The sequence below is a fragment of the Sphingomonas sp. GM_Shp_1 genome, from assembly GCF_026540895.1.
Taxonomy (GTDB): Bacteria; Pseudomonadota; Alphaproteobacteria; order Sphingomonadales; family Sphingomonadaceae; genus Sphingomonas.
The window spans coordinates 1-57,671 of sequence record NZ_JALNUR010000019.1 but is presented as its reverse complement, the minus strand read 5'-3'; the positions used below and the strand labels follow the sequence as shown (position 1 = coordinate 57,671).

The window sequence follows — 57,671 nt, the reverse complement described above, 5'->3', positions numbered from 1 at the left end:
GAACGCGCCCCGCCGGGGATCGACGGCAAAGGCATGGACGCTGGTGAGGATGCCGGAGCGGACCAGGAACGTCCCGATCATCGACATGGAGAAAGCGACGACCGCCAGCATGACGGTCCAGGCGCGCAAGCCGTCGCGGGCCGCCAGCACATTGACCGAATGGAGCAAGGCCGTCGCCGCCAGCCACGGCATCAGCGAGGCATTCTCGACCGGGTCCCAGAACCACCAGCCGCCCCAGCCCAACTCATAATAGGCCCAGTAGGACCCCGCCGTAATGCCGATGGTCAGCAACACCCAGGCACCCAACACCCAGGGCCGCATCGCGCGGGCGAAGGCCGGGCCGACCTGCCCCGTCACCAGTGCACCCACCGCGAAGGAGAAGGCGACCGATAGCCCGACATAGCCCGCATAGAGCGTCGGCGGGTGGAAGGCCAAACCGGGGTCCTGGAGCAGTGGGTTCAGCCCCTGCCCCTCGATCGGCGCGGGGTTCAGCCGCGCGAACGGGTTGGAGGCGAACAGCAGAAAGGCATAGAAACCCAGCGCGATCGCCCCCTGCGCCGCCAGCGTCGCGACATGGGTCGCCCGGTCGAGCGCGCGCTCTTTGCACGCGACCAGCGCACCGCCCGCCCCCAGGATCGTGACCCAGAGCAGCATCGAGCCTTCGTGATTGCCCCAGGCTCCGGCGAATTTGTAGATCCAGGGCTTGGCCGAATGGCTGTTCTCGGCGACCAGCTTAACCGACAGATCGGTGTTCAGGAACACCATGATCAGCGCGGCCATGGCGATGGCGACCAGCGCGCCCTGCACGATCGCGACCGGGCCGATCGCCGCCATGGCCTGCTCGCCCGCCACATCCTTTCGGCGCAAGCCCAGCACGCCCAGCAGCAACTGTAATCCCGCCAGCATCGCCGCGAACCAGAGGGCGGCCAGACCCGCCTCGGCGATCATGGCTCCAGGCTCCGGCTCTCGTGCATATTGCCCGCCATTTCGGGGGGCATATATTTCTCGTCATGCTTGGCGAGCAGGTTGGTCGCGACGAAGCGGCCGTCCGGCTGGAACCGTCCTTCCGCCACCACGCCCGATTTCTCACGGAACAGATCCGGAGTGATCCCGGCAAAGGTCACGGGCGTCGTCGCCTTGCCGTCTGTCACGACGAAGCGCACCGTCACCCCATCGGGCGCGCGGTGGACCGAGCCCGCCTGAACCATCCCGCCCAGCCGCACGTCACGGCCCAGCGGCAACCCCTGCGCCTTTGCGTCGGAGGGGGTGTAGAAAAAGGCCGCTTGGTCCTTCATCGCCGACATGGCGAGCAACACCGCCGCGACGATCGCGGCCAGCGCCAGCAGCGCCAGCGTCAGACGTTGCGATTTGGGCGTCATTTCTCGGCGCGCTTCATCGCCAGATAGCTGATCAGGGTCAGCGCGCCCGCGCCTCCCAGCATGACCGCATAGGCCGCCGCGACGAACGCCATCTGGGTCATGCGCGCGCCATCCGCCGCATCCGCGCCTCGGCCTTGGCCTTGGCGAGCAAAGTGCGCATCCGCATCAGCACGATGGCGGCGAACAGGAAGGTGAACCCGGCCAGCGCGATCGGCAGCGGCCAGAGCAGCGACTTGTCGATGCTGGAGCCGGTCAGCCCGATGGACTGGCCCTGGTGCAGCGTATTCCACCATACGACGGAGTAACGGATCACCGGCAGCAACGCCGTTCCCGCCAGCCCGTACAGTGCCGGAATCCGCCCGTCGCCGCCACGATCCGCATCGGCACGGGCCAGCGCGATATAGCCGAGATAGACGAACAGGAGGAGCAGCATCGAGGTCAGCCGCCCATCCCATTGCCACCACGTCCCCCAGGTCGGCCGCCCCCAGATCGACCCGGTGGCAAGGCACAAGGCAGCGAACACCGCCCCCGGCCAGGCGATGGCGCGCGCGGCGACCTGCGCCAGCGGATGCCGCCAGACGATCAGCGACAGGCTGGCGATGGCGATGCCGCTCCACCCGCCCATGCCCAGCCACGCGGCGGGAACATGGATATAGAGGATGCGCACCGTCTCCCCCTGAAGATAGTCGGGCGGCGTCTGCGTCAGCCCCGCCCAGACCGCAACGGCGATCAGCACGATGCCCGCCCCCAGGAAAATCCCGGTCAGCGGACGAGCGATCTTCAGGAAACGCGCGGGGTTCGCAAGGGTGTGTAGGGTGGCCACGATGACAGGACTGTAAGGGGGTTTTTCGGGCGCGTCATCCGCCTTCTCCCTGCTTCTTTAAGCCCCTCCCGCAGGCGGGAGGGGTTTGGGGAGGGCATGGAGTCTCACAGAGCCCATCGCCCGTGGCCTTGCCCTCCCCCATCCCAGTTTCAGGTAAACGATGCCCAGCATCGTTTAGGTCATGCCGGGGGGCATGACCGACCTGAAACTCGCAAGCGGGAGGGGCGTGAGACCCATGAAGGCTGGGACCCGTTAACGTTCTGATTCGTCTTCTCTCCATGACATCCCTATCGGGAGCGCAAAGGGGACCATCACATCATCATGCCTGCACGCCACCGCCCACTCTTGCTCGCCCTTGCGCTCACCCCCGCGCCCCTTCTCGCCCAGACCACCGAATCCGCCACCATCACCGTCACCGGTCGCGGTCTGGCCGACCAGCCCGGCGACCGCGCGCTGGATGTGGTGACGATCGACCGAGACCGGATCACGCAGAACGCCTCGCAGCGGCTGGAGAACGTTCTTTCCGATGTCGCCGGCCTCCAGCAGTTCCGCCGCTCGGACAGCCGCTCGGCGCATCCGACGTCGCAGGGGATCACCTTGCGGGGTCTCGGCGGCAATGCCTCCAGCCGGGCGCTGCTGTTCCTCGACGGGGTGCCGCAGGCCGATCCGTTCGGCGGCTGGGTGGTCTTCCCCGCCTATGCCACCGGACGGCTGGGACGCATCCGGGTGACGCGCGGCGGCGGCTCGGGCTTTTGGGGCCCGGGCGCGCTGGCGGGTACGATCGAGATGGATAGCGCGACGCCCGACCAGTTCTCCCCGCTCGACCTGGCGCTATCCTATGGCAGCCGGGATTCAGTCGATGCGCAAGGATCAGCCTCGCTGGTGCGCGAAGGCGGTTTCCTGACCCTGTCGGGGGCCTATGCGCGGGGTGACGGCTTCACGCCCATCGTCGAAGGACAACGCGGCCCCGCCGACCGCCCCGCCCCTTACGAACAATATTCGGGCGCGGCGCGCGGCGTCGTCGGCATCGCGCCTTCGACCGAGTTGCAGATGACGCTCGCCGCCTTCCACGATGCGCGCGACCGGGGGACGGACTTCACCGACAATCGCTCGGACGGGGCCGATGCGAGCATCCGGCTGGTCGGGCGCGGGGCCTGGGGCTGGTCGGCGCTGGCCTATGTCCAGACGCGGCAATTCGCGTCGCGCTATGCCAGCGTGAACGCGGCACGGACGACGGCGACACTGACCCTCGACCAGTATAATGTCCCCGCCACCGGGCTTGGCGGGCGGATCGAGGTTTCGCCGCCGCTCGGCGATGCGGTGACGCTGCGGCTGGGCGGAGACATTCGCGACACCAGCGGGCGGACGCAGGAGCTCTACACCTATGTCGCGGGGCTCCCGACCCGGCGGCGCGAGGCGGGCGGCGCGACGCGGACCATGGGGCTGTTCGCCGATGGCAGCGTCGAGGCCAGGATACTGACCGTCACCGCAGCGGCGCGGGTGGACGACTGGCGCATCCGCAACGGCAGGCTGGACGAAGCCGTGCTGGCGACCAGCGCGGTGCTGACCGACAGCGATTTCCCGGATCGGTCGGGGCAGGAATTCACCGGACGACTGGGCGTGGCGGTACGGCCGGTTCCGCCCCTGAGCCTGCGCGCGGCGGCCTATCGTGGATGGCGGCTTCCGACGCTCAACGAACTCTATCGGCCGTTCCGCGCAGGGGCGGACGCGACCGCCGCCAATGCCGCGCTGAACCCGGAGCATGTGGAGGGCGTGGAGGGCGGTTTCGACCTGACCCCGGCGAAGGGCCTGCGGCTGTCGGGGACGTATTTCGTCAACCGGCTGACCGACGCCATCGCCAATGTCACGATGGGGCGCGGGCCGGGGACATTTCCGGGCGTCGGCTTCGTGGCCGCGAACGGCGTGTATCGGATGCGGCAGAATCTGGACGCGATCCGCTCGCAGGGGTTCGAGCTGGAGGCGAATGCCAGCGCCGGGCCGGTCAGCGCGCGCGCCTCCTGGTCGCATGTCGACGCGCGGGTGGAGGCGTCGGGATCGGCCGCGCCGCTGGACGGATTGCGTCCCGCACAAACCACGCGCGATCAGCTTTCGGCGACGCTCGCGGTCGAGCAGCGTGGCGCGCTGCTGAGCGGGACGGTGCGGCATGTCGGCCGCCAGTTCGAAGACGATCAGAACAGCCGTAGCCTCGCCCCCGCCACGACGTTCGACGCCTATGCGGCGGTGCCGGTGGTGCGCGGCTGGCTGATCGAGGCGCGGGCGGAGAACCTCGCCGATGCGCGGGTGGAGGCGGCCTATAGCGGCGCGGGGCTGATCGAGCGGGCGACGCCGCGGACGTTGTGGATCGGGGTACGAACGCGGTTGTGATTCCCTTGCCCTACCCCCGCTTCTTCACCAACGCCGTACGCAGGCACCGGCACACCACCTGATCTCGCTGGTTCAGCGCTTCGTGCCGGAACGTCACCAGCCCCGCCCCCGGTCGCGACTTGCTCTCTCGCAACGCCGTCACCTCGCTCGTCGCGCGCAGCGTATCCCCTAAGAAGACCGGCGCGGGCATGACCAGTTCGTCATAGCCCAGATTCGCGACCAGCGTTCCCAGGGTCGTCTCCCCCACCGACAGCCCGACCATCAGCGAGAAGGTGAAGGTGCCGTTGACGAGTATCCGCCCGAACTCGCTCGCCTTCGCCGCCTCCGCGTCGATGTGCAGCGGCTGCGGATTATGGGTCATGGTCGAGAAGAGGAGATTGTCCGTCTCGGTCACGGTGCGGCGGATCGGATGGTCGATCCGGTCGCCGATGGTCCAGTCCTCGAAGAAGCGCCCGCTCATGCCGCATCCTCCGCGACGATGCGGACCAGCGCAATGCCCTCCGCCACCTGGCCGCCCGTCTCGGCCGTCAGGTCGGTGACGATGCCGTCGAAGGGCGCGGTCAGGACATGCTCCATCTTCATCGCCTCCAGCGTGACCAGCGGCTGGCCCGCGCCGACCGTCTGGCCCTCGGTGACGGCCACCGCGATGATCCGGCCCGGCATGGGCGACAGGATCGCGCCGTCGCCCGCCCCGCCCGCCGTCAGCCCATCGGCACGCCAGCGGGTGAAGGACCAGCTCTGCCCACCCTCGGAGATCAGCAATTGCTCGGAAGGCGAAGGGGGCACATCGCCTGCCTCGCCGAAATCGACGGCGATCGGCCGGCCGTCGAGCAGGAAGCGCGCGGTTCGCTTCGGGGCGGCATTGAGGCGGAAGCCGGTGAGGGCATCCTGCCCGACCAGCGCCGCCGCCGCCTCGGCCAACGCCTCTTCCGAAGGTTCGGTCGGCGGCATCAGCGCCTCGCCCTCGCGCGCGATCAGGCCGGTATCGACCTGGCCGCTCGCGAAATCGGGATGGTCGAGCGCCTGGACGAGGAAGCCCGCATTGGTGCGCACCGGCCAGATCACCGCCTCGTCCAGCGCATCGGCCAGCGCCTCGCGGGCTTCGTCGCGGGTCTGCCCATGCGCGATGACCTTGGCGATTATCGGGTCGTACCAGGGGCTGATCTCCGCGCCTTCCTCCACCCCGGTGTCGATGCGGATCGCGGGATCGTTGCCGAGATCGAACACCTCCAGCGTGCCGATGGCGGGCAGAAAGCCCTTGGCGGGGTCTTCCGCATAGAGCCGCGCCTCGATGGCATGGCCGTTTATGGCGAGTTGCTCCTGCGCCATCGGCAGGGGCTCGCCCGCTGCGATGCGGAGCTGCCATTCGACCAAGTCGACGCCGGTGATCGCTTCGGTGACGGGATGCTCGACCTGGAGCCGCGTGTTCATCTCCATGAACCAGACCCGGTCGGCGCGCAGGCCTTCGGAGGCGTCGGCGATGAACTCGATGGTCCCGGCCCCGACATAATCGACCGCCTGCGCGGCGCGGACGGCAGCGGCACACACCGCTTGCCCCGTGGCATCGTCCATGCCGGGCGCGGGGGCTTCCTCGATCACCTTCTGGTGGCGGCGTTGCAGCGAGCAGTCGCGCTCGAACAGGTGCACGACCCGGCCATGCCGGTCGCCGAAGACCTGCACCTCGATATGGCGGGGCGAGAGGATATATTTCTCGATCAGCACCCGGTCGTCGCCGAAGGAGGATGCCGCCTCGCGACGGCAGGACGCCAAAGCCTCGGCGAAAGCGGCGGAGTCGTCGACGCGGCGCATCCCCTTGCCGCCGCCACCCGCGACCGCCTTGATCAGCACGGGATAGCCGACCGCCTCCGCCTCGACGGCGAGGCGTTCGGGGCTCTGGTCCTCGCCCAGATAGCCGGGGGTGACGGGCACTCCGGCGGCGATCATCCGGGCCTTAGCGGCGTCCTTCAGGCCCATGGCGCGGATGCTGTCGGGATTCGGACCGACCCAGACCAGCCCGGCGGCGATCACCGCCTCGGCGAACTCGGCATTCTCCGACAGGAAACCATAACCGGGATGGATCGCCTCCGCCCCGCTGCCTTTCGCGGCGGCGAGGATGCGGGCCGCGTCGAGATAGCTTTCGCGCGCGGGGGCCGGGCCGATGAGGATCGCTTCATCGGCGAGCCGGACATGGAGCGCCTGGGCATCGGCCTCCGAATAGACGGCGACGGTGCGCAGGCCCATCTCCCGCGCGGTGCGGATGATACGGCAGGCGATCTCGCCGCGATTCGCGATGAGGAGGGATTGGAACATAGTCTATACTCCATTCCTCCCCAAGCTTAGCTTGGGGAGGGGGACCATCGCGCCAGCGATGGTGGAGGGGCGATGGCGGTACCGACAAAGCCGGGCAGGACGGTGCGAAGAGCGCGGGGTTTGCGTCGTGAATTGACACTGCCCGAGGTTGTGCTGTGGCGGGTTTTGCGGGAGCGGCCCGACGGGCTGCGGTTTCGGCGACCGCATCCGGCGGGGGCGTATGTGCTGGACTTCTACTGCCCGGCGGCAAGGCTGGCGGTGGAGGTGGATGGCGAGGTCCACGGGTGCGGGGATCGGCCGGAGCGGGATGCTCGGCGGGACGCGTTTCTGGCGGAGCATGGGGTGGCGGTTTTGCGCATCCCGGCTCGCGACGTGCTTCGTGATCTGGATAGCGCCGTTCGCTATATCATGGCGCAGGCTCGCGATCGCTTGCCCCTCCACCGTCCTACGGACGGTCCCCCTCCCCAAGTCAAACTTGGGGAGGAATAGGGAGACTTCTTCATTCCTCCCCATCGAAGATGGGGAGGGGGACCGCCGCGAAGCGGTGGTGGAGGGGCAAATCCCCCTCACATCCGGAACACCCCGAACCGGGGCGCCTCCGCGATCGGAGCATTCAGACACGCATCCAGCGCCAGACCCAGCACATCACGGGTCTGCGCCGGATCGACGATCCCGTCATCCCAAAGTCGCGCCGTCGCGTACCAGGGATTGCCTTCATCCTCGTAACGCTGGCGGATCGGGGCCTTGAACGCCTCCGCCTCGTCGGGCGTCCAGTCGTCCGCGTCGCGGTGGACGGTGGCCAGCACGCTCGCCGCCTGTTCGCCGCCCATCACGCTGATCCGCGCATTGGGCCAGGTGAACAGGAAGCGCGGGGAATAGGCGCGCCCGCACATGCCGTAATTGCCTGCCCCAAAGCTGCCGCCGATCAGCACCGTGATCTTGGGCACCTGCGCCGTCGCCACCGCCGTCACCAGCTTGGCGCCATGCTTGGCGATACCTTCGGCTTCATACCGCCCGCCGACCATGAAGCCGGAGATGTTCTGAAGGAACAGCAAGGGGATACGACGCTGGCACGCCAGCTCGATGAAATGCGCGCCCTTCTGCGCGCTCTCCGAGAAGAGCACCCCGTTATTGGCGAGGATCGCGACCGGCTTGCCATGGATATGCGCGAAGCCGCACACCAGCGAAGCGCCGTACAGCGCCTTGAATTCGTGGAAGCGAGAACCGTCGACCAGCCGGGCGATCACCTCATGCACGTCATAGGGCGCGCGGACATCTTGCGGGATCAGGCCGTAGAGTTCCTCCGCCGGATAGAGCGGTTCGTCCGGCTCGGTAAGGTTGACGTCGGGCATGACCTGCGGCGGCAAAGTCTCGACGATATCGCGGACGATGGACAGCGCATGGTCGTCATTCTCGGCGACATGATCGACCACACCCGACTTGCGGCCATGGGTGTCCGCCCCGCCCAGTTCCTCGGCCGAGATGACCTCGCCCGTCGCCGCCTTCACCAGGGGTGGCCCGGCCAAGAAGATCGTCCCCTGCCCGCGCACGATCACCGTCTCGTCGGACATGGCGGGAACGTAAGCGCCGCCCGCCGTGCAGCTTCCCATGACGCAGGCGATCTGGGGAATGCCCGCCGCCGACATCTGCGCCTGGTTGAAGAAGATGCGACCGAAATGGTCGCGGTCGGGAAAGACCTCCGCCTGATGCGGCAGGTTCGCGCCGCCGCTATCGACCAGATAGATGCAGGGGAGGCGGTTCTCGAGCGCGATCTCCTGCGCGCGGAGATGCTTCTTGACGGTCAGCGGGTAATAGGTGCCGCCCTTCACCGTCGCGTCATTGGCGACGATCATCACCTGTCGGCCATGGACGCGGCCGATGCCGGCGATCACCCCCGCACCGGGGACGGCGTCGTCGTAAAGGCCATTGGCCGCGAGTTGGCCGATTTCGAGGAAGGGCGAGCCCGCATCGAGCAACTGCTCCACCCGGTCGCGGGGAAGCAGCTTGCCGCGCGCGACATGGCGTTCGCGGGACGCTTCGCTACCCCCGAGCCCGGCCTTCGCGACATCGGCGCGGAGGCGCTCGGCCAGCGCATGGTTGTGCTCTGCATTGGCACGGAAGCCCGCATCGTCGCGCGCGATACGCGAGGAAAGCACAGCCCCCATCAATTCCTCCCCAAGCCGTGCTTGGGGAGGGGGAGGAATAAGGTTCTGCTCATTGCGCCACCTTTTCGAGCTTGCCGATCAACTCGCGCCCGATCAGCATCCGGCGAATCTCGTTCGTCCCCGCACCGATGTCGAGCAGCTTGGCATCGCGCGCGAAGCGTTCGACCGGCCAGTCCTTGGTATAGCCCGCCCCGCCCAGCGCCTGGATCGCCTCCAGCGAAACCTTCACCGCATTCTCGCTGGCGAGCAGGATCGCGCCCGCCGCGTCGAACCGCGTGGTCCGCCCGGCGTCACACGACCGCGCCACCGCATAGACATAAGCGCGCGCCGAATTGAGCGCGACATACATGTCGGCGATCTTGGCCTGGATCAGCTGGAACTCGCCGATCGCCCGGCCGAACTGGCGACGCTCGCGAACATAAGGCACGACCACGTCGAGACACGCCTGCATGATGCCGAGTTGTATGCCCGCCAGCACCGCGCGCTCATAGTCCAGCCCGCTCATCAGCACCCCGACGCCGCCATTCACCGGCCCCATAACCTGCGTGTCGGCGACGAAACAGTCGTTGAAGACCAGCTCGGCGGTCGGGCTGCCGCGCATCCCCATCTTGTCGATCTTCTGGCCGATGGAGAAGCCCGCCATAGCCTTCTCGATCAGGAAGGCGGTGATGCCCCGGCTCCCCTCGCCCGTCTTGGCATAGACGACCAGCGTGTCGGCATAGGGCGCGTTGGTGATCCAGAACTTCGTACCGTCGAGCCGCCAGCCGCCATCCACCTGGCGCGCGCGCAGCTTCATCGACACCACGTCGGACCCCGCCGACACCTCCGACATGGCCAGGCTACCGACATGCTCGCCGGAGATCAGGCCGGGCAGATATTTCGCCTTCTGCTCCGCCGAGCCCCAGCGCCTGATCTGGTTGACGCACAGATTGGAGTGCGCGCCATAGGAGAGCCCCAGCGAGGCGGAGGCGCGCGACACTTCCTCGATCGCGACGACATGCTCCAGATAGCCCAGACCCAGCCCGCCATCGGCTTCGTCCACCGTGATGCCGTGCAGGCCAAGCGCGCCCATTTCGGGCCAGATGTCGCGGGGAAACCAGTCCTCCGCATCCATCCGCACCGCGAGCGGCGCGATCCGGTCGGTCGCGAAACGGCGCGTCGCCTCACGGATCATGTCCGCGCTCTCGCCCAGCGCGAAGTCGAAATCCTCGATCATGTCCTCTCCAAGCGGCTCTTTGAGTCCGTTGCCCCGCTTTAAACGGATATTACCCAAACGCGCAATCTTCGTTCCAGCCTCGGTCATCTCGGCTGATGCCAAGGTGGATCGAATAACCGATCCAAACATTTGCAACTGGTCGCGAAACCCTTCATGTGGCAGGGACGAGAGGATTTGATCACCTGATGGCCACCCGTCCCGTCGCCACCGATCCAGAGCAAGACATCACTGCCTGCGACCGGGAACCCATCCATATTCCCGGGGCGATACAGCCACATGGCCTGTTGCTGGTGGCCGATGCCGCGACGCAGCGGATCGTCGCGGGCGCAGGGAACATCGAGGACCGGCTGGCCCCCGAATGGCTCGATCGCCCCTTGTCCGAACTGCTGGGCCAGGACGTGGCGAAGATGGTCGCCGCCATGCTGATCGGACCGGGCTCGGCGGTCGCCGCCGTCCCCGTCGACGGGTCGAACGAAGCCTTTTCGGTTACCGCGCACCGCGTCGCGGGAGAACGGGTGCTGATCGAACTGGAACCCAGCATCGCCGATGCTCCCTGGGGCCGGGGCAGCCCGCTCGCCTGGCTGGACGCGGCGGCGACGAGCTTCGAGCGGACCGGCGACCTGTCGATGCTGTTTGACCGGGCGGCGACCACCTTCCGCCTGCTGACCGGCTTCGACCGGGTGATGGTCTATCGCTTTCTGGACGAGGATGCCGGCCGCGTCGTGGCCGAGGCGCGCGCGCCGGAGCTGCAATCCTTCCTCCACCATCACTTTCCCGCATCGGACATTCCGAAACAGGCCCGCGCGCTGTACGTCCGCAACCGGACGCGCTGCATCCCCGATATCGGCTATGTCCCCGCGCCGCTCCGCCCCGCCGGGTTCGAGACGCTGGACCTCAGCGACGTCGCCTTGCGCAGCGTTTCGCCCATCCACTTGCGCTATCTGGCGAATATGGGCGTGGTCGCCTCCGCGTCGATCTCGATCGTCAAGGACGGGGTGTTGTGGGGCATGGTAGCCTGCCACCATCACAGCCCGCGCCGCCTGTCCGCCGAACTGCGCGCCGCCGCCGCCGCGCTGGCCGGCGGCCTGGCGCGCCAGATCCGGGCGCGCGAGGAGGCCGAACTCTATCGCGAGCGCCTTCGCTTGCGCGCGGCGGAGGACGGCATATTGCCGCGCGTCGTCGGGCCGGGCGATATCGTCCCCGTCATTCGCCGCCTGATGCCCGACCTGATGACCATGCTGGGCGGGACCGGCTTCGCCATCGTCCATGGCGGCAAGGTGCATGACCATGGCATCTGCCCGCCCGCTCTCGCCTCGCTCGACATCGCGCAGACGGTGATCGCGCGTACCGGCGGCGAGTTGTTCGTCACCCATCAACTGGCCGACGCGATGCCCGAGACGGCGCCGCTGGCCGCCACCGCCAGCGGCGTGCTGGCCCTGCCGCTGGTCGATGGCGGGATCACGCTGTTGTGGTTCCGTGCCGAGCAGGTCGAGGAGGTCGAATGGGCGGGCAATCCGCACAAGTCGGTCGCCGCGACCCCCGATGCCACCCTGACCCCGCGCGCCTCGTTCGACAGCTGGCGCGAGACGGTGCGCGGGCGTTCGCGTCGCTGGACGATGGAGGAAGTGGAATCCGCCCATCGCCTCCGCCGGGCCCTGCACGAAGCGTCGCAGAACCACCGGCTGCGCGGGCTGAACAGCGCGTTGCAGCGGACGCTGGACGACAAGGAAGCGTTGCTCCAGCAGAAGGACGTGCTGATGAAGGAGGTGGACCACCGGGTCCAGAACAGCCTCCAGCTCGTCTCGTCCTTTCTGTCGCTCCAGGCCAAGGCGGCGGGCGACCCCCATGTGCGCGAGCAGTTGAACGAGGCGCAGGCACGGCTGTCCGCGGTCGCGCTGGTCCATCGCCGGCTCTACCGCGACGACCAGATCCATACCGTCGACCTGGCCCGTTATCTGGAGGAACTGGTCGGGGACATGCGCCAGTCGATGGGCCGCGACTGGTCGGCGATGATGCGCATGGACCTGACGCCGATCCTGATGCCGACCGATCGGGCGATCAACCTGGGGCTGGTCACGACCGAACTGATCATCAACGCCACCAAATATGCCTATGACGGCGCGGCGGGGCCGGTGACGATCACGCTGGAGCAATATGGCAACCGCCTGCGCCTGATCGTCGCGGACGAGGGGCGCGGCAAGGGCGACGATGAGGTCGACGACGGTCGTGGCTTCGGCAGCCGGATGATGGCCGCGATGATGCAGCGCCTGTCGGGCACGATCGAATATGACGACAACCAGCCGGGCCTCCGCGCCATCGTGATCGCGCCGATCGCGGATTGAGGGGGAAGCCTTCAGGGCTCTAACCTCCGTTCAGCCTGAGCGAAGTCGAAGGCCAAGGGCATAATTACCCCACAGGGGCCACCCCGGCGAAGGCGGGAGTCCAGTTTTGGCATCCTTTCGGAGCGTCAAAATGCCTCGCATCCGGACCTCGGCCTTCGCCGGGGTGGAGGGGAATAAAAGTAAGGCGAATCCCCTAGCCTTCGACTTCGCTCAGGCTGAACGGAGGATGGGGGTTACGCCGCTTTGCCGTAAAGGGCGAACACAATGTCTGCGGCCTCTACTGCCCGGTCGATCCACGCCTCATCACCCGCCGCCGCATCCAGCGCATGGCGGAAGTCGCGCCACTCGCCCGGCCCGAAGCCGGATTGGAGATAGGCCTTGGGCAACCCCTCCCCCACCTGCCGGGCGAGCATCACCCCGCCCAGCCGCGATCCTTCCGTCACGTACAGCGCGCCCCAGCGCGCCGCGTCGTCATCCGGCAGGTCGAGCGTCAGGGGCTCGGGCATGGCCTGGCCCAACGCCGCAAGGTCCGCCGCCAGCGCCGCACGCCGCGACCGCCAGGGAAAGCCGATCCGCCGTGCGGACAACCAGTCCTCGACCACGGGCAGTGCCCGCGCATGGGCGATCAGGAACGCCGTATAGCTTTCCCGATCGTCCAGCCGATAGGCACCATAAGCGGCATCCACCGCCTCATGCGCGGGACCGGTCCGGGCGCGCAGGATGGCCGATGCGCTGTCGCTTATTTCAGGCAGGCGACGATCCCCGCGATGACCGCCAGCGTCTCTTCCGGGTCGCGCACGCGGACCGTGTCGAGGCCCAGTTCCTTGGCGGGATAGTCGTTGCCGCCGGGGAAGATCGCGTCGCCGATGAACATCATCGCGTCGAGTGATATGCCGCTCGCGTCGCGCAGCTTCTTCAGGCCATAGGCCTTGTCGACGCCCTCGCGGGTGATGTCGATCGACGTCGCACCGCCCATGTTGATCGACAGGCCCGGCAGGCGCTGCTTCAGATCGGCCTGGATGATCTTGCGCTTCTCGAACTTGGGGTCCCAATGTTCCTTCGCGTCGATCGGCGCCTGCTGGCCGAGCGCGGAGAAGGTGATCTGGCTGCCGCGATCCTCGATCCGCTCGCCCCAGGTCTGCTCGGGCACGAAGCCGGTCGCCTCCAGCGAGGCGTCGAACGCCTCCAGGATCTTGGCCTTGGTCGCATCGTCGAACAGTTCGGCATAGACCGGGGTCCATTCGCCGTCCTGATAGGTATAGAGCTTGGTGCCCGTGGTCGGCATCAGCCACAGCTTGGTGCGGTCGGCGCGCTCCGGCAGGCGGCTCGCCACCTGCTTGTGGAACTGCGGCCAGTCACCGCCCGAGATCACCGCGACATGCGCCACGTCGAGCAGGTCGGCCAGCGCCTCCCCCATCGGTTCGCCCAGGGGCTGTTTGCTTTCGGCCAGCGTACCGTCGAGGTCGAACGCAACCAGTTGCTTCATGAAGGCACTCCGATTCTGGGCATGATGATCGTGTCGATGGCATGGGCCACGCCGTCGTCCGCGTTGGAACGGGTGTGTACCGATATCTGTTCCCTAACAGCTTGCGGTGCGTTCGCCATCACGATCGGGAGCCCCGCGCGTACCAACATGGGAAGGTCGTTGGCCTGGTCGCCCAGTACCGCGACTTGGCTCAGCGGCACTCCGAACGCCTTCGCCAGCGTCGCCACCCCGTCGCCCTTGTTCGCCCGAAGCGCAGTCACGTCGAGATAATAGGTCTGCGACTGGGCGATGGTCGCCGCTTGCCCATGCGCCGCGTTCGCCCGATCATGCAATCCACGCAGCAATTCGGCATCGTCGCTGACCAGGGTGATCTTGTCGACCTTGTCGACCAGCGCCGCAAAGTCCTGCGCGATCACCGGCTCCTGCGACGAAGCCTTGCGCTCATGCTCGACATGACTCCCCTCGGCGCTGCTGGCGTACCAGCGGTCGTCGGCGAAGACCCAGATGGCGACCGGACTCTCGGCCGCCACCGCCAGCACGTCCTTCACGACCTCGACCGGCACGCGGAATTGCGCGTCGATCGAACCGTCACGACGGAACACGGTGCCCCCGTTGAACGCCCCGATCGGCGCGTCGATCGCCAGTTCCTCGGCCAGCCAGCCTAGCCCCGAACGCGGCCGGGCACTGATGATGGTGAAGCCCACCCCCGCCGCTTCCAGCCGCCGGACGGCGGCGATGGTGGCGGCGCGGAGCTTCTTGTCCGGGTCGACCAGCGTACCGTCGACATCGGACACCACCAGCCGGATGGGCTCGCTCATTGCGGGATTTCGGTGTGGCCACCAAAGCCGAAGCGCATCGCCGACAATATCTTGTCGCCATAGGTGTGCTCGACCCGGCTGCGATAGCGCGCGAAGAGCGAGGCGGTCAGGACATTGGCCGGGACCTTCTCCTCCATCGCCGCGTCGATCGTCCACTGGCCCTCGCCCGAGTCCGCGACATGGCCGGAGAATTGCTCCAGCATCTCGTCCTTGGCGAGTGCGATCGCGGTCAGGTCGAGCAGCCAGGACGAGATCACGCTGCCGCGCCGCCACACTTCGGCGATATCGGTCAGGTTCAGGTCGAAGCGCTCGTCCTCGGGCAGCTTGTCGCTGTTCTTCGACTTCAAAATGTCGAAGCCCTCGGCATAGGCCTGCATCAGGCCATATTCGATGCCGTTGTGGATCATCTTGACGAAGTGACCCGCACCGGCTGGCCCGGCATGGATATAGCCCTTTTCGGCGCGCTGATCGACCTTGTCGGCGATGCGGCCCGGCGTGCGGACGATATCGCCCAGGCCGGGGGCCAGCGCGTCAAAGATCGGGTCGAGATGGTCGACCGTTTCCTTGTCGCCGCCGATCATCATGCAATAGCCGCGCTCCAGGCCCCAGACGCCGCCCGAGGTGCCGACATCGACATAATGGATGCCCTGTTCGGCCAGTTGCTTGGCGCGACGGATATCGTCCTTGTAGAAGCTGTTGCCGCCGTCGATGACGACATCGCCATCCTTGGCCAGCTTGGCGATCTCCGCGATCGTGTCCTCGGTCGGGCCACCGGCGGGCAGCATCACCCACCAGATCGCCTTGTCCGCGAGCTTGGTCGCCATGTCCTCCAGCCCGGTGGCCGCCTCCGCGCCGTCCTTGGCGAGCGCCTGCACCGCCTCGTCGCTGCGATCCCAGGCCACCACCTGATGCCCCGCCTGCATCAGGCGGCGCGCGATGTTACCACCCATGCGGCCGAGGCCGACCAGACCGATCTTCATGCGGAACTCCATCACTATCATCAGAATGTAAAAGGCCCCCTCCCCGCTTTGGGGAGGGGGCCGCCGGGGCCTCAGGCCGCCGGCTGCTTTTGCCCGATCGCGCCGAGCAGATCGTCGAACGCCTTGACGAAGGAGGCGACCCCCTCCGCCACCAGCGTGCCGGTCACGCCGTTCAGGTCCAGGCCCAGCCGCTCGGCCTCGGCCAGCACGTGGCGAGCCTCGTCGATATCGGCGGTCAGCGTGTCGGCCACCGTGCCATGGTCGCGGAAGGCGTCCATCGTCTTGGGCGGCATGGTGTTGACCGTATCCGGCCCGATCAGCGTGTCGACATAGAGCGTATCCGGGAAGGACGGGTCCTTGGTCCCCGTCGAGGCCCAGAGCAACCGCTGCGGCTGCGCGCCCTTGGCGGCCAGCGCCTGCCAGCGGTCGGACTTCAGGAAGTCCAGATACCATTGATAGGCCATCTTGGCGTTGGCGATGGCGACCTTGCCGCGCACGGCCTTCAGCGCCTCGGCCTCCGCGTCACCGGCGGCGACGCGATCGTCGATCTTCTTGTCGATCGCCGAGTCGATACGGCTGACGAAGAAGCTGGCGACGCTGGCGATCCGGTCGATCGGCTGCCCGGCCTTGACCCGCTCTTCCAGGCCCAAGGCATAGGCTTCGGCGACCTTGATGTACGCATCGACCGAGAAGAGCAGCGTGACGTTGACATTGATCCCCTTGGCGATGGTCGCGGCGATGGCGGGCACGCCGGCGGGGGTGCCCGGGATCTTGATCATCAGGTTCGGGCGGTCGACCGCGTGCCACAGCTTCTCGGCCTCGGCGATGGTCGCGTCGGTGTCGTCGGCGATATAGGGCGAGACCTCCAGGCTGACATAGCCGTCCTTGGCATCCAGCCGGTCATAGACGGGCTTCAGCGTTTCCGCCGCCGCCTTGATGTCCTGGATCGCCAGATGCTCGTAACGGTCGATGGTCGCCGCGCCGGGATTTTCCTTGTCGAAGGCGGCGAGCGTGGCGTCATAGGCGTCGCCATGCCCCATCGCCTTTTCGAAGATCGACGGGTTGGAGGTGACGCCGGTCAGCCCGTCCTCGGCGACGAGCTTTTCCAGGCCCTTCGCCTCCAGGAACTTGCGATCGACGAAATCGAGCCAGGGGGCGCAGCCCTTGGCGCCCAGTTCCGACAGCTTGCTCATCACTTGGTCTCCAGCATTTCGCGGGCCACCTTCACGACATTGTCATGGGTGAAGCCGAACTTGTCCTGCAACTTGGCGAGCGGGGCCGAGGCGCCGAAGGTCGACATGGTGATCGTCCGCCCCTCGAACCCGACATAGCGGTCCCAGCCGATCGACCCGGCCTGCTCGACCGCCAGCCGCTTGGTGACGGCGCGCGGCAGGACGCTTTCCTTATAGACCGCGTCCTGCATCTCGAAGCGATACCAGCTCGGCAGCGAGACGACGCGAACCTTCACGCCATCCGCCTTCAGCGTCTCATAGGCGTCCGTCACCAGCGACAGTTCCGAACCCGTTGCGATAAGGATAAGATCGGGTGTGCCCTCGCAATCCGCAAGGACATAGCCACCCTTCTTCACGCCCGAGGCCGGAGCATATTTGCTGCGATCCAGGGTGGGGAGCGCCTGACGCGAGAAGATCAGCGCGGTCGGGTGGCTGGCCGACTCGACGGCGCAGCGCCATGCCTCGGCGACCTCGTTGGCATCGCCGGGACGGATCGTGTCGAGGCCGGGGATCGCGCGCAGCGTCGCCAGATGCTCGATCGGCTGGTGGGTCGGGCCATCCTCGCCCACGCCGATCGAGTCGTGCGTGAAGACGAACACCGCGCCCAGCTCCATGATCGCGGCAAGGCGGATCGGCGCACGCATATAGTCGGAGAAGACCAGGAAGGTCGCGCCATAGGAGCGCAGATGCGACAGCGCCATGCCGTCAACGATCGCGCCCATCGAATGCTCGCGCACACCGAAATGCATGTTGCGCCCGCCATAGCTGCCCGCCTGGAACGAACCGCCATCCTTGATCAGCGTCTTGGTCGAGGGGGCGAGGTCGGCGGAACCACCGATCAGCCACGGCACCTTGGCGGCGATGGCGTTCTGGACCTTGCCGCCCGAGTCGCGGCTGGCGACGCCCTTGGCATCCGCCTCGAACACCGGAATCTCGCTGTCCCAGCCGTCGGGCAGCTTGTCGGCGAGCATCGCGTCGAGCTGCGCGGCGAGTTCGGGATATTCGGCGCGATAGCGCTCGACCATCGCGACCCATTCGTCGCGCAGCGGCTTGCCGCGCGCTTCGATCGCACCCTGGAACGCTTCGCGCACGCCGTCCGGCACCAGGAACTTGGCGTCCTCGGGCCAGCCATAGGCCTTCTTCGTCGCGCGGATCGCGTCCTCGCCCAGCGGCTCGCCATGCGCCTTTTCGCTGCCCGCCTTGGGGCTGCCATAGCCGATCACGGACTTGACGACGATGAAGGTCGGCTTGTCGGTGGTCGCCTTGAACGTATCGAGCGCGGCGGTCAGCGCACCGATGTCGTTCGCGTCGTCGACATGCAGCACGTTCCAGCCATAGGCCTCGAACCGCTTGCCCACATCCTCGTCGAACGCGATGTCGGTGCCGCCCTCGATCGAAATCTGGTTCGAGTCATAAATCCAGCACAGGTTGGACAGCTTCAGATGCCCGGCGGTCGAGGCGGCTTCCGACGCGACGCCCTCCATCATGTCGCCGTCGCCGCACACGACATAGACGTCATGGTCGAAGATCGGGAAACCCTCGCGGTTGAAGTACGACGCCAGCCAGCGCTCGGCGATGGCCATGCCGACCGAGTTGCCGCAGCCCGCGCCCAGCGGACCGGTCGTCGTCTCGACGCCCGTGGTGTGGCGATATTCGGGGTGGCCCGGCGTCTTGGAGCTAAGCTGGCGGAACCCCTTCAGGTCTTCCAGGCTCAGCGCGGGCTTGCCCGATTTCTTGCCGTTCGCGTCGATCTCTTCGATCCCCGCAAGGTGGATCAGCGAATAGAGCAGCATCGAGGCATGGCCGACCGACAGCACGAAGCGGTCGCGATTGGGCCAGTCGGCATGCGCGGGATCGTAGCGCAGGAATTTCGACCAGACGGTGTGACCGACCGGGGCCAGCGCCATCGGCGTGCCGGGGTGGCCCGAATTGGCCTGCTGCACCGCGTCCATCGACAGGGTGCGGATGGTGTCGATGGTCAGTCGCTCGATCGACCCGTCTTCGTGCAGATGGGTATCGGCCACGGCGTGGGTGGTGGCATCGGTCATGGAGTCTGGCCTCATCCTTGTCTTGTACGATCGAACGCGCCCGCGTCCGCTCTGGTTGCCATGCGCGTCCGGCCTTAGCGCGGGTTCCGCCCCCGTTCCAGCCGGGTAACGATCCCGTCGTCCGCAATATAGGCGGCGTCGATTTCGCGCAGGAACAGACCATGCCCGACAATTCCTGGTACCGCTACCAGAGAATCGGCCAGGGTCGGGAGCGAGGAATCGTCCCAGCCATGGCCGTCGACGACGATATTGCCATTGTCCGTCCGATAGTCCGGACGCTCGATGGCACGGACGAAAAAATCGGCCAGCCGCGCCATGACATAGCTTTTGGCGAAGGGCAGTATCTCGACCGGCAGCGCGGCGTTGCCCAGCCGCGCCACCCGCTTCGAGCCATCGGCGATCACGATCATCCGGTCGGCCGCGGCGGCCACCACCTTCTCTCGCAGCATCGCCCCGCCGGCGCCCTTGACCGCATGCAGCCGCGCGTCGATCGCGTCCGCACCGTCGATCGCCAGATCGACCCGCGATACCTCGGCGAAGTCGCGCACCCGCAGACCCAGCGATTCGGCCAGCCTGGCGCTCGCAAGCGAAGTGGCGACCGTCTCGATCCGCAAACTCCGTTCGGCGAGCGCCGTAATGGCATTCGCGGCGGTCGAGCCCGTGCCCAGGCCCACCAGCATATCGTCGCATACCTCCCGCACCGCAGCAGCGGCGGCGAGGTGCTTATCGGCGTCCCGATCCTTCATTTCCTTGAGAAAATGCTTCAGAACCGCAAAGGCTCCCTGGCGTCCCGTTTTGCGGCGGCGCGACAAATTGCGACAATAAAGGCCGGTGATTTAGGCCATCATCCCTTGCCTTTTCGCTCCCGCCTCGTGCAATTTGACATAAGACAGCAACGTTTGCCCGGATCACGCATTGAGGCGCGAGCCGGGTTCCCGCTCGGCATTTCAGGCAGGTGGACGATTTGAACTTTCCAGGCTTTCGCGGGCGCCGGGCGCTTGCCGGCACGGCCATGGTCTTGGCGCTGGCGAGCGTGTCGGCATGCGGTGGTGGTGACAAGGGCGGCGCGGCCAAGGGGCGCGCGGGCGGACAGCAGCAGACGCCGACCGTCGGCTATGTCACCGTTCAGCCGACCAATGCGCCGATCGTGACCGAATTGGCGGCGCGGACCACCGCCTTCGAAAGCTCCGACGTCCGTCCGCAGGTGACCGGCGTCATCCGCCGCCGCTTCTTCACCGAAGGTTCGCTGGTGAAGCGCGGCCAGCCGCTCTACGAGATCGACCCGCGCCTCTATCGCGCGTCGGTGAACCAGGCCGCCGCCAATCTGCAAAGCGCGCAGGCCAATGCCGAGGCGACGCGCACCCTCGCCGAACGCTATCGCCCGCTGGCGCAGATCGAGGCCATCTCGAAGCAGGATTATACCAACGCGCAGGCCAGCGCCCGCCAGGCGGCGGCACAGGTGGCGCAGAGCCGCGCCGCGCTGGAGACCGCGCGGGTCAACCTGCAATTCACCACCGTCCCCGCCCCCATCACCGGGCGGATCGGACGCTCGCTGTTCACCGTCGGCGCGCTGGTCAGCGCCAGCCAGACCGATCCGCTCGCGCAAATCCAGCGGCTCGACCCGATCTTCGTCGATATCCAGCAATCCGCCGCCGACCTGCTCTCGCTCCGCCGCAGCCTGTCGGCGCGCGACGGCCTGATCCCCGCCAGCGCGCGCGTGACACTCCGGCTGGAGGACGGGACCGATTACGGCCAGACCGGCACCGTCGAGTTCGCCGAGGCGGTGGTCGACCCGCAGACCGGCACCGTGACGCTGCGCGCGCGCTTCCCCAATCCGCAAGGGCTGTTGCTGCCCGGCATGTTCGTGCGCGCGCGCTTTGCCCAGGCGATCGACACCAGCGCCTATCTGGTCCCGCAACAAGCCATTGCGCGCGATGCGAAGGGCAATGCGACGCTGTTCGTCGTCGGTGCCGACGGCAAGGTGCAGCAGAAGACGGTCAAGGCCGAGCGGACGCAAGGGTCCTTCTGGGTCGTCACCGACGGGCTGAAGCCCGGCGACAAGGTGGTGACGCAAGGACTCGCCAATCTCCGCCCCGGCCAGAGCGTAAAGGCCGTCCCCGCCAACAGCCCGCAAAAGGTCCAGCCCCCCTCGCCCGAGCAGATGAAGAAGATGCAAGCCGCCAAGGGCAAGGCGGGCTGACCGGATCATGCTGAGCCGCGTCTTCATCGATCGTCCCATCTTCGCCTGGGTTCTTGCCATCATCGTCATGCTGGCGGGCGTCGGCGCGATCATGGGCCTGCCCATCGCGCAGTACCCGGACGTCGCCCCGCCCCAGGTGTCGATCCGTGCCACCTTCCCCGGCGCGTCCGCCCAGACGTTGCAGAACTCGGTGACCCAGGTCATCGAACAGCAGCTGACCGGCATCGACGGGCTGCTCTATTTCCAGTCCTCCTCGTCCAGCCGTGGCCAGGTCACGATCACCGCGACCTTCGCCAAGGGCACCGATCCCGACATAGCGCAGGTCCAGGTTCAGAATCAGGTCCAGCAATCGGTCGCGCGCCTGCCGCAACAGGTGCAGCAACAGGGTCTGGTCGTCCGCAAGTCGAATCCCGACTTCCTGCTGATCGCGGGCGTCTATGACGAGACGAACCGGATGACGAACCAGGACGTCTCCGACTATCTCGTCTCCAACCTGCAGGACCCGCTGGGCCGTATCCAGGGCGTGGGCGACACCAACGTCTTCGGCTCGCAATATGCGATGCGCATCTGGCTGAACCCGGAGCGGCTGTCCTCCTATCAGCTGATGCCCTCGGACGTGATCACCGCGATCCAGAACCAGAATACCGAGGTCGCGGCGGGCGAGGTCGGCGGTACGCCTTCGGCCCCGACGCAGATGCTGAACGCCACCGTGACCTCGCAGTCGCGGCTCCAGACGCCCGCGCAGTTCCGCGAGATCATCGTCAAGACATTGAACAACGGCGCGACCGTGAAGCTGTCCGACGTCGCCCGGATCGAACTGGGCGCGGAGAGCTATGCCGCGGTCAGCCGGATCAACCAGCATCCCGGCGCCGGCATCGCCGTGCTGATGGCGCCGGGTGCCGACGCGCTGAAGACCGCCGAGCTGGTCAAGGCCGAGGTCGCCCGTGTCGCCAAGGCCTTCCCGCCGGGCCTGAAGGTCGCCTATGCCAACGATTCCACCTCGTTCATCAAGCTGTCGATCGAAGAGGTGGTCAAGACGCTGATCGAGGCGATCATCCTGGTCGTCATCGTCATGTTCGTCTTCCTGCAAAGCTGGCGCGCCACGCTGATCCCGACGATCGCGGTGCCGGTCGTGCTGCTCGGCACCTTCGCGGTCTTCTATCTGGCCGGTTTCTCGATCAACACCTTGACGCTGTTCGGGCTGGTGCTGGCCATCGGCCTGCTGGTCGATGACGCGATCGTCGTCGTGGAGAATGTCGAGCGCCTGCTCGAGGAAAATCCCGACATGACGCCGCGCCAGGCGACGATCGAGTCGATGAACGAGATCAGCGTCGCGCTGATCGCCATTGCCCTCGTCCTGTCGGCGGTGTTCCTGCCGATGGCGTTCTTCGGCGGGTCGACCGGCGTCATCTATCGCCAGTTCTCGATCACCATCGTTTCGGCCATGGTCCTGTCGGTCGCGGTCGCGCTGATCCTCAGCCCCGCGCTGACCGCCACGCTGCTCAAGCAGAAGGCGAAAGAGGGCGAGCGGGGCGCGTGGCTCGACCGCAAATTCCCGCGCGTCGCGCATGGGCTGCAACGCGCGAAGGACGGGTTCAACTCGCGCTTCGAATGGACGGTCGAGAAATACACCTCCGCCGTGCGCACCGTCGTCGATCGCAAATGGCTGTTCCTGCTGATCTATGCGGGCGTGGTCGCGCTGCTCGTGGTGCTGTTCCTGCGCCTGCCGACCGGCTTCCTGCCGACCGAGGACCAGGGATCGGCGCTGATCCAGTTCCGCCTGCCCGCCGGCGCGACCCAGGGCCGCACCCTGGAGGTGCAGCGCCAGGTCGAGCAATATTTCGCCAAGCATGAAGGCAAGAACGTCTCGGTCCTGTTCACCGTCGCGGGCGGCGGTGCCGGTGCCAGCGGCCAGAATACCGGCCAGGGCTTCATGAACTTCGTCGACTGGAAGGATCGTAAGGGCAAGGAAAACGGCGCCGACGCAATCACCCAGCGCGCCTCCGCCGCCTTCCGGGGCCTGCGCGATGCGCAGATCTTCGCGCTGGTCCCCCCCGCCATTCGCGGCCTGGGCCAGTCGGACGGCTTCACCATGGAGTTGCAGAACATCTCCGGCATGCCGCTGGAAAAGTTCGAGGCGATCCGCGATCAGTTGCTCGCCAAGGCCAATGCCGATCCGATGCTCGCCTCGGTCCGCCTGACCGAATTGCCCGACATCGCCACGCTGCGCGTCGATCTCGACCAGCAGAAGCTGTCCGCGCTGGGCCTGACGCAACAGCAGGTGAACTCGACCCTCTCGACCGCCTGGGGCGGCCAGTACGTCAACGACTTCATCGATCGCGGCCGTGTGAAGCGCGTCTATGTCCAGGGCGATGCGCCCTACCGCGCCGAGCCGGAGGATCTGAAACAATGGTTCGTGCGCGGGTCGAGCGGCCAGATGGCCCCCTTCTCGTCCTTCTCGACGATCAACTGGGGCGTGGCGCCGACCACCCTGTCGCGGTTCAACGGCATCCCGTCCTATGAATTCCAGGGTTCGGCGGCGCCCGGCTACAGCTCGGGCGATGCGATGCAGCGGATGACCGAGTTGGCGGCGGAAATTCCCGGCACTTCGATCGCCTGGGCGGGCCTCTCCTATCAGGAGCGGCTGTCAGGCGGGCAGGCGCCTATCCTTTATGGCCTGTCGATCCTGGTCGTCTTCCTGTGCCTCGCGGCGCTCTATGAAAGCTGGTCGATCCCGTTCGCGGTGCTGCTGGTCATCCCGCTGGGCCTGATCGGCGCGGTCGCCTTCGTGACGCTGCGGGGACTGACCAACGACGTCTATCTCCAGATCGGCCTGCTCACCACCATGGGGCTGGCGGCGAAGAACGCCATCCTGATGATCGAGTTCGCCGAACAGGCGGAGAAACAGGGCAAGCGCGTCATCGATGCCGCGCTGGAGGCCGCCAAGATCCGTCTGCGGCCGATCCTGATGACCAGCTTCGCCTTCATCTTCGGCGTGCTGCCGCTCGCCATCTCGACCGGTGCCGGCGCGAACAGCCGTATCGCCATCGGTACCGCCGTGATTGGCGGCATGCTGACCGCGACGGTGCTGGCGATCTTCTACATTCCGCTGTTCTTCGTGCTGGTTCGCCGTTCGGTCCGCAACGGCTTGGCCCGGCTGCGGGGCAAGCCGATGAGCGAGCATGGTGCGGGGCATCGCCCGGCACCCGACGCACCGGAGGCGGAGAAGGCCTGATGCGTATCCTGTCCCCCCTCCCCGCCATGCTGCTGGCCGCGACCTCGCTTTCGGCCTGTTCGATGGCGCCGAAATACGAACGCCCCGCCACGCCGGTGCCGCCCTCCTGGCCGATCGGCGACGCCTATCTCCGCCAGTCTGAGGCGGCGCTGCCGACGGTGCGTTACAGCGATGTGTTCCACGATTCCCGGTTGCAGCAGCTGATCGTGCAGGCGCTCGCCAACAATCGCGACCTTCGCGTCGCCGCCGCCAATATCGCGTCCACCCGCGCGCAATATCGCATTCAGCGCGGCAGCCTGTTCCCGCAGGTCGATGCGACGGGCCGCTACAGCTATACGGACCGAGGCTCGGGCGGTGCGGCCAGCCAGGCGGTCGGCAATGGCGGCACGGGAACCGGGACCGGCACCGGTGGGACGGGCACGGGCAATGGAACCGGCGGTACCGGCACCGGCACCGGTGGGACCGGCGGCACGATCGTCACCGGCGCGAACGGCTCGGGCAGCGCCTGGTCGGTCAACCTTGGCACCACCGCGTTCGAGCTGGACCTGTTCGGCCGTATCCGCTCGCTGACCGGCGCGGCGCTCGACCGTTATTTCGCGACCGAGGCCGCCGCCCGCGCGACCCGGCTGACGCTGGTGGGCGACATCGCCGATGCCTGGCTGACCTATGGCGCGGACCAGAGCCTGCTCGCCATCGCGCAACAGACCGCCGCCAACGCCGAGCGCAGCGTCACGCTGACCCGTGCGCGCCTGACCGGCGGGATCGCACCGCGCACCGATCTGCGTCAGGCCGAACAGGTGCTGGCGACCGCGCAGGCCGATCTGGCGCAGCAGAAGACCGCCGTTGCGCAGGACATCAACGCGCTGCAACTGCTAGTCGGCGCGCCGATCGACACCGCCCTCCTCCCCCGCTCGATCGAGGAGGCCGCGCCTACGGTCGCCACCTTGCCCGCCGGGCTCGATTCGGGGATTCTTCTGCGCCGCCCGGACGTGGTGCAGGCCGAATATCTGCTGCGCGCCGCCAATGGCCAGATCGGCGCGGCGCGGGCGGCTTTGTTCCCGCGTATATCGCTGACCGGGCTGGTCGGCTTCGCCAGCACCGCGCTGACCTCGCTCTTCTCGGGGGGCAGCTTCAACTATTCGGTCGCGCCCGCCGTCAGCTATCCGATCTTCCAGGCCGGGGCCGGAGTCGCGAACGTCGAATATTCAAAGGCGCAGCGCGATGCGGCGCTGGCGACCTATGAAAAGGCGATCCAGACCGCCTTTCAGGAAACCGCCGACGCTTTGGCGCGGCAGGGGACGATCACCGATCAACTGGGCGCCAATCGCCGCTTCCTGTCCGCCGCGGCCGATACCTATCGCTTGACCGAGGCGAGCTATCGCGGCGGGATCACGCCGTTCCTCAACACGCTGGATGCCCAGCGGTCGCTCTATTCGGCGCAGCGGACGGTGATCGCGACTCAATTGGTCGAGGCGAGCAACCGGGTGTCGCTCTACCGCGTGCTGGGGGGCGACTCGCTGCTGGAAGCCACGCCGAACGGCCCGGTGGCGCTCGGCGCGGCACAGTAACCAACGCCCTTACCCCTCCCTCTTCCATCGGGAGAGGGAGGGAGGCGCGAAGCGCCGGAAGGCTAGAGCATGATGACATCACCTTGATCCCCCCTCCCCTTCAGGGGAGGGGCAGGGGGTGGGGCGTTTCCGCAGACGCCGCGCCCGGGGTGAGGCCCCACCCCAACCCCTCCCCTGAAGGGGAGGGGCTAGGCTTGGTTCGATCCCATGTCATCATGCCACAAGGTGTCTTATCCTTGGTCCTGCCTGGACCGAACCGCTCCGACCGCGTCGCGCCCGAACTGGACGATCAGCTCGCCGATCTCGCGCGCCTGCGACATCGAACGGGTGCCCTGTTCGCGCAGGAAATCGGTCTGGATGCGCATCACGTCGGACAGGTCCTTGGCGGAGGCCGCCGCGCGCATCGCCGAAAAGGCTTCGCGTGCATTGGTTTCCGCCTGGTCCAGCATCTTGAGCGTCACGGCCGATCCGCCTTCCGCGATCTTCTGACCCGACGCCTGCATCGCTTCGCCCGCGCCCTTCATCCGGTCGGTAAAGGCGCCAGCGCCCATATCGCCACCGATCGCGCCCGCACCGCCGCCATTTCCGAATTCGTCGGCCATGTCATCATCTCCTTGCCCATTACCGTTCGGATTGAACCCTTGGGCGGCCCGCGAGTTGCACGGCTTCCGGCCGGGCCTCAGCGGGCTCACAGGCGCTGGAAATACTGTTCCAGGATCGCGCGGCTCTTTTCGGTGGCGCGCAGATGCCCCGCCCCGGTCCGCTCGATCCAGTCGCGGGCGATCAGCAGGGCGATCGACTCCGCACCCGCCACGCTGTCGCCCGGCATCCCCGCCGCGTCGAACAGGGTCGCGTCGCTTTGCGGCTCGTCCGCGACGAACACGGCCAGCATGATCTCCCAGGCGGGATCGCTGAACAGGTCGGCATCGGGCCCCGCCATCGCTCGGATGTCCCGACGACGGCGCAGGATCATCGCGGCGCACTCGCGCGGGGTCGGCACGCGGGGCGGGCGCGGCACGGGCACGCCGCCCGCCTCGCCCGAAATCGCCTGGATGCGCGTCTGAACCTCCGCCATGATCGCGGTGAACTGGGTAAAGTTGGCGTGGTCCTCCTCGGGCCAGTGGAGCAGGCGCAGGTCAGACGTCATCGCGCTGCTCCCGCCACGGCAGGCTCCAGTCCGGGTCGCGCCCGTACAGCGCCAGCCTCCGCTGGTGCCGCATCACGCCCAGCGCCAGCAGCAGGATCATCGGATAGGCCAGCTTGCCCGCCGCCACCGCGTACATCCACGGCATCAGCCCCGGATCGAAGCCGCGCACCCCATGGACGCCGATGGCCAGCAGATGCACCGCGGCCAGCCATAAAGGCCAGAACCGATTGGCCACAGCCGCCATCACCGTCAATCCGCCCATCAACACCAGGTCGATGGCAAGCCCCATCGTATCGATCGAACGAAAGCTGGTCGCCGGGTCGAAGGGGATGAGCCAGGTCGCCCCTGAGGCGACGAGCAACATGATCGCGGTCCATCTTTCCGGCCGCCCCCCGCGCAGCAGGGCGTAGAGGCAGACCGCACCCTGCAGGATATTGAAGACATAGACGTGGATCACGGCGTGCGCCGGCGGGATGGAAGGGTATCGGGCATATCGCCGCGACGATCCTCAAGCCGCAACGCGCGGGCGTGTCGGGGCGACGAGGCGCGTCGCTTCGAGCGACTTCGCGCGGTCGTCGTGATCGCCCGTATCGAAGCCGACCCTACCGCCCACGCCGTCGCTCCTGATATCGTCGCCGCAGGCCTGATCGATCGTCATCATCGCCCGGCTCAGCAGTTCCAGGGCATGCCGCCCGACCGCCGCCGACAGCCGGGCTTCGGCCCGTGCCTGGGGTAATGCTACCGCCAGCGCGCCTGCCGTCGCGAAGGCCGCGTCCAGATCATTTTCCAGTTGCCCCAACAGGCGTGCCACCTGGACCGCCGCTTCATGCTCTGCCGTCATCGCGCGCCTCAACCCGTTCCCGAAGTCCGCACCCCGGAAAGGGAAGCGCGGCGAATCATGTTCAACCGGCAAGATGCGACATCCGACCGATGACGCGGGTCAGCACGTCCAGTCCGGTCGCCAGCATGCCGAATCCGACGGCGAGCGCGATGGCGATCATGGGAACCCATAACAGCCTTTCGGCCACCGTCATGTCGTTGCGAAGCTGGCCTCGCCGCCGAAAAGGAAGGGGCAAGCGGGGCGATGCGTGGACATGGCCGTCCTGCACCGCCCCACCGACCGTACTCCCATCCGGTGCTGTCGGCCTTGGCACGGGGTTCGGTTCGGATGACAGCCCCGTAGAATCGGGTATGATTTTACTGGGGTCAGTTTTCGCAGGGTTTTCCGTATCTTGGCCGGAATCCTGGGCCTCGAACTCGGCCAGCGCCAGCGCCGCCTCGCGCCGGTTGCGCGCGCCCAGAAGGCGCACCGCCTCCGCCAGATAGCTGTCGACCGTGGACTTGCCCAAACCCAGTTCGGCGGCGATTTCCTTGGACCCCATGAGTGCCTTCACGCCGCGCAGGCACTGGCGGTGACGACGGGTAAGAAGGGCGAAACGTTCGGGAGTCATCTCGTTTTCCGGCCACGCCGGAGGATCCGTCCAGGCATGAGGACGCCCTAGCCGCGACTATGGGTGGTCGCCAAGCGCTTCCGCGTCCGATCCGGGCCTGTTCGAACTATTAAGAAACAAAGTTAATCGATTTACCGGATGGGTTGAATACTTAGGAGCCGGACTTGCCCGGCATCTTGATGGCCTCGATCGAATCGAGCGCGCGGAGCAGGTCGTCGAAGGCAGCGTCCTCCTCCACCGGAAAGGAGCGACGAAAGCCGGAGCCCAGCACGTCGAGATCGCGCTGGGTCAGCAGGCCGACCGCGACGATCGGATCGGCGCGGCGCGGCGCGGGCGGCCGATCCCGCGTCATTGGCATCGCCCTATCGGGGCACGGCCGTTCCGTCCCAGCAGGATTTCGTGGCACGCGGCATTTTGGCACGGCGCAGGCATAGGAAATCGTGTCACTTTCAGGCCGCGCATCGTCCGAACTCCATTCATGATGGCTGAACCCGTCATTCGGCGTGCCTGTTCCACGCATTTTCGGCAGTTGCGACCGGGCACCGGGACAGTCGGTCCGACTTGACCCCGTTTCGTCCCGGCTTTCGCACGCGGACACCCTTCCCTCTGAGCCAACCCATTGCTAAGGCCGCGCGTGTCAACCGGATCTATCCCCGGCGCGCCTGCTCGCGGCTGAAGCTGCCGTGTCCCACTGGGCGTGCCCGGCTCGACCAAGAAGGGACGCCCATGACTGCGATAGGCCAGGACAGCCTGAACACCCGCTCGACGCTCGACGTCGACGGCAAGAGCTATGATTATTACAGCCTCGCCAAGGCCTCCGAGCAGCTCGGCGATATCAGCCGCCTGCCCTTCTCAATGAAGGTGCTGCTGGAGAATCTGCTGCGCTTCGAGGACGGCAAGACCGTCACGCGCGAGGATATCCAGGCGATCGTCGACTGGCAGAAGACCCAGCGTTCGGACCGCGAGATCCAGTATCGCCCGGCCCGCGTGCTGATGCAGGACTTCACCGGCGTTCCCTGCGTGGTCGACCTCGCCGCGATGCGCGACGCGATCACCAAGCTGGGCGGCGACGCGGCCAAGATCAATCCGCAGGTTCCCGTCCACCTCGTCATCGACCACTCGGTCATGGTCGACGAGTTCGGCACGCCGCAGGCGTTCGAGGATAACGTCGACCTCGAATATCAGCGCAACATGGAGCGTTACGAGTTCCTGAAGTGGGGCTCCAAGGCGCTCGACAATTTCTCGGTCGTTCCGCCGGGCACCGGCATCTGCCACCAGGTGAACCTGGAATATATCGGCCAGGCCATCTGGGCTTCGACCGAAACCGGCGAGCACGCCAAGGGCGGCGCGACGATCGCGTACCCGGATACGCTGGTCGGCACCGACAGCCACACCACGATGATCAACGGCCTGGGCGTGCTCGGCTGGGGCGTCGGCGGGATCGAGGCGGAAGCCGCGATGCTCGGCCAGCCCGTGTCGATGCTGATCCCCGAAGTCGTCGGCTTCAAGCTGACCGGCAAGCTCCAGGAAGGCATCACCGCCACCGATCTGGTGCTGACCATCACCCAGATGCTGCGCGCCAAGGGCGTGGTCGGCCGCTTCGTCGAGTTCTACGGCCCCGGCCTGTCGTCGATGACGCTCGCCGACCGTGCGACGATCGCCAACATGGCGCCCGAATATGGCGCGACCTGCGGCTTCTTCCCGATCGACGACAAGACGCTCGACTATATGCGCCTGACCGCGCGTTCGGACGAGAATGTCGCGCTGGTCGAGGCTTATGCTAAGGCGAACGGCTTCTGGCGTCATGACGATGCCGCCGACCCCGTCTTCACCGACACGCTGGAACTGGACATGTCGACGGTCGTGCCGTCGCTGGCCGGTCCGAAGCGTCCGCAGGACAAGGTCGTCCTGACCGAAGTGGACGACGTGTTCAACGCCGACCTCGCCAAGGTGTACAAGAAGGAAGCGCCCGCGCGCGTCGCGGTCGACGACCGTGGCCATGACATCGGCGACGGGGACGTCGTGATCGCCGCGATCACCAGCTGCACCAACACCTCGAACCCGAGCGTCCTGGTCGCCGCCGGTCTGGTCGCCCGCAAGGCGAACGCGCTGGGCCTGAAGCCCAAGCCCTGGGTCAAGACCTCGCTCGCCCCCGGTTCGCAGGTCGTCACCGACTACCTCGACAAGGCGGGCCTGACCGCCGATCTCGACGCGATCGGCTTCAATCTGGTCGGCTATGGCTGCACCACTTGCATCGGCAATTCGGGTCCGCTCGCCGAGCCGATCTCGAAGGCGATCAACGGCAACGACATCGTCGCGGCCTCGGTCCTGTCGGGCAACCGCAACTTCGAGGGCCGCGTCTCGCCCGACGTGCGCGCCAACTTCCTCGCCTCGCCGCCGCTGGTGGTGGCCTATGCGCTGAAGGGCACCGTCACGCAGGACATGCGTGAGACGCCGATCGGCCAGGGCAAGGACGGCCAGGACGTCTATCTCAAGGACATCTGGCCCTCGAACGACGAGGTCCGCACCCTGATGGATGCGAACATCGACGACGAGATGTTCCGCTCGCGCTACGGCAATGTCTATGCGGGCGACGCCAAGTGGTCGGCGATCGAGGTGACCGGCTCGGACACCTATAGCTGGCCGACCGGCTCGACCTATGTCGCCAATCCGCCCTATTTCGAGGGCATGGAGATGACGCCGAAGCCCGTCACCGACATCATCGAGGCCAAGCCGCTCGCCATCCTGGGCGACTCGATCACCACCGACCACATCAGCCCGGCCGGTTCGATCAAGGCCGACAGCCCGGCAGGCATCTTCCTGCAGGAGCATCAGGTCGCCAAGAAGGACTTCAACTCCTATGGCGCGCGTCGCGGCAACCACGACGTGATGATGCGCGGCACCTTCGCCAATATCCGCATCAAGAACGAGATGGTGCCGGGTATCGAAGGCGGCATGACGAAGTATGAAGGCGAAGTGATGCCGATCTATGACGCAGCGATGCGTCACAAGGCCGACGGCACGCCGCTCGTCATCGTCGCGGGCAAGGAATATGGCACCGGTTCGTCGCGTGACTGGGCGGCGAAGGGCACCAACCTGCTCGGCGTCCGCGCGGTCATCACCGAGAGCTTCGAGCGTATCCACCGTTCGAACCTGGTCGGCATGGGCGTGTTGCCGCTTCAGTTCGCCGAGGGCGTGACCCGCGAGACGCTGAAGCTGGACGGCAGCGAGAGCTTCACCATCCAGGGTGTGGCTGGCCTGCGTCCGCGTCAGGATGTCGAAGTGATCCTGGCCCGCAAGGACGGCTCGACCGAGACCTTCCTGACCAAGTGCCGCATCGATACCGTCAACGAGCTGGAATATTTCCTGAACGGCGGCATCCTGCAGTACGTGCTGCGCAACCTGGCGGCGTAAGCTGCTTTCCCGAGGGCGGGCCCGATGGCCCGCCCTTTTTGGGATGCGAAAAGCCCGTCCGGAGCGATCCGGGCGGGCTTTTTCATGCGTTGAATCAGGAGACATGCGCTTGATCCCCCCTCCCTTCAGAAGAGGGATCGGGGGTGGGCGCCTCCGCCAGCGCACGGCTCTTGGACAGGCCCCACCCCAACCCCTCCCCTGAAGGGGAGGGGCGCGGTCTGGATTTCCCGCTTCGGATCCGTGATGCCCTCCAATCCTCCCCAAGCCATGCTTGGGGAGGGGGACCGCGCCCGTCAGGGCGTGGTGGTGGGGCAGGCCGCCCCGCCCCTCCACCACCGCGTCGCGGCGGCTCCCTCCCCGCGCTGTCGCGCAGGGAGGACTGGGTCAGTCGGCGACCTTCTGCGCCTCGACGATCCGGGCGTCGCTGCCGAGAGTATAGAGATAGGTCTTTCGCTCCTCCGATCCCGGACGGAGTCGTTTGAGAATGCGTTCCTGCTCCCTGGTCAGCGCGAAGCGGGTATAGCCCGACCGGATCAGACAGCCATTCACCTCGTCCTGAAGCTGGGCCTGCAACGCATCGACATGCTGGTCGGGGCGGTACATGCGCCGCAGCATGACCTGCCGCTCACTCTTGTCGAATATGGTGTCGTTTCCCACCGCCGGCATGTTGTTCTCGCGTTCGAGCACCTCGAAGCCGCGAACATATTTCTTGGCCTCATCGTCCCCCGCCACATCCCGCCGCGCCGCCTTCAGCATGCATTCGCGGCTGCCGCGGTCGAACAGTTCGCGCGACGATCCGGGTTTGCCCCAGCTATAGCTTTGGGTCGATTTGGCCGTCGCGGCGGAACCGGACAACAGCGCGATGCCCACGCCCAGCGGAATGATGGCTCGCAACATGATCTCTCCCACGGCTTGCCACGGCGATGCCCGCCGGGTCAGCCCCGTCATTCCGACGGGCACGGGGATCATAGCCTTGCGGGACGGCCCGGCTCAATGCGGGCGTTGCGACTTTCGCAGCGCGGTCTCGCGCTCCAGCCGTTCGAGCATCGCCTCGATCGACTCCTCCGCCCGGTCGGGACGCGGCAGGGCGGCGCCCTGGTCGACGGCCTCGGGCTCGCGCATCGGCGGGATCGGCATGGGTTCGGGTCCGGACGGCTCCGCGTCCAGCGGCGCGAAGGGGCGGACCGGTTCGCGCGGCGTCGTCAGGATGGCATCGGGATCATAGGCGGCCAGCGGCTGGTCGAGATCGGCGGGCAGCGTTCGCTCGATCACCTCGTCCTCCACCGGGGGCGGCGGTGCCCCCAGTTCGGCGGCATGGAGCGGGCGGCGCGGCGGTGCGTCGGGATGCCGGTCGGAACGGCGGACCGAGGGCACATAATCCTCGTCATCCTCGCGCTCGACCGGGGCCTTGCGCGCCAGCAGCCCGCCCGGCCCCCAGAGCAGATAGGCGATCGCCCAGACCACCGCACCGCCGCCGATCCCGGCGAAACCGGCCAGCAGCAACCGGGCCTTTGTCCCCAGCGGCGGCTGCGCGGCGGAAACGAGGTCGGCCAGCCCCAGTTGCGCGACCAGCATCTCCAGCCGCCAGCCCGGCGCGATCAGCACCAGAAGGGCGAGGAACACACCGACGGCCCCACCGATCAGGGCGGGGGCGAAGCGATAGGGAGAGGGCGTGGCGGTGAAGGTCATAGGCTGTTCGTCGACGCCCTGTGTAATAGCCGCTGGTAAACAGGTTCGTAACGGCGAATATTCGACGCCCAATCGCGTTCCTTCTCGACAAATACCCGCCCCGCCGCCCGCCGGGCGTCCCAGATCGCGCGGTCCGCCAGCAGATCCGCCAGCGCATCGGCCAGCGCCGCCGGGTCGTCGGGCGGGAACAGCGTGCCCGTCACCCCGTCGCGGATCAGCTCGCGATGGCCGCCGACATCCGATGCCGCCACGAGTCGCCCCTGCGCCATCGCCTCCAGCGGCTTGAGCGGGGTGACCAGATCGGTCAGCCGCATCTTCTTGCGCGGATAGGCGAGCACATCGACCAGGCCGTAATAGCGCTCGACCTCCTGATGCGGCACGCGGCCGACGAAGCGGATCGCGTCGGCCACCGGCGAGGCTTCCGCCTGTGCGCGCAACGCCGCCTCCATCGGGCCGCCGCCGACCAGCAACAGTCGTGCCTTGGGCCGTGCCGCGACCAGGCGCGGCATGGCGGCGATCAGGTCGTCCAGCCCTTCATAATCATAGAAGCTGCCGATGAAGCCGATCACCTCGGCCCCCTCCAGCCCCCATTCCGCCGCCAGCGCTGCGTCGCGCGGCACCGGCTGGCCGAACAGGGTCAGGTCGACGCCGTTGGGCGAGACGATGATCTTGTCCGCCCCGACTCCCCGCGCGATCAGGTCGCCGCGAAGCCCCTCGCAGATCACCGCCACCGCATCGGCGCGGGCGCAGGCCCAGCTTTCCACGGCGCGGGTGACGCGGTAGCGCGCGCTCCCCTCCACCCCGGTGCCGTTGCCGACCGCCGCATCCTCCCAAAAGGCGCGAATCTCATAGAGCAGCGGGAGGCCGCGCCGCCGCGCCACCGCCCATCCGGCCAGCGCGTCGAGGACCGGGGAATGGGCATGGAGGATGTCGGGGCGAAACGCCTTCACCGCCGCATCGATCGCGCGGACCTGCGCCGCCAGCCCGGCCCCCTCGCCGATCACACCGCGTCGCCCCGCGCCGCCGCCCTGGACCGGCGTGCGATGGAAGGTCAGGCCGTCGACCGTCTCGACACCGCCCTTCCCCGCCCCCTGACGCGACCCGGTGACGGCGGCGACGGTCATCCCCGCCGCCTCCTGGGCCTTCAGGATCGCGCGGGTGCGAAAGCTGTACCCGCTTTGCAGCGGCAGGCCATGATCGAGAATATGCAGGATACGCATGACGTTGTGCCTGTCATGCCACCCCTTAACGCCGCGTCAACCGCCGGCTTATAAGCGTCTGGGGACGTTGACGGCTTTGGGACGGAAAGAAGGGCGATGATCGACAGTTTTGCCCTTTTGCTCACCCATGGCCTGATGCTGATCGCGGCATGGCGGCTGCTCGGCCGACGCGATCTGGACCAGGAGGGGGAGGAGCGCCCTTCCCGGGCCGATCGGCTCCGCACCCAGGGGCGACGCCCCGATGCGTGACCTGTTCCTGATCGGATTTCTTTTCAGCCTGTTCGCCATGGGGCTGCGACGGCCGTTCCTGATGGTGCTGGCCTATATCTATATCGATATCGTCTCGCCCCAGCGGCTGACCTATTATCTGCTGAACACGGTGCCGATCTCGCTGATCGCGGTGGTCGCCGCGCTGGGGGGATGGGCGCTGGCGGACGACAAGCGCGACAGCCGCTTCACCGCGCGGCAGGGGGCGATCCTGCTGCTGCTGATCTATTGCGCGATCACCACCTATTTCGGCGCGGACTTCCCGGTCGAGGCCAAGGACAAATGGGACTGGGTGTGGAAGGCGTTGGCCTTCGCCGTCTTCCTGCCGCTGACCCTGCGAACGCGATTGCGGGTCGAGGCGCTGCTGCTGTTCATGATCCTGTCGCTCTCCTCGATCGTCATCGTCGGGGGGATCAAGACGCTGTTCTCCGGGGGCGGCTATGGCGAGCTGAACCTGATGGTGAACAACAATACCGGGCTGTACGAGGGCAGCATCATCTCGGCGGTCGCGGTGGCGGCCATTCCGGTCATCCTGTGGCTGATGAAGCATGGCACCATCTTCCCGCCCGACTGGCGGGTGCGGGCGTTCGGCCTGGGGCTGATCTTCGCCTGTCTGCTGATCCCGGTCGGCACCTCGGCACGGACGGGGTTGCTGTGCATCGGCCTGCTGGCGGTCCTGATGCTGCGCGATGTGAAGCGCCGCCTGCTCTATATCGGCGCGCTGGCGGTGGCGGGGATGGCGGTCGTGCCGCTGCTCCCCGCCTCCTATACCGAACGGATGAACACCATCCGCACCTATCAGGGGGACGAGTCCGCCTCGACCCGGCTGGCGGTGTGGAAATGGACGCTCGACTATGTCAGCTCCAATCCGTTCGGCGGCGGGTTCAACGCCTATCTCCAGAACAGCCTGCGCTACGACATCACGACCGTCCGGGGATCGGCGCATGACAGCAAGGTGGAGCAGAAGGTCACCACCGACCGTGCCCGCGCCTATCACTCCAGCTATTTCGAAATGCTGGGCGAGCAGGGTTGGCCGGGCCTGTTCCTGTGGTTGGGCATCAATATCGCCGGGCTGTTGCGGATGGAGTCGCTGCGCCGTCGCTATCGAAAGGCGGACGATCCGCTGCACTGGGGCGGGCAACTGGCGGGCGCGCTCCAGCATGCGCACCTGATCTACCTGCTGGGCGGGGCGTTCGTCGGGATCGCGTTCAATCCCTTCCTCTATCAGCTGATGGCGGCGCAGATCGGCCTCGACACCTATCTGGCGCGACGCACCCGCGAGGGACGGCAGAAGGCGATGCCCGGCAACCGCCCCCTCAGGCCCAGCACTATTCCTCCCCTGTAAGGGGAGATGCCAGGGCGAAGCCCTGACGGAGGGGTGTCCCCGTTGGCGAGGTTGGCCAAGCTCACGGCTGGCTACACCCCTCCACCATGCTTCGCATGGTCCCCCTCCCCTTGCAGGGGAGGAATAGAGTGAATGTCGATCCGCCCTAGAATCGCCGCGCCGTGGGCGTGATCCCGGCACCCAGGATATTGCCCCGGATCACCAGTGGCTCGCCCGACCAGTTACCGACGAAGACCGGCTTGAAATCCACGCCGGGCGCCAGCCGCGCGCGGTTGTTCTCGACCACCAGGCCGGACGAGTCGTTCTTCGCCCCCTCCGGCGCCACGGTGATCAGGGTCGAGTGATTGTCCTTGTCGCGGCCGAACACGAACTCATTGCCCGCGATCCGCCCCTTCGCGCCGTTGGACAGGTCGATCATGTAATTGGTCGAATGGCCGTGGCTGTCGTCGAAACTGCTGTCGAGCACCTCGACATAAGGCGCGCGCGTCTTGACATAATGGCCGCCCTGCCCCCGCTCAAACCGGCAGGCGACGACGCGCAAGCTCTTGTAGCGGCCCAGATAAATGCCATGCGCGCCATTGCCGGTGGGATCGTTGCCCAGTCCGGAGAAGGTCGAATGATCGACCATCACGGTGCCGTTCGGGTCCTCGGCGGACAGGATCCCCGACTGGCTGTCAAGGAACATCGCGTTGCTGACGGTCAGCGGGCCCTTCTCGATCCGAATGCCCGCACCATTGCCGTCGCCGACCTCGATATGGCTGAAGACGATGCCCTCGATCTGCGCGCCACGCCCGCGCAGCACGAGCGCCGCTTTCCCTTCGCAGGCGACTCGGGTGAAGATCACCTTGCCCGGTTCGGCGGCGACATAGGCGATTCGCCCCGCCCCCTGAACCGCACATTCGCGGTAGGTGCCCGGCGCGATGCGGATCGTGCCCTCGCCATCGCCGATCGCCGCGATCGCTGCTTGCAGCGTCGGAAAGCCGCGCCCGCCGACCGTGAAGGGGTGCGCGCTTGCCTGCGCAAGGGCGACGCCGGAGGTCAGACCGATCAGCAGCAGCGGAGCGAGGCGCATCGATATATCCTGAAATAACAAGCGGGCGCCGCATCCTGCCACGCCTTGGGCAGCGATGCGACGCCCGGCTGAGTCCCGTCGCGGGATGCACCCCATTTCCGATGGGGCGGGGGACCGCGCTTGCAGGGCGTGGTGTAGAGGGATGAACGGTCCGTCGCGCCCCTCCACCACCGCTTCGCGGCGGTCCCCCTCCCCAAGCGAGCTTGGGGAGGATTTGGGTGTCACGCCTCTTCTGTTTCTTCCTCGTCGGCCAGTTCCTCTTCCAGTGCGGTCAGGATGGCCTGGTTGAAGGCGGGGATGTCGTCGGGCTTGCGGCTGGTGATGAGGTTGCCGTCGACCACGACCTCCTCGTCCACCACGTCCGCGCCCGCATTGGACAGGTCGGTGCGGATCGAGGGGAAGCTGGTCAGGCGACGGCCATCGATCACGTCCGCCTCCGCCAGCAGCCAGGGACCATGGCAGATGGCGGCGACGATCTTGTCGTCCTCCATGAACTCGGTGACGATCTCGACCGCGCGCTCGTTCAGGCGCAGCTTGTCGGGGTTGCAGGTGCCGCCGGGGATGACCAGCGCGTCGTAATCGTCGGTGTCGACCTCGTCGACGGTCAGGTCGGGCGTCGCGGTCTCGGCCTTGTTGATGTCGCCTTCCATGCCCTGGATCGGATCGGACTTGAGCGAAGCGAGCGTGACCTTCGCGCCCGCTTCCTCCAGCGCCTGGCGGGGCTTGAACAGCTCGACGGTCTCGAAGCCGTCGGCGGCGAGCATCAGGACACGTGCCTGGGAAAGATCGGCCATGATGAAGAACTCCTGTCGGGAAACGCCTCGGGGGAAAGGCCTCTCCAGAACCCGCGACCGCATCGGCCGTTCCGGAACGAAGCGACCGGCAGCGCATTTGCAAAGGTGACCCGAGGGAGTGCGATGGCGACCCGTTTAGTCTATTGCGATGACAGCAAGCCCGGCATCACCCGGACCAAGGTCCGTGGGCATTGGGCCTATTGGAGCCCGAAGGGCGAGCGGATCACCGACCGCGACGAGATCGACCGGTTGAACCGCATCGGCCTGCCCCCCGCCTATAAGGATGCCTGGTTCTGTCCGCGCGCCAATGGCCATATCCAGGCGGTCGGCTGGGACGAGAAGCGCCGCAAGCAATATCGCTATCACGCCGATTTCCGCGAGGCTCAGGAGGCCGCCAAGTACGAACGCTGCGCCGCGTTCGGCCATGCCCTGCCCCGGCTCCGCAAGCGCGTCGAGGCGGACCTGAAGAAGCGCGGCCTGTGCAAGGAGCGCGCCGTCGCCGCCGTCGTCCGTCTGCTCGACAACGGGCATATCCGCGTCGGGAACGAGGCCTATGCCGCGACCAACAAGAGTTTCGGCGCGACGACCCTGCGCAAACGGCACGGCCAGGTGAAGGGCACCACCCTGCGGCTGCGCTATCGCGGCAAGTCGGGCAAGACGCGCGACATGACCCTGACCGACCGGTCGCTGGCCAGCTTCGTCAAGCGCTGCCAGGACCTGGACGAGCAGCATCTGTTCGCCTGGGTGGACGAGGAGGGCGAGGCGAACCCGGTCACCTCCTCCGACGTGAACCTCTATATCCGCGAAGCCACCGGTTGCGACTTCACCGCCAAGCATTTCCGTACCTGGGCGGCCAGCGTCGCCGCGTTCGAGGCTCTGGCATTGGCGGAGGCCGACCTCAGCTTGAAGGCGATGCTGGAGCCGGTGGTCGAAAAGCTGGGCAACACCCCCGCCATCGCGCGCAAATCCTATGTCCACCCCTCGCTGATCGCGCTGGTGAAGGAGGGGCAGGCCGATTTTCGCCAGGCCCTCCGCCTGCCGCGTGCCCGTGCCGGGCTGTCCCGCGTCGAATGCGGGCTGATCGCGTTTCTCGAAGCCGGAACCCCGGCCAGCAAGGCGGCCTGACCGCCCATCCATTCAGGAGTCCCCATGGCGACGAGCAATACCTCGCCCAAGGCGCCGATCTTCGACGGCTCACGCATCCCCAATCAAGTGGAAAGCATCGTCAACGCGACCTATGACTGGGTCCAGGTCTATTGGCTGAAGGTGCTGATCGCCATCGGCTTCGGCGCCCTGATCGTGCTGGCACTACTCTGGGTACGCAAGCTGGGCGACAGGCTTTGCAGCCGTCCGGGTTTCGCAGGCGGTTGGGGCGTGATCCTGGGCCATGCGATCGCGCGGACCAACATGTTCTTCATCGTCACGCTCGCCGCGCAACTCGTGTCGGGCTATGCGGGCGCACCGGGCGAAGTCGCCAAGACGATCAGCTTCTTCTTCACCATCGCCAGCGCGTTCCAGGCGGCGATCTGGGCCCGCGAACTGATCCTGGGCACGATCGAGCATCGCACCCAGTCCGAACATTATTCGGGCGAGGCGCTGCTCTCCGCCATGGGACTGATCCGGCTGCTGGTGACGGCGGTACTGTTCGCGGTCGCGCTGGTCGTGGTGCTCGACAATCTGGGCGTCAACGTCACCGGCCTGGTCGCGGGTCTGGGCGTCGGCGGTATCGCCATCGGTCTGGCGGCGCAGGGGATTTTCGGCGACCTGTTCGCGGCGCTCGCCATCATCTTCGACCGGCCGTTCCGGCGTGGGGACAAGATTTCCTACGACAGCACCAGCGGCGTGATCGAGTCGATCGGTCTCAAATCCACCCGCATCCGCGCTTTTACCGGCGAGTTGCGAATCATCTCCAATCGCCAGTTGCTCGACAAGGAAATCCAGAACACCACGGTGCGCGACCATGTCCGCCTGTCGTTCATGATCGGCGTCGCCTATGAAACCCCGCCCGACACGCTGGCGCGCGTGCCGCAACTGCTGACCGAGATCGTCGAGGGCGAAGGGGGCAAGGTCGCGCGCGCCGGGTTCGAGACGTTCGGCGCGTCGAGCCTGGACTTCGCGCTGCAATTCGATGTGCCCGGCGACGACTGGGCGACGGCGCACGACCTGCGCAACCGGGTGCTCGTCACGCTGATGAAGCGGTTCGCGGCGGAGGGGATTTCCATCCCCTACCCCACCCAGACCACCTTCACCGCCGCGCCGGACGGGACGCTGGTGATGCCCTATCCCCAGGTCCAGCCGGTCGAGGTGCATCACACCGCCGGGGGCTGATCCCCGGCGGGCTTAGGCTCCGCAGGCGGGGGCGGTGCGGGTTCCACCCCATGCTCGGGCTCGGTCGCATAAGCGGGCTCCGCCTCGACGTCCGGCTCCGCATCCTTGCGCCCCAACAGCCGCTTGCCCCAACGGACGACGGCCAGTCCAGCCACGACTATCAGCGCGATGAACTTCTTGCCGAAGCCCAGCATGATGGCGAGCAGGCCGAGCTTCTTGGCCGCCGCCACGCCCGCGCCCGCCGCGACCAGCCCGGCCAGGCCATATTCGGCGGTCTTGTCGGTCGAGGCGTCGTAATCGGCATAGGTCTCGCCCCGGTCGAAGCTGGCCGCGCGACCGAATTGCGCCGCCGCCGCGCGCACCTCGTCCAGATGCGCCATGTCGGACACCATGTTGAGGCTCAGCACCCCGCGCCGCCCGAGCAGCCGCACATCGTAATTGAGCGAGTCCGGCCCCTTGCTGTCATCGAACTTCAGCTGCCGCGCCCAGACGAGCGAATGGTCTTGCGCATTATAGGAGGGCGGCTGCGCCCAGCCTACGATCTGGACCGTCGGAAAGCCCTGCTTCCGGCGTTCCTCGTTCCGCTCGGCCGCGCCCTCGCGCATGTCGGACAGGACCTTGTCGTAATCCTGTTCGTGGGCGTCCTTGTCGCTGACATAGCCGGTGTCCTCATAGGTCACGACCGCGCCCCAGACATTGTCCGACGCGGTGGTCCCGGTCGGCAGGACCAGCCCCAGCACGTCGCTGACCGCATCGGCCGGGTTGCCCCAGACCTGCGTCAGCACCTTCTTGGCATCCTCGGCAGGGAGGAAATAATAGCGGTCGCCCAGATGCAGCGTCGCCTTGGCCGGGCCGATCACGACATCGCCGGTCTGCTTGTGCAGACCCTGTTCGAAGGCCCGGATCTGTGCCTCGGCACTATTCGCCGTCGACGTCGGATCGGCGGCCATGGCGTCATCCGACCAGCACCCGACCGCCAGCATCAGCAACACCGCAATGGCGCGCGTTCCCCGCAAATTCATCATTCCCCCCTCGCCTGCCCTCCCGTGGCGGACGGGGGGAGGATAATCGTCAGATCCCGCCTTCGTCCAGCGACAACAGCGTGGCGTTACCGCCCGCCGAGGTCGTGTCCACCGACACCGCCCGCTCGGCGCAGAAACGGTAGAGATAGTGCGGCCCGCCCGCCTTGGGCCCGGTACCCGACAGGCCCTCGCCGCCAAAGGGCTGGCTGCCGACGACCGCGCCGATCATCGAGCGATTGATATAGAGATTGCCGACCGCCGCCTCTGCCTCGATCACCTCGCCGGCGCGGGCGATGCGGCTGTGCAGGCCCATGGTCAGGCCGTACCCCTTGGCATTCACCTTCGCGATCGTCTCGGACAGCGTGCCCGCTTCCCAGGTGGCGACGTGCAGGATCGGGCCGAACCATTCCTGGGTCAGGTCCTCGATCCGGTCGAGTTGGATCAGCGTCGGCGGCACGAACAGCCCGTCGGCGGGTGCGTCGAGGGTCTTGATCGTCTTGTCCTGCATCGAGGCGCGATAGGCCATCAGCTTGTCATAGGCCGCCCGGTCGATCACCGGCCCGACATCGGTGGCGGGATGGCCGGTCGGCCCGAGCACCAGCGTCTCCATCGCGCCCTTCAGCATCGCGATGACATTGTCGGCGACATCCGCCTGCACCAGCAACAACCGCAGCGCCGAGCAACGCTGCCCCGCCGAACGGAAAGACGAGGTGATGACATCCGCCACCACCTGCTCCGGCAGCGCGGTCGAGTCGACGATCATCGCGTTGATACCGCCGGTCTCGGCGATCAGCGGCACGATGGGACGGTCATCATCGGCCACCAAGGTCCGCGCGATCCGCTTGGCGGTGGCGGTCGAGCCGGTGAAGGCGACGCCCGCGATCCGGTGATCCTCGGTCAGTTTCTGGCCGACATCGGGCCCGCCGACCGCGAGCAGCAGCGCGTCGCGGGGGACTCCCGCGCGGTACGCCAGCTCGACCGCCGCCGCTGCGATGGCAGGGGTCTGCGGCGCGGGCTTGGCGACGACGGTGTTGCCGGTGACGAGCGCCGCGACCGTCTGGCCTAGGAAGATCGCCAGCGGGAAGTTCCACGGCGCGACCGTCGCCCATACGCCGCGTCCTTCCAGATGCAGCGTGTTGCGCTCGCCCGTCGGTCCGGGCAGTTCGACCGAACCGAGGCGCGCACGGGCCTGCTGCGCGTAATAGCGGCAGAAATCGGCGGCCTCACGGACCTCACCGATGGCGTCGGGGATGGTCTTGAACGCCTCCTGCACCAGGATCGCCATCAGCCGCTCGCGGTCCTCCTCCAGCAGGTCGGCGAGCTTTTCCAGCACACTCGCACGGGTGTCGAGCGGCGTCGCGTTCCACGCCGGGAAGGCAGCATGAGCGCGCGCGACCAGCGACGCCACATTGGCGGTCGCGGGGACCGGCGTCACGGCAGGCGCGTTGACCGCCTTCACCGTGGCGTCGAGCGTCGCGATATCGCTGAGGTCGATGCCGGTCGAGTTGCGATGCCCCGGCGCGAACAGGTCGATGGGCAGCGGGATGCTCGGGTGCCGCGCCCCGCCCACGGCGGCGATCTTGGCGACCGGATCGGCCAAGATCTCCGCCTCGGTCAGCCGCGCGTCGGCGAGCTGGTGGACGAAGCTGGAATTCGCGCCATTCTCTAGCAACCGGCGGACCAGATAGGCCAGCAGGTCGCGGTGGCCGCCGACCGGCGCATAGATGCGGCACTTATGGCCATGCTCGCGCACCAGCCGCTCATACAGGCCGTCGCCCATGCCATGCAGCCGCTGGAACTCGAAGTCGTGGCTATTGCCCGCCCATTCGAGGATGGTCGCGACGGTCAGCGCATTGTGGCTGGCGAAGGCGGGGCGGATATTCTCCGCCGCCAGCATGTCCTTGGCGACCGCCAGATAGGACACGTCGGTCGCCGCCTTGCGGGTGAAGAGCGGATAGTCGGCCAGCCCCTCGACCTGGGTGCGCTTTATCTCGCTGTCCCAATAGGCGCCCTTGACCAGACGGACATTCATAATGCGGTCGAGCCCATTGGCCCAGGCGATGACCGCGCGGGCGCGCTTGCCATAGGCCTGCACCGCCATGCCGAACCCGTCCCAGCCCTTGAGCGCGGGAAGCGCCGCGACGCCGCCGATAATGTCCAGGCTCATCTCCAGCCGCTCGGACTCCTCGGCATCGACGGTCAGCGCAATGCCCTTGTCCGCCGCCTGCCGCGCCAGTTGCGCCAGCATGTCGGTGAGCGCGGGCACACACTCATAGGCGCGCGGTAGCTCGTAGCGTGGGTGGAGCGCGGACAGCTTGACCGACACCGAATGGCCCGCCGCCGGGTCCGAGCCGACCGCGTCGATCGCCTTCACATAGGCCTGGAAGTAGCGCTCGGCATCCTCATGCGTCCGCGCCGCCTCGCCCAGCATGTCGAAGCTGGCGGTGAAGCCCTTGTTCTCGGGCTTCTTCATGCGGCGCATGGCTTCCTCGATGGTGCGACCCATCACGAAGATCTCGCCCATCATCCGCATCGCGGCACCGACCGCTTGGCGGACGAACGGCTCGCCCGCGCGCGACAACAGCCGCTTGAGCGGCCCCGCCTCGCCCTCGCCCACCAACGCGCGGCCGACGACCAGGCCCCAGGTGGCCGAGTTGACCAGCTTCGACGCCGAACGCCCGGTATGGGCGCGCCAGTCCGCCTCGCCCAGCTTGTCGGCGATCAGCAGGTCGGCCGTCTCGGGATCGGGCACGCGCAGGAACGCCTCGGCCAGGCTGAGCAGCGCGACACCCTCCGACGAATTGAGCCGATATTCCTGGAGGAACTGGTTCACCCAGCCGCGATTCTGCGCCGCGCGCAAATCGGCGAGCAGGCCGGAGGCATGGCCCATGATCCGCTCGCGCATCTCCGGTGTGGCGGCGGCGCGGTCGAGCAGCGGCTTCAGGACATCGGGCTCGGGCGCGCGATACAGCGATTTCATGGTCTTGCGCGCGTCGGCGGTAACGGCAGAGGTCATAGGTCTTCAGGTCCGGTCGGGCAGCCCGGCGCGATGGAGACGCACCGTGAGCCGCATGGCGATGCTGTGATGGACCTGCGCTTAGCGGGAAATCATAGGGATGGGTATCGTTTGATACGATACGAAGCGTCGTTCGCTAATCCCATCGGAATTGAAATTTTGACGATCCTTGTGTATATGAATCGCGGGCGAAGGACATCCGCCTTTCTGTAGAGCCCCGGCTGCGGCAACGGCCGGGGCTCAAATCCTTTGGGGCTCGGACGGCAATCCGAGCCCCGCCGGGCACCTTACCTGTTGCGAACGTCGATAATCTTCACGACCAAGGTCGCGAAGGCGATGATGACGCCCAGGATCAGGCACAGATCGGCAACGGACATCCGTAGTCCTTTCTGTGAGTGACGGCGGAATTGCCGTCATGTTCCTTCTTTCAACAAGCACAGCGTTTGTCAGCGGGAAAGTCTCGCGTCATTATCCGCAACCATCCCCGCCCCCGCATCGTTCTCCCGCCAAACCCTCAGGACAGGAGAGCCAAGATGGCCGACGACAGCCCCCAGGAAATCGCCGCCAAGTTCCTCAGCAAGCTGAAGGACAGCCCGTTCGTGATGATCGGCCTGGAAGACGACCAGCATTCCGAACCGATGACCGCCCAGATCGACGACGATCAGCCCAACACGCTGTTCTTCTTCGCCGGTCGCGACAACCGGATCGCCGGCGGCGGCCAGGCGATGGCGCAGTTCGTCGGCAAGGGGCACGACTTCTTCGCCTGCCTGTCGGGCCATGTCTCGGTCGACAACGACCGGCAGCAGATCGACAAGCTGTGGAATAACCATGTCGAGGCATGGTTTCCGCAAGGCAAGTCGGACCCGAACCTGACGCTGCTCCGCTTCGACATCAATTCGGCGGAGCTGTGGGAAACCGACATCTCGCTGTCGGGCCGGGTGAAGATGCTGTTCGGCGGCACCATCCGTTCGGACGAGTCGTCCAGCCATGCGGTGGTGGGTTCGGTCGCGTAACCGACCCGACCGGAATGCGAAACGCCCAGAGGCCGCACGGCTTCCGGGCGTTTTTAATTCCCCGCCCCGTTCAGCCTAAGCGAAGTCGAAGGCCACGGGACGCCCTTTGCCCGGTGCGTGGCTGACGTTTTCCCTTGGCCTTCGACTTCGCTCAGGCTGAACGGAGGTTAGGATTGGCCTCCTGGCTTCAGGCGTTCGCCTTGATCCATTCCTCGACCACCGGCGCGATGCGGTTGCGCCATTTCGAGCCGTTGAAGATGCCGTAATGGCCGACCTGCTCGGCCATGTAATAGCGCTTCTTCTCGTCCCGGAGATTGGTCGCCAGCGTCAACGACGCTCGGGTCTGGCCCAGCCCCGAGATATCGTCCCGCTCGCCCTCGATCGCCAGGATGCCGATATCGGTGATCGCCCCCGGATCGACAGGCTTGCCACGGTGCAGCATCTCGCCCTTGGGCAGCGCGTGCCGCTGGAACACCAGTTCGACGGTCTGGAGATAGAATTCGGCCGTCATGTCGCACACCGCACGATATTCGTCGTAGAAGCGCTTGGTCGCCTCGGCGCTCTCGTCGTCGCCCTGGACCAGATGCTTGAACATCTCCCAGTGCGAAATCATGTGGTTGCCGAGATTCATCGACATGAACCCGGCGAGTTGCAGAAAGCCCGGATAGACCCGCCGCCCGGCACCCGGATAGGTCATCGGCACGGTCGCGATCGCATTCTGCTCGAACCAGGCATGGGGCCGCTCGGTCGCCAGCAGGTTGACCGCGGTCGGTGCCTCGCGGGTGTCGACGGGCCCGCCCATCAGGGTCAGGGTACGCGGGGTGCAGGGATGCTTGTCCGCGCTCATCACGCAAGCCGCGACATAGCAGGGGACCGAGGGCTGGCACACCGCCAGCATATGCGCATTGGGGCCGATCTCGGTCAGGAAGTCGATGATGTAGTCGACATAATCGTCGAAATCGAACCGCCCCTCGGACAAGGGCACCAGCTTCGCATCGCGCCAGTCGGTGATATAGACTTCGCAGGTGGGCAGCATCCGCTGGACGGTGCCGCGCAGCAGCGTGGCGTAATGGCCCGACATCGGCGCGACGATCAGCAGCTTGGGGCTGTCCTCGACGCCCTCGCGGCGGAACCGCTTGAGCTGGCCGAAGGGCTTGCGCGCCACGATCTCCTCATGGACCACCACCTCGCGCCCGTCGATCTCGGTCTTGGTCAGGCCGAAGGCGGGTTTGCCGCGCGGCGCGGAGGCATGGGCGAAGACCTCCAGCGCCGATCCCATGATCGCGCCGCCGCCGAAATAGGCGAAGGGGTTGGCCGGGTTTTGGAGCAGCCCCGCGCCGAAATTGGCCAGCGCGCTCGCCCCCGCCAGCATCGAGCGTTGCATTTCATAGGCGTCGTACAGCATGGTCGAGTCCCTCGCGCTCCCCGAAGCGGAGCCATGATCGCATCTCATCTATCACGAAACCGTTTGCGCAAGATGACCATAATATGGCTGTCCCGTCATATTGCCCGTGATCCCTTCCCCGACATAACGCATGAATGGCCATGAACGATGCGTGCAGGGCCGGCGCGCCGTTGAGCCCGTGCCCGCACGCTGCTAGGCGAGCGCGATCATGGCCAAATCCGCCGCTTCCCCCAAGCCCGCCATTCCGCCCAGCCGCCGGTTGAGCAATCTCAAGATGGTATGGCGCTTTACGCTGCGATATCCGGCCCATCTGGCCGCCGCCGCGCTGTCGCTGCTGGTCGCGGCGGGGGCGACGCTGTTCATCCCGCGCACCTTCCAGAAGGTGATCGATCATGGCTTCGGCCGCGCGGTCGATACGGGCAATATCGCCCCCTATTTTCAGGGGCTGCTGGCGGTGGTGCTGGTGCTCGCCTTCGCCACGGCGTTCCGATTCTATTTCGTATCCTGGCTGGGCGAGCGGACCGTCGCCGACATCCGAGTCGCGGTGCAGGCCAATCTGCTCCGCCTCGCCCCCCGCTATTTCGAGGAGAACCGCCCCTCGGAGATCGCGAGCCGCCTGACCGCCGACACCGCGATCATCGAGCAGGTGGTCGGCTCCACCGTGTCGATCGCGCTGCGCAACGTGGTGATCGGGATCGGCGGCACCATCTATCTCTTCGCGCTGTCGCCCAAGCTGACCCTGTCGCTGCTGGTCTGCATTCCGCTGGTCGTGCTGCCCATCGTGCTGCTCGGCAAGAAGGTGCGCAGCTACTCGCGCGACAGCCAGGATCGGCTGGCCGATATCGGATCGACCGCCGTCGAGACGCTGGGCGCGATGAAGGTCGTGCAGGCGTTCGGCCAGGAGCGGCGCGAGGCCGAGCGGTTCGAGCTGGCAGTCAGCAACGGCTTCGCCACGTCACGCAAGCGCTTCCTGCTGCGCGCCGTCATGACGGCGATGGTGATCGGCCTGTTCTTCGGCGGGCTGACGCTGCTGCTGTGGGAAGCGGTGGCGGACGTCGCCAGCGGGCGGCTGTCGGGCGGATCGCTGACCGCGTTCGTCGTGACGGGGATGCTGGTCGCGGGCTCGTTCCAGGCGCTGACCGAGGTGTGGGGCGATATCCTGCGCGCATCGGGGGCGGCGCAGCGACTGGCCGAACTGCTCGCCGAACAGCCGGAAATCGCACCGCCTCCCGCCCCCGCCGTCTTGCCGGTCGTACCGATGGGCGCGCTTCGCTTCGAGGACGTGGTGTTCCACTACCCCACTCGGCCCGAGGTGGCGGCGCTCGACGGCTTCTCGCTCGACATACGCCCCGGCGAGACGGTGGCGGTGGTCGGTCCTTCCGGTGCGGGCAAGTCGACGTTGTTCCAGTTGGCGGAGCGCTTCTACGATCCGCAGGGCGGGCGGATCTCGCTCGACGGCGTCGATCTGCGCGACGCCGATCCTGCGGCGATCCGGGCGCGCATCGCGATGGTGCCGCAGGAGACGGTGATCTTCGGCGCCTCGGCGCGTGACAATCTGCGCTATGGCCGGTGGGAGGCGGGGGACGACGAACTCTGGGCCGCCGCCGAGGCCGCCAACGCCGCCGACTTCCTGCGCGCGCTGCCGCAGGGGCTGGACACGTTCCTGGGCGAAGGCGGGGCGCGGCTGTCGGGTGGTCAGCGGCAGCGGATCACCATCGCCCGCGCGCTGCTCCGCGATGCGCCGATCCTGTTGCTCGACGAGGCGACCAGCGCGCTCGATGCCGAGAGCGAGCAACTGGTGCAGCAGGCGCTGGAACGGCTGATGGCGCACCGGACCACCCTGGTCATCGCCCACCGCCTCGCCACCGTGCGCGCGGCGGAACGGATCGTGGTGATGGACGGTGGGCGCATCGTCGAACAGGGTCGCCACGGGGAGTTGATGGCGCGCGGCGGTCTGTATGCCCGGTTGGCGAACCTGCAATTTCACGAGTGATGAGGCCGGTTTAGTACCAGTTTTGGTTTGCCTATCCCGGTGGAAGCCGGGGTTTGGGGGGCGGGGTGGGACGTGGCCTTCGACTTCGCTCAGGCTGAACGCGGGTTGGGTATTGTGTCCCCTGCCCTTCTCCTAGCTATCTTCTTCCCTTCATCCCATCCTCCGTTCGCGCTGAGCGAAGTCGAAGCGCAAGGGACACCCTCTCCCAACACCCTGAAATCCCGCCACTTCCCCATCATCAAAGCCGCTTGCGACCCCGGCCCCACTCCCCTAGGCTCCGACAATACCATTGTAATACCGGGAGTGAGGACGATGCAGCGAGTAGCCAAATGGAAGGGCAGCCTGATCGCCGCCGTCGCGCTGGCCGGAGCCTCGCCCGCCGCTATGGCGCTGCCCGTGACGCGACCCGCCATTTTCCCTGCTCCCACCGCCCTGACGCTGGGCGACGGCACGATGACGCTGGGCCGCTCGGTCGTGCTGATCGCCGCGCCGGGTACCGAACCCGCCACGGTCGCGCTCGTCCGCGACATTCTGGAAAAGGCAGGCGTGACCGAGATCACGACCGCCAGCCGCATCCCAGCCACGCTCGACCGTCCGACCATCGTCATCGGCCCGAACAGCGCCGCGATCGTCCGCGATGCGCTGACCCGCAGCGGAGCGAGCGCCGATGATCAGGCGGAGGGTTATACCCTCGCCAGCCTGGCTTCGGGTCAGGGCGGCCTGATCACGCTGGCGGGGCATGACGGCGACGGCCTGTTCCACGCCGTTCAGACGCTGCGTCAGCTCGTCGCCCGCCCGCAAATCCCCGCGCTGGTGATCCGCGATCATCCCGCCATGCCGATCCGCGGCACGATCGAAGGCTTCTACGGCAAGCCCTGGTCGATGGAGGACCGGACCAGGCATCTGAATTTCCTGGGGCAGATGAAGGCCAACACCTATGTCTACAGCCCCAAGGACGATCCCTATGCGCGCGACAAGTGGCGGGAACCCTATCCGGCGGCGACGCTGTCGGCGCTGGGGACGCTGGTCGCCACCGCGCGGGCCAATCATGTGAACTTCGTCTACGCGATTTCGCCCGGCCCCTCGATCTGCTTCTCCGATCCGGCGGACGAGCAGACGCTGCTGCGCAAGTTTGACGCGCTGCGCGGGATCGGCGTGCATAGCTTCTATGTCGCGCTGGACGATATCGAATATCAGAAGTGGAATTGCGAGGCTGACAAGGTCGCCTTCGGCCCCTCGGGCGCACAGGCCGCCGGAGTTGCCCAGTCCAAGCTGTTGAACGCGGTGCAGGCCGATCTGGCGAAGCGCGACCCCGCCGCGAAGCCGCTGATCATGGTGCCGACCGAATATTATGATGCCAAGGAAAGCCCCTATAAGGCCGCACTGCGCGCCAATCTGGACCCACGCATCGTGGTGCAGTGGACCGGCACCGACGTCGTGCCGCCCGCCATCTCGGTTCCCGACGCCAAGGCGGCGACCAAGGCGTTCGGGCGCAAGACGCTGTTGTGGGACAATTATCCGGTCAACGACTATGCCAGTTCGGCCGGACGGCTGCTGCTCGCGCCCTATGCGAAGCGCGAGGCGGGGCTATCGACCGAGCTGACCGGCATGTTGTCCAACCCGATGAACCAGGAGGCACCGAGCCGCGTCGCGGTGGCGGGGGTGCTGGCCTTCGGGTGGAACGACAAGGGCTATGACGCGGATCGCACCTGGCATTTCGCCGCGCGCGATCTGGCGGGGAACGACGTGCGGGCGACGGCGGCGCTGCTCGAACTCTTCGATACCCAGCATCTCGCCCCCACCTTCGGCAGCCAGCCCTGGCAGGAACAGGCGCCCCGGCTGAAGGCGCTGCTCGACCATGTTCGCGAGGCGCTGGCCCATGGTGACGAGGCGGAGCAGCGAGCCGCCATTGCCGAACTGACCCGCAAGGCCGATGCCATCGCCGACGCCCCCGACACGATCCGCGCGGGCGTGGTCGATCCCGCCTTTGCCGAACAGGCGCGCCCGTGGCTGGACGCGATGCAGCTTTGGGGCCGCTCGCTGCGACTGACCGCCGCCGGGCTCGACGCCGCCGAGCGGGGCAATGCGGCCGCAAGCCGCTATTTCGCCGATGCCGGGCGGATCGCCGCCCAGGCCGCCGCCGTGCAGAGCATTCCCGGCGCGGTCCGCTTCGACGGGCCGATCAAGATCGCCGATGGCGTGCTCGACCGGTTCATCGCCGACGCGCCCGGCCTGATCGCGGTTACGGCGAGACCGTAACCGTCCGGCTGGCGCGGCGGCCATCGGGGGTGCGGGTCCGCAGGTCCACCGCCCCCGTCACCGCGACCGGCCCGTCATAGCGCCGCCAGGCGGTACCGCCGGTCCGATACTCGATCGGGGTGCCGGGAAATTCGGCATTGGCCTCCAGCCTGCCGCCCGCGATCCGCGCACCCGGCGGGGCCAGGCGATAGGTCACCCCCGCCCGGTCGAGCATCCGCATCTGAACGCCCATCCGGCCCGCGAAATCGCCCCAGCCCGCCAGCAGCCGGGCGCGGTCGACGCGGGCGTCGTTCGGCTCATAAGCCGTCCCCGCAACATAGGCAGGCTCCCAGTCCGGCTTGGCCCAGGCACGCTCGGCCAGGGCCAACAGGCGGGGGAAGAGCATGTAATCGACCTGGGAGTCGCGACGCACCGTCTCGCTCCACAATTGCGCTTGGATGCCTGCGATCGCGCGTCCCGATTGCAACGGCACCGTGTCGGCGATCGGCTTGGGCTGGGCGAGGATATTGGGGATCAGCGCGGCATTGGCCGCCAGATTGCCGGGCATGAAGCCGAACACCTGGAAACTGTCCACCCCGCGCGACGCCCAGTCATAGCCGGTCTCGTTCGGATCGGCGGCATAGGGCATGTCGAAATAGCCGAGATCGGGGATCGACAGCACCGTCTTCCACCCGCGATTGGCCTGGCCATGCGCCTCCGCCACGCCGCCGCCGTGCAGGTTGCTCCAGATATTGGTCTGCACCGCGCTCGGCATCCGCGCCGGGTCGGTATGACCCAGCCCGTCGCTCCAGCCCGCAACGGCGATACCACGCTTGGCGAGATCGCTCGCCACCCGTTCGATGAAGCGCGCGCCTAGTTGCTGGGGCTGGAGCCCCTCACGCGCCATCGTCACCTTGCAGGCGGGCGAGTCCTTCCACGCCCCCGCCGTCTCGTCCGCTCCGATATGATAGGTGGTCAGCGGCACGCCCGCCGCCTTGTGGAGCGCGGCGATGTCGTCGATCACCGCGTCGATGAAGCGATAGGTGCTGTCGATACAGACGTTCAGCGTGTTGTCGTCATAATGCTGGACGCTGGAATAGCGGGTGGTGTCGCCCGGCTCGACCAGCCGATAGCGTTCCGCACCCGCCCGGTCGCCCTTGGCGATCAGCCGCTGATAGCGCACCTCCATCGACCGGATCGCCGCGCGCGAATGGCCCGGCATGTCGAAGGAGGGGATCACCTCGATCTGGCGCGCGGCGGCGGCGTGCAATATCTCGCCATAGTCTGCGGCGGTCAGATAGCCGTTGGTGGCCGCGTCCCGCGCCGGGTCCGCACCGAGTTGCGGCTGGAGACAGGTCTTTTCAGACAGGTCGGCGCAGCGATAGGCCCCCACTTCGGTCAGTTCGGGCAGACCGGCGATCTGCAATCGCCACCCCTCGTCATCCCCCAGATGCAGGTGCAGCCTGTTGAGCTTATAGGCCGCCATCTGCTCGATCAGCTTCAGGATTTCGGCCTTGCTGTGGAAATTGCGGGCAAGATCGATGTGAAGCCCCCGAAAGCCATAGCGCGGCGCGTCCTGGACCATCAGCGGACGAAGCACCGTCCCCTCCGCCGCGATCTGCTGGGCCAGCGAGCGAAGGGCATAGGAGGCTCCGGCCGCATCCGCCGCGTCGATCGCCACCCCGCCCTTCCCCACGGTCAGGCGATAGCCTTCGGGCGACATCCCCGCCTGCCGCCGGATCGTGACCGGCACCGCCCCCTGCCCCACGGCCAGGGCGGTCAGCGCCGGGGCGATGGCGGCGCGGTCGATCCCGCTGGTGGTCACCGCCACGCCCTTCGCCAGATCGACGGACGGGCCGCCGGGGCGGGTGGCCGTCATCGGCTTGGGCAGGATCGCCACATCGACCGGGGCCGCCAACGCGCCACGCTCGGCATAGAGCGCATAGGCGCGCTCGGGGGTTCGCCAGACGGTCCGGTCGTCCGGCGCGCTGCGGGCGAGCGCGGCCTCATCGGTCATCGGCGCGACGAAGGGCAGGGTTTCCAACCCCGTCTCGGCATCGGTCCCGGTCCGCGTCGCCGCGATCACGCGCGGGCTCAGCCCGGGGGCGGCCAGCGTCGCATGGGGCATCATGTGATTGCGCGAGAAGAAGGCGCCGACCGCCGTCAACCTGACATGATAGGTCTGGCCGGGCTTGAGGCTCCGGCCGGGCTTCACCGTCAGGACGTTCAGGTCGCCATTGACGGTCCGGTTGTCGAACAGGTCGCTGTCGATCCTCAGGACCGGATTGACCAGGCTGTAGCGGATTTCGAACGGCACGCCGGGCACCGCATCGGGAATGGTGATGGCGATATCGGCTTCGAAACAGCGCGGGGTTCCGGTCGGGCACGACGCCGGACGGTTGGTCAGGATGGTGTAGCGATAGCCCATGGTCGCCGCCATCCGGTCCAGATCGGCCTGGCTAGCCGCCGCGGGACTTGCCGCCAGGATCGCGGCCGAAGCCCATAAAGTCATCATCCTGTACCCGTCCCGCTATGCTGCAATGGTCCTATATTGGACCATGATAACGCTCCCCACGCAATCCTCCCCGGCACGGGGAGGGGGACTGCCGCGAAGCGGTGGTGGAGGGGGCGCGCCACAAATGACTCCCTACGTGGAGAACCCCCTCCACCAGCTTCGCTGGTCCCCCTCCCCGTGCCGGGGAGGATTGCAGGGGTGACGTGGCCGCCCCCACCCTCTATCTCGGACGCATGAAAAAGCCCAAGCCGGGTCTGCCGACCCGTGAGCAAATCCTGTCCTTCATCGAACAGTCGGAGCAGCCTGCGGGCAAGCGCGAGATTGCGCGCGCTTTCGGCCTGTCCGCGCAGGAGAAGATCGGGCTGAAGGCGCTGCTCAAGGACATGGCCGATGAAGGGCTGATCGACAGCGCGCCGGGCCGCGCCTTCCACAAGATGGGCGGCCTGCCCAAGGTGACGGTGCTACGCATCGTCGATGTCGACGACGGCGGCAATGTCTGGGCCGAGCCGGAGCGTTGGGAAGCCGAGGGCGCGCCCATCCCGCGCGTCCGGGTACGCGAGCGCAAGCGCGGGTCGCTGGGCATCGGCCAGCGGGTGCTCGCCCGGACCGAGGAAGCGGGCGGCGGCTGGATCGCGCATGTCATGAAGACCATCGCGCCCGCCTCCGAACAGATTCTCGGCGTGTTGCGCGAGGAAGCGGGCCGTTTCTGGCTGACCAGCGTCGACAAGAAGGAACGGCGCGAGTGGATGGTCTCCGACACCGGCGGCGCGGAATCGGGCGACCTGGTGATGGCGGAGAAGGCGGGCCGCCCGCCCCGCATCACCGCGCGCGTGACCGAGCGGCTGGGCGATCCCTTCGCCCCGCGCAGCTTCTCGCTGATCGCGATCCACAAGTTCGAAATCCCCGACCGCTTCCAGCCCGAAACGCTGGAGGAAGCCGAGCGGGTCGCGCGCCAGCCCTTGGGCGACGACCGTGAGGATTTGCGCGACTTGCCCATCGTCGCGATCGACCCGGTCGACGCGCGCGATCATGACGACGCGGTCTGGGCCGCGCCCGACGATGATCCCGCCAACCCCGAAGGCTGGCGCGCCATCGTCGCCATCGCCGATGTCAGCTTCTATGTCCGCCCCGGCTCGGCCATCGACAAGGATGCGCGGCGGCGCGGCAATTCGGTCTATTTCCCCGACCGGGTCGTGCCGATGCTGCCCGAAATCCTGTCGGCGGATGTCTGTTCGCTGAAAGAGGGCGAGGATCGTGCCGCGCTGGCCTGCCACCTTCAGGTGACGAAGGACGGCAAGCTCAAGGGCTTTCGCTTCACCCGCGCGGTCGTGCGGCTGGCGGCGAACATCGCCTATGAGGATGCGCAGGCTGCCATCGACGGCGAACTCCCCCATCCGCTGACCGAGACGGCGCTGCGTCCGCTCTGGGACTGCTGGCACGCGCTCGCCAAGGCGCGGGATGCGCGCGAGCCGCTCGACCTCGACTTGCCCGAACGGCGGGTGGTGCTGGACGAGCGGGGCCGCATCCTGTCCGTCGCGCCGCGCGCTCGGCTGGATGCCCACCGGCTGATCGAGGATTACATGATCGCCGCCAATGTCGCCGCCGCCAAGGCGCTGGAGGCGAAGAAGGCCCCCGTCATGTACCGCGTCCATGAGGTGCCCAGCCGGACCAAGCTGGTCGCGTTGAAGGACTATCTGGAGACCTTCGACATCCCCTTCGCCATGGGTCAGGTCATCCGCCCGGCGACCTTCAACCGGATCATCGACCAGATCGGCGAAGCGGACTTCCGGCCGCAGGTGATGGAGCAGATCCTCCGCTCGCAGACGCAAGCCTATTATGCGCCGATCAATCAGGGGCATTTCGGCCTGTCGCTGGGCTCCTATGCGCATTTCACCTCGCCGATCCGGCGCTATGCCGACCTCGTCGTTCACCGCGCCTTGGTAGGGGCGTACAAGTTGGGCGATGGCGGGCTGCTGCCCGAGGGTGACGAGATGGAGCGGCTGGGCACCTCGATCAGCCAATATGAACGCCGCGCGATGGAGGCAGAGCGCGAAACCATCGACCGCTATGTCGCGGCCTATCTGGCCGAGCATATCGGCCAGGTCGTCGAGACGCGGATCACCGGCGTCACCAATTTCGGCTTCTTCGCAACGGTCGATGGTGTCGGCGGCGATGGGCTCATGCCGATCCGCGACCTGGGCGGCGACTATTTCCATTATGACGAGAGCTCGCAACAGTTGCTCGGCGAGAAGAGCCGCGAAATCTACAAGCTGGGCCAGCGCCTGCCGCTGCGCCTGGCCGAGGCGAACCCGGTGTCGGGCGCATTGCGCTTCGAGCTCCCCGACGGCAAGGGCGCCGCGCCGGAACCACGCCGGGTGCTGAAACGACGCGGGCGGCCGGCGAACATCCGCCACAACGGCAAGCGGCGCTGATAATCCTCCCCGGTACGGGGAGGGGGACCAGCGAAGCTGGTGGAGGGGGCGTGCCACATAGGACGTCCTGCGGGGAAGCCCCCCTCCGTCAGGCCTACGGCCTGCCACCTCCCTACCGGGGAGGAGTAATGGGATCGCTCCCCGTCCCCATGCGTACCCTCCTCCAAAAGGAGACATGGCATGGGCAATATGGTGGACGGCGTCTGGCACGCCGACGGACTGTTCAAGTCCGACGACAAGGGCAGTTTCCAGCGCCCCGATTCCGGGTTCCGCGAATGGGTGACCGCCGATGGGCAACCCGGCCCGGAAGGCCAGCCCGGCCACCGCGCCGAACCGGGACGCTATCACCTGTACGTCTCCTATGCCTGCCCCTGGGCGCATCGCACGATGATCCTGCGCGCGCTCAAAGGACTGGAGGATATGATCGGCCTGTCGGTGGTCGATCCGCTGATGCGCGAGAATGGCTGGACCTTCGCCACGGAGCGCGGCGGGACTGGCGATCCGCTGCACGGGTCGGACTATCTGTGGCAGCTCTATGGCCGCGCGCGCGAGGGGTATAGCGGCAAGGTCACGGTGCCGGTCCTGTGGGACACCGCACGCGACACGATCGTCAGCAACGAATCCGCCGAGATCATCCGCATGCTGAACGGCGCCTTCGACGGCTTGGGCGCGCGCGAGGGGGATTATTACCCCGCCGAACTGCGCGACGAAATCGACGCGGTGAACGCCCGTGTCTATGACCGGGTCAATAATGGCGTCTACAAATGCGGCTTCGCCCAAAGCCAGGACGCCTATGACGCAGCGGTCGGTCCGTTATTCGCCGAGTTGGATGCGCTGGAAGAGCGACTGACGGGGCGCGAATGGCTGGTCGGCGACCGGATGACCGAGGCGGATATCCGCCTCTTCACCACGCTCGTCCGCTTCGACGCGGTCTATCACGGGCATTTCAAATGCAATGTCCGGCGGGTGCAGGATTATCCGGCGCTGGAGGGCCTGCTGGAGCGGATGCTGGCCGTGCCCGAGATCGCGGACACGGTGCATCTCGATCATATCAAGACGCATTATTATGCCAGCCACCGGGAGTTGAATCCCACCGGCATCGTGCCCGCCGGGCCGGATTTGC

Annotated in this window: 45 protein-coding genes (1 of these 45 running past the window's edge); 16 read left to right on the top strand and 29 right to left on the bottom strand. The window is 67.0% G+C overall.

What is annotated here, in order from left to right:
• The 3 genes from OXQ33_RS11135 to ccmC all read right to left on the bottom strand — a co-directional run.
• Positions 1-948 carry the beginning of a heme lyase CcmF/NrfE family subunit gene (locus OXQ33_RS11135; protein ID WP_267434762.1) on the bottom strand. Its footprint begins 987 nt before the window's first position, so 948 of the gene's 1,935 nt are visible here — the first part of the coding sequence; it begins with the start codon at positions 946-948; its stop codon lies off the left edge, out of view.
• A complete protein-coding gene (gene ccmE / locus OXQ33_RS11130) occupies positions 945-1,379 on the bottom strand; it encodes a cytochrome c maturation protein CcmE (RefSeq protein WP_267434761.1) in 435 nt (144 codons plus the stop codon). Before ccmE ends, OXQ33_RS11135 begins: the two co-directional genes overlap by 4 nt.
• Positions 1,380-1,476: 97 nt before the next feature.
• A complete protein-coding gene (gene ccmC / locus OXQ33_RS11125) occupies positions 1,477-2,202 on the bottom strand; it encodes a heme ABC transporter permease CcmC (RefSeq protein WP_267434760.1) in 726 nt (241 codons plus the stop codon).
• A 345-nt stretch (positions 2,203-2,547) separates the two neighbouring features.
• Here ccmC and OXQ33_RS11120 point away from each other — a divergent pair, with 345 nt between their 5' ends.
• Positions 2,548-4,587: a TonB-dependent receptor gene (locus OXQ33_RS11120; RefSeq protein WP_267434759.1), complete on the top strand. Its 2,040-nt coding sequence runs from the start codon at positions 2,548-2,550 to the stop codon at positions 4,585-4,587.
• 10 nt (positions 4,588-4,597) lie between these two features.
• Here OXQ33_RS11120 and OXQ33_RS11115 read toward each other — a convergent pair whose 3' ends face one another.
• On the bottom strand, positions 4,598-5,047 hold the full coding sequence (locus OXQ33_RS11115; protein WP_267434758.1) for a MaoC family dehydratase: 450 nt from the start codon (positions 5,045-5,047) through the stop codon (positions 4,598-4,600).
• The gene (locus OXQ33_RS11110) at positions 5,044-6,897 is read right to left on the bottom strand and encodes an acetyl/propionyl/methylcrotonyl-CoA carboxylase subunit alpha (RefSeq protein ID WP_267434757.1); all 1,854 of its coding nucleotides are present in this window, start codon (positions 6,895-6,897) and stop codon (positions 5,044-5,046) included. Before OXQ33_RS11110 ends, OXQ33_RS11115 begins: the two co-directional genes overlap by 4 nt.
• A gap of 72 nt (positions 6,898-6,969) precedes the next feature.
• Between OXQ33_RS11110 and OXQ33_RS11105 the strand changes: the two genes are divergently transcribed.
• The gene (locus tag OXQ33_RS11105) at positions 6,970-7,386 is read left to right on the top strand and encodes a DUF559 domain-containing protein (protein ID WP_267434756.1); all 417 of its coding nucleotides are present in this window, start codon (positions 6,970-6,972) and stop codon (positions 7,384-7,386) included.
• 77 nt (positions 7,387-7,463) lie between these two features.
• Here OXQ33_RS11105 and OXQ33_RS11100 read toward each other — a convergent pair whose 3' ends face one another.
• Entirely contained in the window at positions 7,464-9,065 is a 1,602-nt protein-coding gene (locus OXQ33_RS11100) for a carboxyl transferase domain-containing protein (protein WP_267434755.1), read from the bottom strand.
• A 46-nt stretch (positions 9,066-9,111) separates the two neighbouring features.
• The gene (locus OXQ33_RS11095) at positions 9,112-10,278 is read right to left on the bottom strand and encodes an acyl-CoA dehydrogenase family protein (RefSeq protein WP_267434754.1); all 1,167 of its coding nucleotides are present in this window, start codon (positions 10,276-10,278) and stop codon (positions 9,112-9,114) included.
• A gap of 185 nt (positions 10,279-10,463) precedes the next feature.
• Between OXQ33_RS11095 and OXQ33_RS11090 the strand changes: the two genes are divergently transcribed.
• Complete coding sequence (locus OXQ33_RS11090) at positions 10,464-12,620, top strand: histidine kinase dimerization/phosphoacceptor domain -containing protein (protein ID WP_267434753.1); 2,157 nt, start codon at positions 10,464-10,466, stop codon at positions 12,618-12,620.
• Between the two features lie 233 nt (positions 12,621-12,853).
• Here OXQ33_RS11090 and OXQ33_RS11085 read toward each other — a convergent pair whose 3' ends face one another.
• From OXQ33_RS11085 to rpiA, 7 genes are all read right to left on the bottom strand, one after another.
• The gene (locus OXQ33_RS11085; RefSeq protein ID WP_267434752.1) at positions 12,854-13,306 is read right to left on the bottom strand and encodes a biliverdin-producing heme oxygenase; all 453 of its coding nucleotides are present in this window, start codon (positions 13,304-13,306) and stop codon (positions 12,854-12,856) included.
• Between the two features lie 53 nt (positions 13,307-13,359).
• Positions 13,360-14,106 carry an HAD-IIB family hydrolase gene (locus tag OXQ33_RS11080; protein WP_267434751.1) on the bottom strand — a complete coding sequence of 249 codons (747 nt, stop codon included), beginning with the start codon at positions 14,104-14,106 and terminating at the stop codon, positions 13,360-13,362.
• Positions 14,103-14,924 carry a Cof-type HAD-IIB family hydrolase gene (locus OXQ33_RS11075; RefSeq protein ID WP_267434750.1) on the bottom strand — a complete coding sequence of 274 codons (822 nt, stop codon included), beginning with the start codon at positions 14,922-14,924 and terminating at the stop codon, positions 14,103-14,105. Before OXQ33_RS11075 ends, OXQ33_RS11080 begins: the two co-directional genes overlap by 4 nt.
• The gene (gene gnd / locus OXQ33_RS11070) at positions 14,921-15,904 is read right to left on the bottom strand and encodes a phosphogluconate dehydrogenase (NAD(+)-dependent, decarboxylating) (protein ID WP_267434749.1); all 984 of its coding nucleotides are present in this window, start codon (positions 15,902-15,904) and stop codon (positions 14,921-14,923) included. The genes OXQ33_RS11075 and gnd overlap by 4 nt, the downstream gene beginning before the upstream one ends.
• Before the next feature lie 71 nt (positions 15,905-15,975).
• Positions 15,976-17,097 (bottom strand): transaldolase, encoded by a 1,122-nt coding sequence (tal, locus tag OXQ33_RS11065; RefSeq protein ID WP_267434748.1) that lies wholly within the window; start codon positions 17,095-17,097, stop codon positions 15,976-15,978.
• Positions 17,097-19,184, bottom strand: a complete 2,088-nt coding sequence (gene tkt, locus OXQ33_RS11060; RefSeq protein ID WP_267434747.1) for a transketolase — start codon at positions 19,182-19,184, stop codon at positions 17,097-17,099. The genes tal and tkt overlap by 1 nt, the downstream gene beginning before the upstream one ends.
• A gap of 74 nt (positions 19,185-19,258) precedes the next feature.
• Positions 19,259-19,930 (bottom strand): ribose-5-phosphate isomerase RpiA, encoded by a 672-nt coding sequence (gene rpiA, locus OXQ33_RS11055; RefSeq protein WP_267434746.1) that lies wholly within the window; start codon positions 19,928-19,930, stop codon positions 19,259-19,261.
• Positions 19,931-20,196: 266 nt separating this feature from the next.
• Here rpiA and OXQ33_RS11050 point away from each other — a divergent pair, with 266 nt between their 5' ends.
• Genes OXQ33_RS11050 through OXQ33_RS11040 form a run of 3 tightly spaced genes read left to right on the top strand, consistent with a single transcriptional unit; the run spans position 20,197 to position 26,187 of the window.
• Positions 20,197-21,384 carry an efflux RND transporter periplasmic adaptor subunit gene (locus OXQ33_RS11050; RefSeq protein WP_267434745.1) on the top strand — a complete coding sequence of 396 codons (1,188 nt, stop codon included), beginning with the start codon at positions 20,197-20,199 and terminating at the stop codon, positions 21,382-21,384.
• A 7-nt stretch (positions 21,385-21,391) separates the two neighbouring features.
• Positions 21,392-24,619, top strand: a complete 3,228-nt coding sequence (locus tag OXQ33_RS11045; RefSeq protein ID WP_267434744.1) for an efflux RND transporter permease subunit — start codon at positions 21,392-21,394, stop codon at positions 24,617-24,619.
• Entirely contained in the window at positions 24,619-26,187 is a 1,569-nt protein-coding gene (locus OXQ33_RS11040) for an efflux transporter outer membrane subunit (RefSeq protein WP_267434743.1), read from the top strand. The genes OXQ33_RS11045 and OXQ33_RS11040 overlap by 1 nt, the downstream gene beginning before the upstream one ends.
• Before the next feature lie 230 nt (positions 26,188-26,417).
• On the opposite strand, the gene OXQ33_RS11035 is transcribed toward OXQ33_RS11040, so the two are convergent.
• From OXQ33_RS11035 to OXQ33_RS11010, 6 genes are all read right to left on the bottom strand, one after another.
• A complete protein-coding gene (locus tag OXQ33_RS11035) occupies positions 26,418-26,789 on the bottom strand; it encodes a phasin family protein (protein ID WP_267434742.1) in 372 nt (123 codons plus the stop codon).
• A gap of 86 nt (positions 26,790-26,875) precedes the next feature.
• On the bottom strand, positions 26,876-27,334 hold the full coding sequence (locus OXQ33_RS11030; RefSeq protein ID WP_267434741.1) for a hypothetical protein: 459 nt from the start codon (positions 27,332-27,334) through the stop codon (positions 26,876-26,878).
• On the bottom strand, positions 27,324-27,791 hold the full coding sequence (locus tag OXQ33_RS11025) for a hypothetical protein (protein WP_267434740.1): 468 nt from the start codon (positions 27,789-27,791) through the stop codon (positions 27,324-27,326). The genes OXQ33_RS11030 and OXQ33_RS11025 overlap by 11 nt, the downstream gene beginning before the upstream one ends.
• A 51-nt stretch (positions 27,792-27,842) precedes the next feature.
• Positions 27,843-28,175, bottom strand: a complete 333-nt coding sequence (locus tag OXQ33_RS11020; RefSeq protein ID WP_267434739.1) for a hypothetical protein — start codon at positions 28,173-28,175, stop codon at positions 27,843-27,845.
• A gap of 61 nt (positions 28,176-28,236) precedes the next feature.
• The gene (locus OXQ33_RS11015; protein ID WP_267434738.1) at positions 28,237-28,785 is read right to left on the bottom strand and encodes a helix-turn-helix transcriptional regulator; all 549 of its coding nucleotides are present in this window, start codon (positions 28,783-28,785) and stop codon (positions 28,237-28,239) included.
• Between the two features lie 151 nt (positions 28,786-28,936).
• Positions 28,937-29,137, bottom strand: a complete 201-nt coding sequence (locus tag OXQ33_RS11010; protein WP_267434737.1) for a hypothetical protein — start codon at positions 29,135-29,137, stop codon at positions 28,937-28,939.
• Positions 29,138-29,511: 374 nt separating this feature from the next.
• Between OXQ33_RS11010 and acnA the strand changes: the two genes are divergently transcribed.
• On the top strand, positions 29,512-32,199 hold the full coding sequence (gene acnA / locus OXQ33_RS11005) for an aconitate hydratase AcnA (RefSeq protein WP_267434736.1): 2,688 nt from the start codon (positions 29,512-29,514) through the stop codon (positions 32,197-32,199).
• Positions 32,200-32,583: 384 nt separating this feature from the next.
• Here acnA and OXQ33_RS11000 read toward each other — a convergent pair whose 3' ends face one another.
• From OXQ33_RS11000 to OXQ33_RS10990, 3 genes are all read right to left on the bottom strand, one after another.
• Complete coding sequence (locus OXQ33_RS11000; protein ID WP_267434735.1) at positions 32,584-33,096, bottom strand: hypothetical protein; 513 nt, start codon at positions 33,094-33,096, stop codon at positions 32,584-32,586.
• Positions 33,097-33,189: 93 nt separating this feature from the next.
• Positions 33,190-33,888 (bottom strand): hypothetical protein, encoded by a 699-nt coding sequence (locus tag OXQ33_RS10995; RefSeq protein ID WP_267434734.1) that lies wholly within the window; start codon positions 33,886-33,888, stop codon positions 33,190-33,192.
• Positions 33,885-35,108, bottom strand: coding sequence for a TIGR04063 family PEP-CTERM/XrtA system glycosyltransferase (locus OXQ33_RS10990; RefSeq protein ID WP_267434733.1), 1,224 nt, complete (start codon positions 35,106-35,108; stop codon positions 33,885-33,887). The genes OXQ33_RS10995 and OXQ33_RS10990 overlap by 4 nt, the downstream gene beginning before the upstream one ends.
• A 96-nt stretch (positions 35,109-35,204) precedes the next feature.
• Between OXQ33_RS10990 and OXQ33_RS10985 the strand changes: the two genes are divergently transcribed.
• Positions 35,205-35,357: a hypothetical protein gene (locus OXQ33_RS10985; protein ID WP_267434732.1), complete on the top strand. Its 153-nt coding sequence runs from the start codon at positions 35,205-35,207 to the stop codon at positions 35,355-35,357.
• The gene (locus OXQ33_RS10980) at positions 35,350-36,720 is read left to right on the top strand and encodes a putative O-glycosylation ligase, exosortase A system-associated (RefSeq protein WP_267434731.1); all 1,371 of its coding nucleotides are present in this window, start codon (positions 35,350-35,352) and stop codon (positions 36,718-36,720) included. The genes OXQ33_RS10985 and OXQ33_RS10980 overlap by 8 nt, the downstream gene beginning before the upstream one ends.
• A 145-nt stretch (positions 36,721-36,865) precedes the next feature.
• Here the strand turns inward: OXQ33_RS10980 and OXQ33_RS10975 are convergent, their stop codons facing one another.
• Positions 36,866-37,792 carry a right-handed parallel beta-helix repeat-containing protein gene (locus OXQ33_RS10975; protein WP_267434730.1) on the bottom strand — a complete coding sequence of 309 codons (927 nt, stop codon included), beginning with the start codon at positions 37,790-37,792 and terminating at the stop codon, positions 36,866-36,868.
• Between the two features lie 221 nt (positions 37,793-38,013).
• Positions 38,014-38,586, bottom strand: a complete 573-nt coding sequence (locus OXQ33_RS10970; protein ID WP_267434729.1) for a type 1 glutamine amidotransferase domain-containing protein — start codon at positions 38,584-38,586, stop codon at positions 38,014-38,016.
• Positions 38,587-38,709: 123 nt separating this feature from the next.
• On the opposite strand from OXQ33_RS10970, the gene OXQ33_RS10965 reads away from it, so the two are divergent.
• A complete protein-coding gene (locus OXQ33_RS10965; protein ID WP_267434728.1) occupies positions 38,710-39,711 on the top strand; it encodes a DNA topoisomerase IB in 1,002 nt (333 codons plus the stop codon).
• 24 nt (positions 39,712-39,735) lie between these two features.
• Positions 39,736-40,914, top strand: a complete 1,179-nt coding sequence (locus tag OXQ33_RS10960) for a mechanosensitive ion channel domain-containing protein (protein ID WP_267434727.1) — start codon at positions 39,736-39,738, stop codon at positions 40,912-40,914.
• Here OXQ33_RS10960 and OXQ33_RS10955 read toward each other — a convergent pair.
• A complete protein-coding gene (locus tag OXQ33_RS10955) occupies positions 40,896-41,939 on the bottom strand; it encodes a DUF2167 domain-containing protein (RefSeq protein WP_267434725.1) in 1,044 nt (347 codons plus the stop codon). The genes OXQ33_RS10960 and OXQ33_RS10955 overlap by 19 nt on opposite strands.
• A 46-nt stretch (positions 41,940-41,985) precedes the next feature.
• Positions 41,986-44,916, bottom strand: a complete 2,931-nt coding sequence (locus OXQ33_RS10950; RefSeq protein ID WP_267434724.1) for an L-glutamate gamma-semialdehyde dehydrogenase — start codon at positions 44,914-44,916, stop codon at positions 41,986-41,988.
• Between the two features lie 569 nt (positions 44,917-45,485).
• On the opposite strand from OXQ33_RS10950, the gene OXQ33_RS10945 reads away from it, so the two are divergent.
• Positions 45,486-45,965: a pyridoxamine 5'-phosphate oxidase family protein gene (locus OXQ33_RS10945; protein ID WP_267434723.1), complete on the top strand. Its 480-nt coding sequence runs from the start codon at positions 45,486-45,488 to the stop codon at positions 45,963-45,965.
• A 187-nt stretch (positions 45,966-46,152) separates the two neighbouring features.
• Here OXQ33_RS10945 and phaZ read toward each other — a convergent pair whose 3' ends face one another.
• Positions 46,153-47,370 (bottom strand): polyhydroxyalkanoate depolymerase, encoded by a 1,218-nt coding sequence (gene phaZ, locus OXQ33_RS10940; protein ID WP_267434722.1) that lies wholly within the window; start codon positions 47,368-47,370, stop codon positions 46,153-46,155.
• 208 nt (positions 47,371-47,578) lie between these two features.
• Between phaZ and OXQ33_RS10935 the strand changes: the two genes are divergently transcribed.
• Together OXQ33_RS10935 and OXQ33_RS10930 are read left to right on the top strand one after the other, a co-directional pair.
• Entirely contained in the window at positions 47,579-49,363 is a 1,785-nt protein-coding gene (locus OXQ33_RS10935; protein WP_267434720.1) for an ABC transporter transmembrane domain-containing protein, read from the top strand.
• Between the two features lie 312 nt (positions 49,364-49,675).
• On the top strand, positions 49,676-51,622 hold the full coding sequence (locus tag OXQ33_RS10930; RefSeq protein WP_267434719.1) for a beta-N-acetylglucosaminidase domain-containing protein: 1,947 nt from the start codon (positions 49,676-49,678) through the stop codon (positions 51,620-51,622).
• Here the strand turns inward: OXQ33_RS10930 and OXQ33_RS10925 are convergent.
• Complete coding sequence (locus OXQ33_RS10925) at positions 51,606-54,116, bottom strand: family 20 glycosylhydrolase (RefSeq protein WP_267434718.1); 2,511 nt, start codon at positions 54,114-54,116, stop codon at positions 51,606-51,608. The two genes, OXQ33_RS10930 and OXQ33_RS10925, sit on opposite strands and share 17 nt — an antisense overlap.
• 233 nt (positions 54,117-54,349) lie before the next feature.
• Here OXQ33_RS10925 and rnr point away from each other — a divergent pair, with 233 nt between their 5' ends.
• Both rnr and OXQ33_RS10915 read left to right on the top strand, forming a co-directional pair.
• Entirely contained in the window at positions 54,350-56,548 is a 2,199-nt protein-coding gene (gene rnr / locus OXQ33_RS10920) for a ribonuclease R (protein ID WP_267434781.1), read from the top strand.
• 180 nt (positions 56,549-56,728) lie between these two features.
• Positions 56,729-57,671: glutathione S-transferase family protein (locus tag OXQ33_RS10915; RefSeq protein WP_267434717.1), on the top strand; the 943-nt coding region annotated here is incomplete at its 3' end.

Bases quoted from the DNA above. Each gene is read 5' to 3' on its own strand.
- ccmE (WP_267434761.1), bottom strand. From the start codon at position 1,379: ATGACGCCCAAATCGCAACGTCTGACGCTGGCGCTGCTGGCGCTGGCC.
- OXQ33_RS11115 (WP_267434758.1), bottom strand. From the start codon at position 5,047: ATGAGCGGGCGCTTCTTCGAGGACTGGACCATCGGCGACCGGATCGAC.
- OXQ33_RS11110 (WP_267434757.1), bottom strand. From the start codon at position 6,897: ATGTTCCAATCCCTCCTCATCGCGAATCGCGGCGAGATCGCCTGCCGT.
- OXQ33_RS11105 (WP_267434756.1), top strand. From the start codon at position 6,970: ATGGCGGTACCGACAAAGCCGGGCAGGACGGTGCGAAGAGCGCGGGGT.
- OXQ33_RS11095 (WP_267434754.1), bottom strand. From the start codon at position 10,278: ATGATCGAGGATTTCGACTTCGCGCTGGGCGAGAGCGCGGACATGATC.
- OXQ33_RS11090 (WP_267434753.1), top strand. From the start codon at position 10,464: ATGGCCACCCGTCCCGTCGCCACCGATCCAGAGCAAGACATCACTGCC.
- OXQ33_RS11080 (WP_267434751.1), bottom strand. From the start codon at position 14,106: ATGAAGCAACTGGTTGCGTTCGACCTCGACGGTACGCTGGCCGAAAGC.
- OXQ33_RS11075 (WP_267434750.1), bottom strand. From the start codon at position 14,924: ATGAGCGAGCCCATCCGGCTGGTGGTGTCCGATGTCGACGGTACGCTG.
- gnd (WP_267434749.1), bottom strand. From the start codon at position 15,904: ATGAAGATCGGTCTGGTCGGCCTCGGCCGCATGGGTGGTAACATCGCG.
- tal (WP_267434748.1), bottom strand. From the start codon at position 17,097: ATGAGCAAGCTGTCGGAACTGGGCGCCAAGGGCTGCGCCCCCTGGCTC.
- tkt (WP_267434747.1), bottom strand. From the start codon at position 19,184: ATGACCGATGCCACCACCCACGCCGTGGCCGATACCCATCTGCACGAA.
- rpiA (WP_267434746.1), bottom strand. From the start codon at position 19,930: ATGAAGGATCGGGACGCCGATAAGCACCTCGCCGCCGCTGCTGCGGTG.
- OXQ33_RS11050 (WP_267434745.1), top strand. From the start codon at position 20,197: ATGGTCTTGGCGCTGGCGAGCGTGTCGGCATGCGGTGGTGGTGACAAG.
- OXQ33_RS11045 (WP_267434744.1), top strand. From the start codon at position 21,392: ATGCTGAGCCGCGTCTTCATCGATCGTCCCATCTTCGCCTGGGTTCTT.
- OXQ33_RS11040 (WP_267434743.1), top strand. From the start codon at position 24,619: ATGCGTATCCTGTCCCCCCTCCCCGCCATGCTGCTGGCCGCGACCTCG.
- OXQ33_RS11035 (WP_267434742.1), bottom strand. From the start codon at position 26,789: ATGGCCGACGAATTCGGAAATGGCGGCGGTGCGGGCGCGATCGGTGGC.
- OXQ33_RS11030 (WP_267434741.1), bottom strand. From the start codon at position 27,334: ATGACGTCTGACCTGCGCCTGCTCCACTGGCCCGAGGAGGACCACGCC.
- OXQ33_RS11020 (WP_267434739.1), bottom strand. From the start codon at position 28,175: ATGACGGCAGAGCATGAAGCGGCGGTCCAGGTGGCACGCCTGTTGGGG.
- OXQ33_RS11015 (WP_267434738.1), bottom strand. From the start codon at position 28,785: ATGACTCCCGAACGTTTCGCCCTTCTTACCCGTCGTCACCGCCAGTGC.
- OXQ33_RS11010 (WP_267434737.1), bottom strand. From the start codon at position 29,137: ATGACGCGGGATCGGCCGCCCGCGCCGCGCCGCGCCGATCCGATCGTC.
- acnA (WP_267434736.1), top strand. From the start codon at position 29,512: ATGACTGCGATAGGCCAGGACAGCCTGAACACCCGCTCGACGCTCGAC.
- OXQ33_RS11000 (WP_267434735.1), bottom strand. From the start codon at position 33,096: ATGTTGCGAGCCATCATTCCGCTGGGCGTGGGCATCGCGCTGTTGTCC.
- OXQ33_RS10995 (WP_267434734.1), bottom strand. From the start codon at position 33,888: ATGACCTTCACCGCCACGCCCTCTCCCTATCGCTTCGCCCCCGCCCTG.
- OXQ33_RS10990 (WP_267434733.1), bottom strand. From the start codon at position 35,108: ATGCGTATCCTGCATATTCTCGATCATGGCCTGCCGCTGCAAAGCGGG.
- OXQ33_RS10985 (WP_267434732.1), top strand. From the start codon at position 35,205: ATGATCGACAGTTTTGCCCTTTTGCTCACCCATGGCCTGATGCTGATC.
- OXQ33_RS10980 (WP_267434731.1), top strand. From the start codon at position 35,350: ATGCGTGACCTGTTCCTGATCGGATTTCTTTTCAGCCTGTTCGCCATG.
- OXQ33_RS10975 (WP_267434730.1), bottom strand. From the start codon at position 37,792: ATGCGCCTCGCTCCGCTGCTGCTGATCGGTCTGACCTCCGGCGTCGCC.
- OXQ33_RS10970 (WP_267434729.1), bottom strand. From the start codon at position 38,586: ATGGCCGATCTTTCCCAGGCACGTGTCCTGATGCTCGCCGCCGACGGC.
- OXQ33_RS10965 (WP_267434728.1), top strand. From the start codon at position 38,710: ATGGCGACCCGTTTAGTCTATTGCGATGACAGCAAGCCCGGCATCACC.
- OXQ33_RS10960 (WP_267434727.1), top strand. From the start codon at position 39,736: ATGGCGACGAGCAATACCTCGCCCAAGGCGCCGATCTTCGACGGCTCA.
- OXQ33_RS10955 (WP_267434725.1), bottom strand. From the start codon at position 41,939: ATGATGAATTTGCGGGGAACGCGCGCCATTGCGGTGTTGCTGATGCTG.
- OXQ33_RS10950 (WP_267434724.1), bottom strand. From the start codon at position 44,916: ATGAAATCGCTGTATCGCGCGCCCGAGCCCGATGTCCTGAAGCCGCTG.
- OXQ33_RS10945 (WP_267434723.1), top strand. From the start codon at position 45,486: ATGGCCGACGACAGCCCCCAGGAAATCGCCGCCAAGTTCCTCAGCAAG.
- phaZ (WP_267434722.1), bottom strand. From the start codon at position 47,370: ATGCTGTACGACGCCTATGAAATGCAACGCTCGATGCTGGCGGGGGCG.
- OXQ33_RS10935 (WP_267434720.1), top strand. From the start codon at position 47,579: ATGGCCAAATCCGCCGCTTCCCCCAAGCCCGCCATTCCGCCCAGCCGC.
- OXQ33_RS10930 (WP_267434719.1), top strand. From the start codon at position 49,676: ATGCAGCGAGTAGCCAAATGGAAGGGCAGCCTGATCGCCGCCGTCGCG.
- OXQ33_RS10925 (WP_267434718.1), bottom strand. From the start codon at position 54,116: ATGATGACTTTATGGGCTTCGGCCGCGATCCTGGCGGCAAGTCCCGCG.
- rnr (WP_267434781.1), top strand. From the start codon at position 54,350: ATGAAAAAGCCCAAGCCGGGTCTGCCGACCCGTGAGCAAATCCTGTCC.